The following is a 57,671-nucleotide window of genomic DNA, read 5'->3' as shown; positions in this document are numbered from 1 at the left end:
ATGATTCCCGCATTTACCTGTTTGTCATTGACAAGCGCCGGCTCTCCGCGTTGGTAGCTGAACGAATAATCGCCGCCAAGTTGTGTGGCGAGCGAGAAAGCGCGCTCGATTTCCGTCTCGAGCAGGTTCCGCACCCTGCCTGTATAACTGCGGACAGTCCCTTCAACTTTCACTTCTTGAGGGATGATATTGCTCGCGGTGCCGGCATGGATCTGCCCGATACTGATGACCGCCGGTTCAAGTGCCGGCACTTTTCTCGGAACGATGCCATGGAGCGCTTGCAAAATAACGCCGAGCATCCATGTCGGGTCGCTGCCAAGCTCAGGATAAGCGCCGTGTCCGCCCGTACCGACTATTTCGGCACGGAAGACGTCGACATTCGCCATACTCAGGCCGTCCGACAATTGGACGTCACCGACCGGCAGCCATGGGCACATATGAAGTGCAATTGCGGCTTCCACTCCTTCATATGCACCGGCTTGCAGTAAATAAGGAGAACCTGACAGAGAATCTTCATCGATTGTTTCTTCCGCCGGCTGGAAAATGAATTTCACCGTGCCGCACACTTGCTGTTTCTGGAAATGCTCCGCCAACAGGCGTGCGGTACCAAGTAGGATGGCAGCATGCGCATCATGTCCGCAGGCATGCATGACCCCTGGATTTCTCGAACGATAATCACAAGTGTTTGCTTCGTCGATCGGCAAAGCATCGATATCGGCGCGCAATGCAATGACCGGACGCCCTGTGCCGAGCGTACCGATGACGCTCGTCTTGAGGCCTCTGCCGCGTTCAACGGTGATGCCTTGGACCGTTTCCAGCACAGAGGCAATGAAACGGGCCGTTTCAACTTCCTGAAAACTGAGCTCCGGATATTGGTGCAATGCCCGCCGCCAACCGCTGATGTCGCCGGCCATTTGTTCCGCCTGTTCGAGCAGTTCATCTTTGTCCCGCATCTTGTCCACCTGGCTTTCTTAGACCTTGAGCACCGTTTCGACATGCTGGAACGCCTGCTCGAAATCAGCGAGAATGTCTTCGATTTCTTCAATTCCACAAGAAACACGGATCAAACCTTCCGGAATGCCCATCGCTGCGCGCTCTTCCGGCGTGCATTCCACATGGCTCGTCGTGCGCGCCGGACCGACCGTCGTCTCGACTGCTCCGAGATTCGCCGCACGATGCGCATACTGGAGCCTCGGCAACAAATCGCGCACCGTGTCCACGCCTCCTTTTACTGAAAAGCTCAACATGCCGCCGAAACCTTTCATTTGCCGCTTTGCGATATCGTGGTTCGGATGCGTTTCAAGCCCCGGATAAAAGACGTCTTCGACGATGTCTTTTGTCTGCAGGAAACGAGCGAGCGCCATCGCATTCTTGCTTTGCTCACGCACCCGCAAATGCAGCGTCTTCATGCCGCGCAACAGCAGGTATGCCGCCATCGGATCCATCGTCGCACCGTTGATTTCACGGTAATGATAGACTTGTTCGACAAGTTCATGCGATCCGACCAGTACACCGCCAAGTGCATCTGCGTGTCCGCCGAGGAATTTGGTGGCACTGTGCAACACAAGGTCGACACCGTCTTCAAGCGGGTTTTGGTTGATCGGCGTGCCGAATGTGTTGTCGATGATGACCAAGGCCCCCACCTCGTGACCTGCTTTGGCCATTCGTGCAATATCGGTGATCTTCACCGTCGGGTTGGTCGGCGTCTCCAAATAAAGGATCTTGCAGCCTTTTTGGAGTTCTGCTTCGATCGCCTCGTGATCTCCTGTATCGACCAGCGCCACATCAATGTTTTGACGCGGCAAAAACTCGGTGAAAATCTTGTTTGTCCCGCCGTACGTATCTTTGATCGACACGATGCGATCGCCCGGCACCAGGAACGTCGCGAGCGTATTGCTGATGGCCGCCATGCCGGTCGAAAAGCTGGTCGCCGCTTCTGCGCCTTCAAGCAGCTTTACTTTGTCTTCGAAAGCCTGCACCGTCGGGTTCGTGTTGCGCCCATAGATATGACCTTTCTTTTTACCGATCGCCACGTCGTACCATTCGTCCATATCGTCATACGTGTAGGCCACACTTAAGACGACTGGAACTTGAGATGCCCCGTGTACGAGATAGTCTTTCTCGCCTCCCCAAACAGCTTGAGTTGATTGATGGATTTTCTTCTTTGTCATATGCTCACTCCTCAATTTTTGTTGTGATGGTTTTGCCTGAGTGCTTTTGTGAAACAGCCTTCTACGCTCCGCCTTGATAACCGATCAAATGACTTTTGGCAAACAATCCCCTCGGCATATTCGCCAGCGTTTCACACCCGGTTTCCGTCACGCGGAAAGTCTCACTCACTTCAAATCCCGAGTGGTCAAACCACATTGCCGGAATCATATGAAACGCCATATTCGGCTCAAGTATCGTGCGGTCGCCCATGCGGATGCTTGCGGTATGCTCGCCCCAGTCCGGCGGGTAATTCAATCCGACCGCGTAGCCGATGCGCGCTTCTTTTTCAAAGCCATAACGGGCGATCGTTTTCGTCCACATCGCGCAAACTTCCTCCAAATAAATGCCGGGTTTGATCATCGCCAGGCATTCATTGAGCCCTTCTGTCGTTACTTCGGCAAGATGCTGCAAGTCGGCATCGGGTGTGCCGATGAATACGGTGCGGGCCAGCGGCGAATGATAGCGCTTATAGCAACCGGCGATTTCCAAGGTCACCGATTCCCCTTTTTTATAGCGCTTGTCAGTCCATGTCAAATGAGGCGCAGCGGTGCGTTCACCTGTCGGCAGCAGCGGCATAATGGCCGGGTAATCGCCGCCATGTTCTTTCGTTCCGCTTACCTGTACTTCGAGGATCCTTGCTGCGACATCGCATTCCCGCACCCCTTCTTCGATCATGTCGATGCCAGCCGCCATCGCTTTTTCCGAAAAGCGCGCCGCGCGCTTCATGTACATGATTTCCGTATCTGATTTCACGATGCGCACCCAGTTGACGAGCAAGGTGGCGTCTTGGAAACGTGCATTGGGCAAGCCTTTTTGCAGCCGTTCATAGCATTTTGCCGTAAAATAATAATTTTCCATTTCAACGCCGATCGAACGGCGGTCCTGGCCGATTTGGCTCAGGATTTCCGCCACGAAATCCATCGGGTGATGAGTTTGCGATTGCACATAGAATTCCGGATACGGGATGATATTATCGTGATAAAGCCAAGTCGTGATTTTGGCCCCGTTCGCATCCATGACGCGCCCGACCCAGATCGGCTGGTCTTCATCTTCAATGACAATAAGCATTTGGTGGACATAAAACGACCAGGCATCATAGCCGGTTAAATAGTTCATATTTGCGGGATCGCTGATAAGCAATACTTCAATTCCTTTATCTGCCATGCGCTGCTTTGTTTTCCGGATACGCCCCTGATATTCTGCAGTTCCAAACGACATGGGAATCCCCTCCTTTTAGTACACGAATTAAAAATGAGCATAACTAGGTTCTGTCGGCTGTTGGACTCCTGCTGAAAAATCGCAAGCCCTGAACTCGGCAAAAGCGGGTTAAATGACGGAATAATCAATCTCTTTATCATAGTCCTACTATAAGGCCCGACAAGCTTTCTAAGCATCTGTCATAGTGTATGAAAATAGTGCTGGCTCTTTAGTCAGTTTTTTCCCACGAAAAAAAGCCGGCTCGCAAGCCGGCTTTTTTTTACCTATCCTCAATTTCTGTTGTCCCGATACGATACGTTCTGACGCATAGCTCCAATAGAAACAAATCATCGGGATCGACAAGCGATAATCCGGTCAGCGCTTCGATTTTCCGCAGCCGGTACAATAAAGATTGCCGGTGGAGATTCAATGCGCGCGCTGTTTGGCTGACATTGCCCTGGTAATGGTTATAAGCCGAAAACGTTCCGATCAAATCCATTTGCCTTTGCTGGTCGTACTCCACAAGCGGCTGGATAGTATACAGAATGACATCGTTCATGCCTTGCGTTTTAGCCAATTGCAACAATAATCGGTCTGCTCGGGTATCACGGTAATCCATGCGATGGCCCGGCCCTTTTTTCGAACGTCCAATCTCAAGCGCCGTTTGGGCATGTTGGAAACTGCTGCTGAAACCGCTAAATCCTTCCACGAAATCGCCGATTCCCCAAGAAATCAGCACTTCCGGCAATAAATTCCGCAGCCGCCGTTCGACCAAATCAAGAAAATTCACTTGGTTTTCATGGCCGCTTTCCGCTGGCTTTTCCAAAAAAATCAGCAATCGGCCGTTTGTATAACTCATCATGATCGTTCGTTTCATCGCATGTGCTGCATAGTGAATTTCTTCTTCGATGTAAGCGATCATGTTCTTCGACCAATCCGGATACGAATTATCATCTTCGGTCCGCCGATCGAACAATTCCCTAAAGTTTTCAGGATAGCCGACGATGCTGATATAGGACAAGCCTAAATCATAGCCGAGCGAACGGGCACGCGATGCCGCCTGATCTGCCGAAGTGAATTCACCGTTTGCGAGCTCCCTGACAAAGTCCATGCGCAGCGCGGCTTTCGTTTCTTCTACCGCATTCTGCCTGGACATCCAAAGTGAAATCGTCGTCGCCGCATGTTCGAGCACATGGACGACAAAGACATCGAGACGGCCATCTCCCTCAGCTTCTGGCAACTCCACATACAAATAGCCTTGCGGTTGGTCAGACACTTGCAAGACGGGGACTTGGACCAGTTTGCGCCCGGATAATTTTCCTGTGCAGAATTTCCGGATCATCGGGTCGCGGTTCCTTTTTGAGATTGCTTCGCGGATCGGAAACACACCATCGCTGACATGCCGCTCCCAATCTTCCAGCTTGATACGGGACCAGCCCGCTGCGGATCGGACCCCGCCATAAGCATCCGTAATGATCAGCGGGCTTTTTAGCTCTCTGCGAATATAAGCAGCGATTTTTTCCAATTCTGCATCCGCCAAAATGAGTTTCAATAAGTCTTGCTGTACTTTTTCTGAACGCTGCCGTTCGTGCTGGTGCAAATCATTCAAATGGATCATGACTTCTTCGATAATTGTTGAAAAACGCAGTTCCCATGGCAACTCGACGAGCACAAACTCATGCTGCTCGGCCAGCTCCACCACTTCCCTTGGAATTTCGTAAACATGGCGCCCCATCGCAATCATCAAAGCGGCAGCACCGGAATCGATGATGTCCTGCACAAATCCATGAAAGGCCTGCAAGTCATTGTGGCAACCCATCGCGGTCGTTAAAACAAGTTCATTACGGCGCACAAAATTCTCCACCGGCATCTCCATCACCGACACCCAATGCACCGGGCGTGCTGTAGCATATGGTTTTGCCGTGCGGACAACAGCACCTTCAAGCAGTTCATACTCCAGAACATCGTGCACGGTCAGCTGCATCCAATCCCCTCCGCGCTTAGTTGGTTACTGCCAGTATAGCAAAAACCTATACTTGGAAAAAGCGGTAGTCTGAATAATCAGAACTCAGTGTTGCCGAAACGGATTTTTCCATTCCATCAATAATGCATAATTCCGCGATTCCTCATCGTCCAAATAATTCGGCACCACAGCTACCGGCATTCGCCCACAACTCAATAAAAAGCTGATGACCGGATCCCGCAGTTCGCCGCTCAGCACCTTTTCACTATATTCCTCTGCCGTCATTTTTTCCGCGTGATGATGGTACCCTGGCATTCGGCCACCGCCGATGAGCCGCTCCAATCCATCTGCCACCACGCGTTCATACATCGCTTCCATCAACAAACGCCCGAGTTTTAATTTGCGGAATTTCGGCTTGATACCGATGTCCACTACATAAAGCGAATCGCCGGCCGGGTTATGCGTACGGATCGATCCTTCGTCCGTCACCTCGTCCCATCTATGTTCTGGCTGGCGGGGATCAAAAGTAGTCAACATCCCTGTCATCGAGCCGGCGATTTCACCATCGATTTCCACACACAATGCACCTTGAGGATACAGCGTTATATGATTTCGCAACTGCTCTTCGTTCCATAATAAGTCCGGTGGAAACGGCGGCGGGAAACTCTCGCGCTGCACTTCGATCAAGCCTTCAAAGTCTTCTTCCGTGTAAGTCCGGACTGTCGCCAACACCGGCCGGCTATCCTTGAACACATATTGCTGCTTTTTATACATGGCCATCCCTGCCCTTCTTTCTATTAGTCTACCCAAATGATGTACGACTATACAAAAGAAGCGAAGCTTTTATACGGGAAGAGGAATTATAAATTTGTTAACTTTACGCAATCACTTATGCGAAAATCGGAAAACACTTCTTTCACACAAAGAAAAAACCTGCCAATAAGGCAGGTTTTGTTCAAGCTGTCGAGAAAGTGAAAAAGTCGTATTTTCCGAAGCTTATCGCTCGCTTTCCGCGGGCGGGAATCGAGCCTCCTCGCCCGCTTAAACGCGGCCTGCGGGGTCTCTCAAACCCGCTATTCCCGCAGGAGTCGAGCAAACGCTTCTCCAAATACTAAGATGGACCATTATGATTGAGCGTGGAAAAAGTAATCGCTATTTTTGATTTTAAGTGAATCATAGACTTGTTCAACACTCTGAAAAAACCTGCCTCAGTGGCAGGTTTTTTCGTTAACTTCTATTTTGTTAAAGTGGTGGCAATACTTGTGGACCGTTGATTGTCACTTCGCCTTGTGAGAGTTCACTAGCTGCTGTCGCTTGCGGCAATCCTACTGTAGCTGCAAGAAGTACAGCCAATAGAGCTCCCATAACTGCTTTCTTCTTTTCCATGTCTATTCACCGCCATTTTCTATAAATTGAGTTTGGTAATAATAGGCTCTTTCCCAATCTTCCCTCTCTTTATAATAGAGGGCAAGATCTTCAGATAATTGCCTGATATCTTTAATATAACCATATTTTTTGAAAAATGGGAACATTTTATCTTCTTTATAGTTCAAAAGATCTTGTTGGGAAAATTTTTGCTTTTCATAATAATTACTGTAGATTTTGAAGTATTCCTCTTCTTTCGGAGTTCCGTCCTTGCGCAATTGCTCGATCAATAGCTTTGTTTCCTCTTTACCCATCGGTTTAACTTCTAGTAAGTTGACGACTACTGCCTTGTATAAATAACTCCCAGGCTCTAGCGCTTCTTTCAGTTCCTCAAACCATTCTATCGCTTGGGTATCCTCTTTTTGGCTCTTCAGTAGTTCCGCATAATTGTACAGAACGGTTTGATACAGCTCATTCTGATGAGTCACTTTGGCATTTCGCTTGATAACCTCATATAAGCTTGCAGCTTGCGTAATTAAATCACGCCTTGTGTAGTTGATTGCTAATAATAATTGGGCATGCAGAAGGCGGATATAGTTGTGATGCATCTGATAAGCCCTTACTGCCAGCTCTGCATAGTAAGCGGATAACTCTAATCGGTCGAATAGTAATAAAATACGCGCTTTTTGATAATAATACTCTCCTTCTAATTTTTGAGGAATGCTTTGAACCCCTTGATCTAATTCGTCCATTAAAGCCATTGCATCTTTGTACTGCCCAAGTGAACTGAATTGAATCGCTTGAAAAAACTGGCTCATCCAAAGTTCTGGCGCTGTAAAGGAAGCTTTTAGCTTATCAAGCATTTTTTGCTGCTCTAGTGCTTTATCATATTGATTTACGTGTAAATAATAGCGGAACTTAAACAATTCATATTGTGTGACCAAGTCTGTAGATTGCAAATAACCATCTACTTTCGCAAGTTCATGATACATTTTCTTGAGATTATCCAAATCATAATGAAGCGAACAATCGATAAAACGTCCCAATTGTTGTTCGAGGCGCTTTTGGTGCTCAAGCTCCTTTTTCAATTGCACCCCCATCTTAGAAAGCAAGGCTTCGTAGGTGTCCTCGTGGGGGGTATACGTATTGGATTCGATTTTACTAAGATGCGATACGGAACAAATGCCATCAGCGAGCTGTGACTGCGTTAAGTTGTGTTTGAGACGATAGTATTTAATCACAGAACCGATGTTCATAAACTCACCTTTCTTTGTCAGAATATATAAATAATAACATATAAAAACAAGCCCGGCAGCTATTGCCGGGCTTGTTTGGCCATTAAACCTTATGGAAGACGGTAGAATCCGAAGCCTGAAGCCGGGTCGTCTCCGTATCCTGCATAAAGACCAGAGAGGATATCATTGTTTGCCGCGCGGTTTTGCAAGTCTCCGCGAATTTGTGTGTGTGTTGCAGATGGGTTTGCTGCCCAAATTTTCGCTGCCAATCCTGCTGCGTGTGGAGAAGCCATGGAAGTTCCGCTGATCGTTGCGTAGCCTCCGTCATACCAAGCTGAGTAAACTGCTGCGCCTGGCGCTGAAACTTCAACATCGAATTTGCCGATTGAGTAGTCGCCGGCAGTTTGCGTGTAGCCGCGGGAAGAGAAATTCGCAACACGGTAAGTGCCGTTTTGCTGAACGTTTTCAAGTGCTGCTACTGCTACTGCATTTTGCAATGCACCTGGGAAGCCGATCGTTCCAAGGTTCGGGCCAGAGTTTCCGGCAGCTGCAATAACAAGCACGCCTTTGCCATATGCATAGTTGACCGCATTTGTGATCAAGCTGCTTTCAGCTGAAGAGCCCAGAGACATATTGATGACCGTTTTTTGGTTCAAAGCAGATGCTTGGTCGGCTGCGTGGCGGATCGCTTGAGCGATATCATCGGCAGAACCAGAGCCGTTATCTCCCAATACTTTGTATGCCCAAAGATCAGCTTGTGGAGCTACCCCGTACAAGCCGCCAGCGCCGTTAGCGAGTGCAGAGCCGGCTACGTGCGTGCCGTGCCCTTGACGGTCTGTGCATTGCCCGTTGCGAATGCTAGTGCCAACTGTGAAATCTTTGCACTGCTCTACGTTTGCTGCAAGATCCGGGTGGCTCGTGTTGACACCTGTATCCAATACTGCGATGTTAATTCCGGCTCCGCCCGTAGTCCGGGTGATAGAGCTATTATTATAAATAGCTTTGATGCCCCAAGGAGTAGATTGGGAAGCTGCCATTGTCTGATAGCGCGATTGGGGCTCAAGCGTCGTCGTCTCTACTGTGAATTCAGGGACTTTCTCGATTTTCACATTCTTGTTTTTCTTTAATGCTTCGTATTGTTGTTCATTCATATTGGTAGTAAAGCCTTCGTTATTGAAATCCCATTGGACGCCGTAGCGCTCTTTTGCTTGCTCTTGCTCTTTTTTATTAGGCATCTCGATGAGCACGCGGATCTTCTCATTGTTTTGTTTGCTTGGCGCTTCGTTTGCCGAAACCCCCATTGCCGGTACGAGCATGGTTGCCGCGAGTAACGCTGTCGTAATGAACTTAGCCGATTTTTTCATCTTTCGAATCCCCTTTTCCGAAATAGATTTTATGGCATCCAGTTTGCAAGCGGCGTCCCGCTCAGGTTTGTTGCGTCTTTTGCCATGGTTTAAATCTAGCAGAGAAAACGGGTTTGCGTAATTGGGAAAATCCCTTTCGCTATTGGGCTCACAGTGTATAAATAGGTATTTTAGCATAGTTCAAAATACTTCAATAAACGCTTTGGAATGTATTCGCTTTTCATTCCATTATAAAAAGCCGCTTATCAGGCGGCTGTTATTCCAAACGATATACACGGGCTTCATATGGCTGCAGTTTGCCATCTAGATGGCTAACATAATTCGATAACAACAATTTGCCTTCGACGGGACTCCACCACGGGCAAGTATCATCATCCAGATGTGACACTATGAGATACCGTTCATCTTCGTACTCGCGTGTATATGCGTAAACGAAGGGACATTCCAAATAAGTTAAATGCGTGCTGCCGTATACAAGTGTTTCGTGTTCTTTGCGCAATCGAATCATTTTCTTGTAAAAAGACAACACCGATTGCGGATCTTTTTGCTGTTCGTTGACATTCAGCCAATTGAAGTTCGGGTTGACCGGAATCCATGGCGTGCCTTGTGTAAAGCCGGCGTTTTCTTGACTGGTCCATTGAATCGGTGTTCTGGCATGGTCACGGCTGATTTTTTTGATGGTCGCCATCAAGTCTTTATGGGGTACGCCTTTAAGCCGGTTATAGCGATACATGTTTTTTGTTTCGATATCGCGGTACATGTCAATATCATCAAAGGGCGCATTGGTCATGCCGATTTCCTGGCCTTGATAGATAAAGGGCGTTCCTTGCATAAAGAAATACATACAGCCTAGCGCTGTCGCACTTTCCCACCAATGCTCCTTGTCATTTCCCCAAGTGGAAACCGTACGCGGCCGGTCATGGTTTTCCAGGTACAAGGAATTCCAGGCGATGCCTTGCGCGCTGCGCTGCCAGCGGTCGAGCACTAGTCTCAAATCGTCGACATCGACCCCTTCTTCGCTTTCCTCGTCCCATGCTTCTTCGTGCGCTTCCAAGTGGAAGATCATATTAAATTTGCCTTCTTCTTCGCTAATCCATTCGCCGATTTCGTGTGATCTGACGCTATTGGCTTCGCCGACTGTGACGACATCGTATTTGGCAAAAGTTTCGCGGCGCAATTCCGCCAGCAACTCCTGTATCCCTTCAACATTCGTCATTTTTGGCCAAGCCGGTACATAATTGAGCCCTTGAGGATTCGGCATATCTGTGTAATCTTTTTTCAAATGGTTGATCGCATCCACTCGGAACCCGTCGATGCCTTTATCCAGCCACCATAAAATCATTTTGTATAATGCACGCCGCAGCTCCGGATTTTCCCAGTTTAAGTCGACTTGGTTTTTCGTGAACAAATGAAAATAATATTGTCCTGTCTTCGGGTCATACGTCCAAGCCGGCCCGCCGAAAATGCCTTCCCAATTGGTCGGCTGGTCCCGCCACACATACCAATCACGTTTCGGGTTGTCGCGGGAAGACTTTGACTCAAGAAACCACGGATGCTGATCGCTCGTATGGTTCAACACCAAATCCATCATGATTTTCATGCCGCGAGCATGGATGTCTTCAAGCAGGCGGTCAAAGTCTTCCATCGTACCCATCTCATCCATGATGTCCTGGTAATCACTGACGTCATAGCCGTTGTCGACATTCGGTGATTTATATACCGGACATAGCCAAATCATATCCACGCCCAGTTCCTGCAGATAATCGAGTTTTTCCCTAACGCCATTCAAATCCCCGACGCCATCGCCATTGGTGTCGAAGAAACTGCGTGGATAAATTTGATAAACGATTGCTTCTTTCCACCACGTCTTTTTCAAGTTCATCGCCTCCCTGCCCCTTCGGAATTGACGTAATCACATTGGCCTGCGGCAGCTATATCTTTCTTTACATTATACTCCCTTTCTGTGGAAATTCCTCTTCTCCTATGCAATAAAAAAGCCGCCCATTATTTCAGGGCGGCTTGCCTTAATTATTCTGGTAATACTGTTCCATGGCACTTGCTGAAAACCCTGCGACGTAATCACTGCCGCCATTGTCTTCAATCGATTCGATCATCATCGCTAATATGAGATCTTGACGTTCCGCATGGTAGGAGACGAAAAAGCCGTTTTCCTGCCCTTCTTCACCGAGCGCGCCTTTTAATTCTGCCGTTCCGGTCTTCCCGGCAATCGGCAGCGCATCGATATTCGCCGAGTCGGCATAGCCATCGGTGATGACATTGCGCATGCTGTCGCGCAATATGGCCGCATTGTCGTCAGTGATCAATCCTTCTTTCCAGACGACGCCCTTTTCTTCATCAGCGTACATGGTAGGCTCGTAAATCGTACCGCCGTTTAGAAATGGTTCATAGATAGAAGCGAGGTGCAAAATATTGGCGAGCATCTGCCCTTGGCCGAATGAGGTATCAGCTAGTTGGCCTTCTGAACCCAGACTGCCGTCATTGGAGATTTGCGAGCTTTCGACGCCAATTGCAAACGGCAGCTCTTCTCCGAATCCGTAACCCGTCAACCCATCAATGAACGTGTCCGCTCCCATATCGAGCGCTTGCCTTGCAAAATAAATATTGTCCGAATACACAAGCGCACGATTCAAGTCGATCGGATTCGGAGCTTCCGGATGAAGCCGCGACACGCGGTAAGAACCCCAAGAACTATCTTTTTGCCACGTTTGCCCCTCAATCGTCAGCCCTTCGACCGGATCCAGCGTTCCCGCCTCCATGCCGATTGCGGCTGTAACCGGCTTGATTGTCGAGCCTGGCGCATAGCGCGCAGCAAAACGGGTGAACAGCGGATTCAACGGATCTTCTGACAGCTCTGCGTAGCGCTCCCCGCTCATCCCGGCAATAAACTCATTCGGATCAAAACCGGGCGAGCTGATAAGCGCCAAAGTTTCCCCATTTTCGGGTGAGACAGCCGCTGCCGTTCCCGGTTCGCCTTGCATCGAGTCGTAAACCGCTGTCTGCAGTTCCGCATCGATGGTCAATTCCACGTCTTCTCCTGTGACCGGTTCCTGTGCTGCAAGTACAACATTCTCCGTACCTTCCGCTTGTTTTTGTATAAGGATGCGCACACCGTTATCTCCGTGCAAACGTTCTTCAAGACGGCGCTCGAGCCCCTGGCGCCCGATCAAATCATTCGGGCCGTAGCCTTCGCTTTGAAGCTCCTCCAATTGTTCCGCAGTGATGGAACCGATATAGCCTGTCAAATGGCCAAACGCTTCGCCGTAAGGGTATTCGCGCATCGCCGTTTCCCGGTAAGTGGTGACATCACTGGCTTCTATCTCGGCAATCAACTCTTCATCCGACTTGGATGCCTTGGATAAAGGCACGAATTGATCGGCCTGCACCCAGCTTTGCCCCAGGCTTTCCTCAAGCGATTCGACCGTCAAGCCCAATAGTTCAGCCGCTTCCTCACGGTCCGCTTCATCTTCAAGCCGTTGCGGGACAACACCCAGTTCATAACCCGTGCCGTTGATTGCAAGGCCGCGGCCTTCACGATCGAGAATTTCGCCGCGCTCTGCCGGTTCTGTACGAACGGCAACTTCATCGCCTTCTTCTAGTTCTTTAAAGATCAACGAAGGATCCCAATCGACAAACCACATCTCAGCGTCTTCCTGCTCTTCATGCACTAGCGAAATGGAATGATCGAATTCGATTGGCCCCGCAACGGAATCCATTTTCACTTGAATAGGAAACTCGGCTGGCTGTTCTTCGTCCCATTCAGCATCGTCTGGAGCTGCAGTAAAACTAACTTCGAAATTCTCGATGCTTAAATCTTCCACCAATTGCTGCTGGCGTTCGACAAAACTCTCTGCCGGAAATTCTTCTCGGGATTCTTGCGTCAAATACTCTTCATACATGACTTGAAAATCCTGCCCGTTCCAATGGCCGATATATTCATTCAGCCGATCTTCCGGCGTCGGCTGCGGCTGACATCCCGTGACTAACAATAGCAAACCCGCTCCGGCAGCCACTCCTAAGTATCGCTTCATTCAATGACCTCCAGTTGTTTTTCTATATCGTTATAAAAGAAACTCAAGCTATTTTTGCTGTTGCCAGGTAAAGAGTGAGTTCCTACTAAATTGAATTTTGCCTTTATTTTACCAATAAGTGGCACCGAATCAAAATTAAACTGCTCAGTTATTTAAATCAAACAGTTTTTTCCTCTCTGCACGTTATCTTTTGCTGCTTTATGATAAAATCAATACTAAATTGAACAGGAGGGTTCTAATGATTAATTTAACGTATTCTGAAGCGATCGAATCCGTGATGGACGCTAATATGAAAACACGCTTGCAAAAAATCCAAGATGACCTATACACAAAACAAGGGGCAGGATCGGACTTTCTTGGCTGGCTCGACTGGCCATCTTCCGTTTCAGATGACTTTATCACCAAGATTGAAGAGACGGCGAAACGCATCCGTAAACAAGCGGACGTGCTGGTCGTTATCGGTATCGGCGGATCCTATCTCGGTGCGAAAGCGGTGTTGTCTTCACTCGAGCCGTATTTCCCTCAAGAAGACAAACTCGAAGTGCTTTTCGCAGGCCATCAAGTGAGCGGAGAATATTTAAAGCAATTGCTTGCCTATCTTGACGGTAAAGATGTTGTAGTTAATATTATTTCGAAATCGGGCAAGACGACAGAACCGGCTATCGCTTTCCGCTTCCTGAGCGATTACATGGAGCAACGCTACGGTGCCGGCGCTGCCGAACGAATTATCGTTACAACAGACGCAGAAAAAGGTGCGCTCCGCCAATTGGCCGAAACAAAAGGATACGAACGTTTTGTTGTGCCAGATGATGTCGGCGGGCGCTATTCGGTGTTCACAGCCGTTGGGTTATTGCCGATTGCTGCCGCTGGGCATTCGATCCGCCAATTGCTAGAAGGCGCAAAACAGGCCGAAGCTGTCTACAAAGATGCAGGCATTGAGTCGAATACCGCAATTCAATACGCCGCTATCCGCCATCAGCTTTATGTACAGGGCTATACAACAGAAGTGAGCGCCATTTTCGAACCGAAGCTGTCATTTGTCCAAGAATGGTGGAAGCAATTGTTCGGCGAAAGCGAAGGCAAAGAGGGCAAGGGCACATTCCCGGCATCTGTTGTTTTCACGACAGACCTCCATTCAATGGGTCAGTACATCCAAGATGGCAAGCGTAATTTGTTTGAGACCTTCCTCCTTGTCAATGAAGCAAACGAAGATTTGGAGATTTTCGAGACGCCTGAGGATGGCGATGAACTGAATTATATCGCCGGCTTATCGTTGCAGGAATTCAATCATATCGCTCATAAAGGCACCGCAAATGCTCACCTTTCCGGTGGTGTGCCGCAATTGAGCCTGACCATCGAGCGCCTCGATGAGCATGAAATCGGCCACCTGCTGTACTTCTATATGTTGAGCTGCGCGTATAGCGCGTACCTTCTCGGCATTAACCCGTTCGACCAACCGGGCGTGGAAGAATACAAAAACAATATTTTCAAGCTTTTGAAAAAACCTGGATTCGAATAAATAAACGCTTTTCCCGATTGGCCTACAAGCCGTTTGGGAAAAGCGTTTTTTCGTGCAGCAACAGTTCGATTTATATGTTTTGGTCTTTCGCCAGTTGATAAACACGTGCTTCATATGGTTTCAATTGATAGCCATCGCGTTCCTCGTAATTGGCGAGCAGCAGCTCTGCGCCATCCGGTTCGAACCAATCGCAAGAAGTTATCCCTAGGTTGGAGATGATCAGCACTTGTTCATCTCCTTGTGTCCGTGTATACGCATAAACATCTTCACATTCGGTTTCGACTAAGTCATAGCTGCCATAAATAAGCACATCCATATTTTTGCGCAAAAAGATCATTTGCTTATAAAACGATAACACCGAATGCGGGTCTTGCTTCTGCTTTTCCACATTGAGCCACTCGTAGTTCGGATTCGTCTGCAGCCACGGGGTGCCGCTGGTGAACCCTGCATTTTCTCCGCCGTGCCATTGCATTGGCGTACGGGAATGGTCACGGCTTGTCGATTTCAACAAAGTCATGATCGCATCATGTTCCATGCCTTCCGCTAAATTATAGAAATACAGATTATGCGTATGGACATCGTCATAATGATGGATTTCTTCGAACGGCGCATTGGTCATGCCGATTTCCTGGCCTTGATAGATAAACGGCGTTCCTTGCATAAAGAAGTACATCGCGGCGAGTGAAGTGGCACTTTCCCGCCAATACTCACCGTCATTTCCCCAAGTGGAGACGACGCGCGGTTTGTCGTGGTTTTCGATAAACAAGGCATTCCAGCCGACGCCATCGACCGCTTTTTGCCAGCGCGTCAAGACGGCTTTCAAATCGTTGACGTTGATGCCTTGTTTGACGTCATTATCCCAAAGCGTCAAATCCTCGAACTGAAACACCATGTCGAATTTGCCGTCTTCTTCGCTGATCCACTCGTCAATGTCTTCGGCATAGACGCCATTCGCTTCGCCAACTGTCATGATGTCGTATTTCGCAAACGTTTCATCACGGAGTTCTGCAAGCAACGGCTGGATGCCGTCGACATTCATCATTTTCTCCCATGCCGGAACCCATGGCTTGCCTTCTTCAATCGGCAAATCGGTAAAATCTTTTTTGATATGGCTGATGGCATCGACACGGAACCCATCAATGCCTTTATCGAGCCACCAATTGACCATTTCGTAAAGCGTTTTACGGACTTCTGGGTTTTCCCAGTTCAAGTCGGGTTGCTTTTTCGAGAAGATATGCAAATAGTATTGCCCAGTCTTCTCGTCGAGCTCCCATGCCGGCCCGCCGAAAATGCTTTCCCAATTGGTCGGGCGGTCGCGCCAAATATACCAATCGCGTTTCGGGTTATCGAGCGACGAGCGCGATTCGACAAACCATGGATGCTCATCGCTCGTATGGTTGATGACGAGATCGATGATCAATTTCATCCCGCGGGCATGCACTTCCTCGAGCAGTCGGTCGAAATCGGCCATTGTTCCGAGTTCTTCCATAATTGCCTGGTAATCGCTGATGTCATAGCCGTTGTCATCGTTTGGCGACTTGTACATCGGGCAAATCCAGATAACATCAATTCCAAGTTCTTTTAAGTAATCAAGTTTTTCCGTAACACCGTTAATGTCGCCGATGCCATCGCCGTTCGAGTCATTGAAACTGCGCGGGTAGACTTGATAAGCCACCGCTTCTTTCCACCATGTTTTGTTCATAATCGTGTTCCTTTCAAAGATTTTGACAAGAGCCTCTTTCGATCAATGTCGCCGGAACGATAATGTTCCGTGGAGCCGCTTTGTCATCTTTTATTTTTTCCAGCACCAAATTGGCTGCTTCCACCCCGAGGTCGAAAATCGAGATATCCACCGTACTAAGCGGCGGTTTTAAATGGCTCGACAAGGTGTGGTTGTTAAAGCCGATAATCGATACATCCGACGGTACGGCAATATCCAAATCCTCCAGATAGCTGATCACTTCATAAGCGACCAAGTCATCGTGTGTCACAATCGCTGTCGGTGGATTTTCCTGCTCCATCAATTGCTGAATCGCTTGTTTTTCGCGTCCTTCCATCATCTCCTGTGTGACTACATAGTTGGCGGTAAACGGAATTCCCGCTTCCTTCAAGCCTTGTTTATAGCCGTTCAGGCGATCTGCCGAAACGATGAAATCCGAGGCACCGCCGACAAATGAGATATTCCTGTGGCCGAGCGTGATCAGGTGATGGACCACTTGTTTGGAAATTTCTACATTGTCGTTATCGACAAACGAAATCGCCTCAGGCTGTATATAAGGACGCCCAACGACCGAAAACGGAACATCGTTCTCGAGTAGATAATCCATCACTTTGTCGCCGGTTTTCGAATACAGCAAAATAATGCCGTCCACACGTTTTCCTTGCGTCATGGCCACGACTTCCTCGTATATTTCCGTTTCCGTCGCACTAGTCGACAAGTACAAGCCATACTGGCTTTGGTGGGCACTGACGGAAATGCCGCGCAGCACTTCCGGGAAGAACGGGTTCTGGAAAGCGAGCGTCGTGGAGTTTTCCATAATGACGCCGATTGCTTTACTTTTTTGTGCAACTAGGTTGCGCGCCTGGAAATTCGGATAATAACCGAGTTCTTCCATTACTTTACGCACTCTGCGCTTAGTCTTCGGCGAGATTTTCGGATGGTCTGCAATGACCCTTGAAACAGTCGCTGGAGAAACTTCGGCGTATTTTGCTACATCTTTGATAGTAATTGCCATAACTGTTCCCCCTTATTTGACTGCGCCGTCCGATACGCCTTTGATGATCGAGCGTTGTGCAAAGAAATAGAAGATGATGACCGGGATGATCGCAAGCGTAAGTCCTGCGAGCGCTAAATGCCATTGCTTCGTATATTCACCAAAGAAGAAGAACATTTTCAATGGAATCGTTTCACTGCCGGTCGTGTTGATGACGAGTGATGGCAATAAGTAATCATTCCAGATCCAGATGATATTGAGTATGGCCACGGTGACGGTGATCGGCTTCAAAATAGGGAAGATGATATGCCAAAAAACTTGCCAGCGGTTTGCCCCGTCGATTTTCGCCGCTTCGTCGAGTGATCTTGGGATATTATTCAATGCCCCATGATACAGGAAAATCGACAGGCTCGCACCGAATCCGAGATACATGAATATCAATCCACCGCGGTTGAGCATATCGAACTGGCCAAACACGGTGACGAGCGGAATCATGACCGACTGAAACGGGATGAGCATCGCCGAGACGAATAGGAAAAACAACAATGTCGAAATTTTGCTTTTTGCACGTGACAGGGCATACGCCGCCATCGCCGAGAACAAAATAATTAAGATGACGCTGATGACGGTGATCAATAGGGAGTTGAATAACGTTCTAATAAAATCCAGTTCTTGGAATGCCTTAATATAGTTTTCGAAATTCCACGATTCAGGCGGGCTCGTCGTGTCCATAAAAATTTCTTTTTTCGATTTGAACGAGTTGACGAACATCAAGTAAAACGGCAAAAGCCACAATATGGCCAGTGCAATGCCGAGCACTTCGACTTTGATATTCCAGCGGTTGCGCATTACATTTCGACCTCCCGGCGTTTGTTGATATACACTTGGACAAGTGAAATGACAGCGACGATCACGAAGAAGATGATCGCTTTAGCTTGCGCATAGGCGAACGCATTTTGGACGAACGCTGTCTTGAAAATCTCCATTGCGACCATTTCCGTCGAGTTGTACGGGCCGCCCGCTGTCAGCGATAAATTTTGATCGTACAATTTGAATGTATTCGACAAGGTCAAAAACATGCTGACGGTGAAAGCCGGTGCGACGAGCGGAAAGATGATAAAGCGGAAGCGCTGTACCGTAGTTGCCCCGTCGATTTCAGCTGCCTCCAGCAATTCTTTCGGCAAGCCTTCCAAATAGGCAATGTAGATGACCATGATGTAACCGGCCATCTGCCAGCTCATCAAAATGACCAATCCCCAAAAGCCGGTTTGTGTCGTCGATAGCCAGCCTTGCAGACTTTCCATGCCAATCGTTTCACCGACGCTCGCGAATACTTTCAAGAAGATGAACTGCCAAATAAATCCTAGAATCAATCCGCCGATCAAGTTCGGCATGAAAAACGTCGTCCGCAGCAAACTGCTCGTCTTAATCTTCGATGTAACGATCAAAGCAAGCGACAATCCGATGAAGTTGATCAGAATGACCGACACGACAGAAAACTTCGTGGTGAACCAAAGCGAATCCAAAAAGCGTTGATCGCTGAACAAATTGATGTAGTTTTGGAAGCCTACAAAATCACCGGTCCGAATGCCGTTCCAAGTCGTGAAAGAATAGAACAATCCGAGCAGCATCGGCACAACGACTACAAGCAGCAGCGCCAGAAGCACCGGTGCCAAAAACAACCAATAGGAAAGATCCCGTGTACGCATTCTACTAGCCTCACTTTCAAATTCATGTCCTGAAACAAAACAAAGCAGCGCGATGGCTGCTCTGGTTTGCCGGACGATTAACCGCGCTTTGACAATCCTTGAGGCTCCCGCTTTTAAAAGCGGAAGATCAACTGGCCGTGAAAGCCTGTGTGGATTCGATAACAATCTTCAGGTTGATAAAACCCTGCCGAGTGAAGTTTCTCATTACTTGTTGCGGTTGGTTTCCCATGCAGCTTTTGCTGATTCGACCACTTCTTCCCAGCTCGCTTCATCGCTCAAGTATTTCTGGATGCCTGCTCCGAGTTCATCTTCGCCCCATCCAGTTGGATAGCCCATGAAGACCCAGCCGATTGTGTCGCCCGCTTCAGAAGCATCGTAAATGGCTTTTGACATCGGGTCTGTAATTTTGGATGTATCGTATCCTTCATATGCCGGGATAAATTTAAAGTCTTCCAGTACGGCCGTCTTCCCTGTATCTGAAGTGTAGAGCCAGTCCAGGAAATCCTTCGCTGCCGTTACGACTTCTTCGTCTTGGTTCGAGTTGACGCCCCAATACATCGGTACGCCGACTGGCAATCCGCCATCTTCCAAGCCTTCAACCGGAATCGGCATCATGCCGACGCCTGAATCCGCGAGTTCCTGGTCGATGCCCGCAATCGAACCGTATACCCAGTTTCCTTGCTGGATGATCGCTACACGCTCAAGCGAGAACAACTCTTCCACTTGCTGCGAGTAATCAAGGCTCACTGTCGGTTGTTTCGAGTAGTCGTTTTGAAGATCCAGGATTTTCTTGAAGCCTTCGCCGTATTCGAAGTCAACCGCATCCGCGTCAAATGCAGTCAATACATTATTATCGAATTCCGGTGCGAGGAATGTGTTGGACAAATGAAGCCCCGTCACCCAGGTTTCTTTACCAGGAAGCGCAAATACTGCTTCTAGGCCAAGCTCTTCTTTTTGAGAATCGAGTGTTTTAACCGCTTCTTCCAAACTTGCGAAATCGGTGATGGAAGCGGGATCAATTCCGGCTTCTTCAAACAGACGCGTATTATAGACAAAACCGTAGCCTTCTTGGTTATATGGCAAACCGAGAACTTCCGATTCGACTGTCACCCCGTCGAGCGTCCCGTCAAGTGCAGCTTCTGCCGCTCCAGTGTCGGACAAGTCCGTCAAATTTTCTTGCCAATCCGCTACGTCTTGTGGCCCGCCGATGTTAAAGATGGCCGGTTCGTTGCCGGAAGCAAAACGGGAACGCAGCGCTGCCCCATAATCTTCGCCGCCGCCGACAGTGGTGATTTCGATGTTGACTTCCGGATTTTCTTCTTCATATTGTGCGACTACGTCTTCGAACTGATCTTTAAACTCGACTTTGAACTGGAAAATATCGACTGTGACTTGTTCCCCGCTGCCGCCTTCCGCACTTCCCCCTTCGTCCCCTGAACTACATGCCGCGAGTGCTCCAGCCGACAATAATACTGACGCCAATAAGCCTTTGCTGAACTTCAATTCCTTCACTAAAAACTCCCCCTTTGAGTGTAGTGCAAACGATTGCACAATTTGAGCAGAAAAAATGGAAACTCTTCGGAAAGCGTTTCCATTTGATTAATTAAATACAGATTATCACAGTGAAAACGTTTGCACAATCTATTTTTTATAATTTTTCAACTATTTTTTCCTGTTAAATTTATTGATCTAAAACGAGCAGTGCAGCACCCAGCATACCAGCGTCATTCTCGAATTGAGCCACTTCGACAGCAAGTGGATTCAACAGCACTTTTTCCAGCTGGCGCTGCAATCCGTCCATCCAAGCTCCAGCCGATTCGGACACACCGCCGCCAATGATGAGCATTTCCATATCGAAAATGGCTTGCAAACTACTGATGTAAATCGCCAAATCCTCCGTGAATTGTTCGACCAGTTCGCGTGCTTGAACATTCGTAGCCAATTGTTCAAATAGTTCAGGCGGTGTCACAGACAAGCCTGCCTCTTGAATGCGCCGCTTGATCGCCGTTCCGGATACATACTGCTCAGCACAACCGAACCGTCCGCATCCGCAACGCGCACCTTTCGGGTATAGCACCATATGGCCGAGTTCCGCCGCGCCTCCGTGCGGGCCGCCGCTGATCAGTTTGTTGTCCCAGATGATTCCACCGCCAAGCCCGGTGCCGAGCGTAATGCAAACAACGCGGGACAAGCCTTTTGCCGCACCGAACTTGGCTTCTGCAAGCGCGGCACAATTGGCATCATTTTCGACTTCGATCCGTTTGCCGGTTGCTTGCTCTAACCGTTTCTTCACTTCTGTTCCGGTCCAGCCCGGCAACATATCGCCCGCAAAGACGACGCGTCCGGCCTGTGGATCGACAAACCCGTGGGTGCCGATGCCGATCGCCTCTATATGCGGGTGCTCCTCTAAATAAAGCAGCACCTGTTGCTCCAAATGTTCATAAAGCGGAAACTGTGTCGAAACTTGCCTTTCGTCCAATATTCGGCCATCTTGCGAGATGATGCCCATACGGATTTTCGTACCCCCAATATCTACTCCCATAACTGCGTTCATGTACTCCATCCTTTCCTTCACTCGTCCAATCACTTCTATCGTTCGTCTTTTTCATAAAAACATACAGTTTCATAAGGGCGCAGCAATACCATCTCCTGTATTTTCTGTGCTGGATAATTCCCAATCAGCACGCGGCCCTCAGGTACAGGCAACTCACGCGGTGTTTCAGAGAAATTGCAATAGACCGTTAGCATTTCATCCGCCGAGTTACGAACGTAAGCAAAGATTTCCTCATCATCACGGTGCAATAATTCGAACTTGCCTTCCGTGATGACTGGCAGTTGTTTGCGCAAAGCAATCAATTGCCGATAGTAAGAAAACACCGAATCCTGCTCATGCCGCTGTTGTGCATGGATGTCCCGGTAATTCGGATTGACCGAAATCCATGGCTTCCCTGTTGTGAAACCGGCATTTGGCGTTTCGTCCCATTGCATCGGCGTGCGCGCATTATCGCGGCCTTTCAGATAAATCGCCCGCATCAATTGTTCATGCGGCACGCCTTGGGCCCGCTTTTCATTGTACATATTCAAAGTTTCGATGTCGCGGTAATCATCAATCGATGAAAACGCCACGTTGGTCATGCCAAGTTCTTCCCCTTGGTAAATATACGGTGTTCCGTGTAGAAAATGCAGGCATGTCGCAAGCATTTTCGCCGATTCTTTTCGGTACTGCCCGTCATTGCCAAAACGCGAAACGATTCTCGGCTGGTCGTGGTTGTTCCAGTACAAGCTGTTCCAGCCGTCTTCATACAACGCCAGTTGCCATTTTTCCAGGTTTTTCTTCAAGTCGGTCAAGCGCAAAGGCTGTAAATCCCATTTCTCGGTCGGCCCTTGATCCAAATTCATGTGTTCGAAGGTAAAAATCATGTTCAATTCCTTGCGGCTTTTCCCGGTATATAGTTTGGCGTCTTCAGTCGTCGCCCCTGGCATTTCGCCCACCGTCACGATGTCGTAATCAGCGAGCACTTCACGGTTCATTTCCTGCAGAAATTCATGGACACGCGGGCCATTCAGAAAATGAGGCGTCCCATCGCCTTGTGCGCCGTCTGGAAAGTTCTGGTCTTTTGAAATCATATTGATGACGTCCATGCGGAAACCATCGACGCCTTTATCGAGCCACCAGCGCATCATCTTGTACACTTCATTCCGCACTGTTTCATTTTCCCAGTTCAAATCGGGCTGCTTTCTGGAGAACAAATGAAGGTAATATTGCTGTCTGCTGTTATCGTATTCCCAAGCCGAGCCGCTGAAGAACGAGCGCCAGTTATTCGGCTGGTCCCCCCAAATATAATACTCGGGATGTTCCGAGAACCATTGGTGCTCATCAGATGTATGATTGACGACGAGATCCATGACAAGCCTCATGCCACGCTCGTGGATTTGCACCAGCAACTGGTCGAAATCTTCCATCGTCCCAAACTCCTGCATGATCTTCTGATAATCGCGAATGTCGTAGCCATTGTCGTCGTTCGGGGAATCATAGACTGGAGATAGCCATAATATGTCGACGCCGAGTTCCGATAAATAATCCAGCTTGCTGATGATTCCTTGTATATCACCGATGCCGTCACCGTTGGCATCCATAAAACTTCTCGGATAGATTTGGTACACGACCGCTTGCTTCCACCATTCTGTCATGAAGTCGCCCTCTTTCTTCTGTTGCGCGTTTTTCTTTTCATCATACGGAATATCGGAAAAGAATCACAGAGTTTTTTGAGTTAACCTTTTTCAAAAATAAGTTGACTTAAAATATTGCATTTACTATACTCGATTTAGTACATAATAAGTGGAGGGCAAACGATGACAACTTCAGTAACTAGATCCAGCAATCATTCCCGTACATTAACACTCGTGCACGTCGCCATGTTTTCAGCGCTTATGGCTATCGGTGCCAATATTTCCGCCTTTCTGGTCGTCGGCGGCGTTCCGATTACGCTGCAGACATTTTTCGCCATACTGGCAGGCATTCTGCTTGGCAAACGGCTTGGTGCAGCTGCCATGATCGTTTATGCATTAATAGGTCTTGCAGGCGTTCCGGTGTTCGCACAATTCTCCGGCGGCATGGATACCTTGATTTCCCCAACATTCGGCTTTATCATTTCTTACGTCTTTACCGCTTATGCGGCGGGGTGGATCGCCTCCAAAATGCCTTCCAAAAAAGGCTTTATTTTGGCAGCACTTGTCGCCACCGCCATCAATTATGTATTCGGCACAAACTGGATGTATGCAGCCTATAAATTCTGGTTCGCTGCTCCAGAAGGCTTTACTTATGCTATGGCGTGGGCTTGGATGGCTGTGCCTCTGCCAAAAGATATCTTGCTTGCCGTATTTGCCGGTTTGTTCGGCTTCCGCATGCAGCCGATTATCCGCAAATACTTGCCTTGACGAATAAAGCCACTTGCCGATTGCCGGCAGGTGGCTTTATTTTTGCGTGCTTGTCTCTTCGACGCGCACTTTGTAATTTTGTTCGACGACCCGAATCATGTCGGTCAATGCCGAGTTGATAGGCGTTTTAATGCCATGTTTTTTTCCGAGTTTCACGATACCGCCATTGATCACATCGATTTCTGTTTGGCGTTTGTTCAATATATCCATGAGCATCGATGATTTATTGGCGCCAATATCCTGATGTCCCATCCGCAAACATTCCTCGACGACCACTTCCACGTCCACGTCAACCGATTCTGCACGAGCAACGAGCACCGCTTCTTCAATAACCGAGCGAAGCAGCCGCTCTCCGTCCGGCGTATTGATAATGTCGCCGTTTCTCAATCGTGTCAATGCGGTAATGGAATTATAGCCAGCGTTGACGAAAAGCTTATTCCAAATGACTGCCTGCACATCCAAAGACAGTTCCGTTTCCAGCCCGGCATCGCTAAGCTTCCGGGAAAAATTTTCTAGAACATCGGACGCATTCCCATCCGACACTTTTCCTAAGTAATTTTTGCCCCAGCCCCTATGCAAAATCGTGCCTGGTTCTTCTACACTCGCTCCGTGCCCCATCGTCCCCGATACGACCGTGTTGTCAGGGAATAGCTGTTTGATGGCTTCTGCATTGCCGATGCCGTTTTGCATGGTGACGATGACGGTTTTATCACTCAGCTTGCCACGCAATTTGCCGAGCACCGATTCGTTCGCCTGGGCTTTAAGAAGGACGAGCAGTACGTCCGCATCCGTTTGAGTCGGGATTTCTTGAATGACTTCCAGGTTGATATGCATAACCGAATTATCCTTTCCGATAATCCTCAGCCCTTGGCGATCAATCGCCTCCACGTGGCCATTAAGCCGGTTATAGAGGCGAACCTGTTCTCCGTTGGCCTTTAATTTGCCGCCGACCAAACAAGCCATTGCCCCCGCGCCCACTATTAAAATATTCATCATCCCACTCCTCTGTGATATGCCTTATTGCTTCACTATACCAAAAAGGCCTTCTGCGTGAACAGAAGGCCTTTTGTTAGGATGTTGCTTTGCTTTTTTTGCCTACTTTGCGGATATCCGCAAAGATCAATGCACCGACTAATAATAAGCCGAGATAGCCGACTGCCGGATAGAACCAGTTGACCAAGGCCGTAAAGCCAAGAAAGCTGAGTGCAAATGCCACGAGCCCTGCAATGATCACAAAAATACGGAACTTCTTCGTACCGATTTCCGTAAAGCGCGCAGAAAACGACAACAGCATACTGACGGCTGTATTGTAGATCATCGCAAAAATGACGATCGCCATGATGATGCCGAGAACCGGTGAAATATTATCGCCGATGGCAAGCATCGGCAAATCCGCTCCACCTACGATATCGACTTTAGCGAATATGGCTACATAGCTGAGTAAAATCAAGAAACCAAAGCCAAGTCCGCCGATCAGTCCTCCACGGGCAGCCACTTTTTCGTCTTTTTCGGCTCCACCCATCACCAACGACATTGAGGCGCCGAGTGCAATCGCTAACGATACGTAGTTAATCGCCGACAACAGCCAGTTCGGCGTCGCCGATAATTGTTCTCTCGCGACTGGATCCAATGATGCGAAGCTGCCATCCATTGTCGCAACGCTATATATGGCGATACCGACGACCATCAAAATTAAAAACGGCGTAATGCTGGAAATGACGGTAATGACTTTTTTGACGTTCATCATGATCGTCACGATGACGAGAATGATCATGAGCGTCCGCCCGAATGCTGGCGCCAAACCAAATTGCTGTGAAAAGATCGAGCCGGCTCCAGCAATCATGACAACTAAAATCCCAAATAAGGTCAAAATCAATGTATAATCGATGACTTTGCCGAGCCATTTCCCGCTGATGCGGTAAACTACATCTTCGTGAGAAGTCGTTTGCATCCGGCTGCCAAGGCGTGTCAAGATCATCCCGATATAGCCGAACAATGCCGTAGCCACCAAGACCCCACCTAAGCCCCAATAGCCGTAGCTTGTGTAATATTGCAATATTTCCTGTCCGGATGCGAAGCCAGCACCGACCACAATCCCAATAAAGGCGCTGGCGATTTTTAAGCTTCTTTTCATAAAATCCTCTCCTCTTTCTCTAAGATGATATTTCTACGATCCATACGCAGGGCTTTTTTTATAGATGTGTTTTTCATACCCCTAAGGCAACAGGCATCAAACAAAACCTTGCAATTACTTGTTTTTTCGCTTATTCTACCTTATTAGTAAGTATACCGAAAGGCGGCAGAAAACCGTGGATTTAACAGAATTTGAACGAGCGCTCGAAAACTTTATAAACCAAGCTGGGCTTTGGGCGCCGCTGCTGTTTATCGTGCTGCACTTGATCAGGCCTTTGGTGTTCCTGCCGGTCATCGCCGTCTGTATAGTAGGTGGATTTGTTTTTGGTTTTGTTCAAGGGGCGTTCCTTTCTTTTATCGGCTTGACCTTGATGAGTTTTATTTCTTATATGCTGATCAATAAATTCCCGCGCTTCCGCGCTAAGCTCGCGAGCTTGAAAGATAAGCTGTTCCCTAACCGTAATCTGACAGTGACCCAAGTGATGATATTACGCATCATGCCGTTTGTCCACTTTCACCTATTGTCGTTTTATTTGATGGAAATGACTCCCACACGCAGAGAGTATATGTATTATTCGGCACTCGGCTTGATAGCCCCGTCTATTCTGTACACTGCTTTTGGCAGAGCCATTTCTGAGTTTCCATGGTATACGACATTGAGTATGTTTTTATTGCTGGCTGCTATATTCAGCTTTATCGATAAATGGCAAAAACAAAAAGCAAGAACTGAATAAACTACAACAAGCGCAGACGGAAATCCGTTTGCGCTTGTTTTCTGGAGGTATAGTATTCCTATAGATATAAAAAGAGAGGAAAAGATACATGCCCATATTTAATGCAAATGGAGTCGATTTATACTATGAAGATACCGGTCACGGCAAGCCATTAGTTTTGTTTCACGGCTTGACAAGCAGTTCGGCAATGTTTTACCGTGAAATCACCTTTTTCAAAAACAAACGCCGCGTCATTGCACTGGATTCAAGGGGCCACGGACATTCCGACAAACCCCAATCCTATTCACTCGACGACCACATTCAAGATGGCGTCGCTTTGCTCGATCACCTCGACCTTAAAGGAGCGGATGTACTCGGCGTTTCCATGGGAAGTTATATTGCACAAGGCGTGGCTGCCAGGCGGCCCGACAAGATCCGTAAATTATTATTGGTCGCGACCAAATCGTTCGGTGAACAATCCTCCATGACAGCGCTATTCGACCGCTATCCGGATGAATTCGACGGCCTGTCTATCCGTGATAAACTGGCGAAATCGGAGCATTATATTTATCACCGATTGGAAAAAGTGAAAAAATGGCAGAAAAAGACCTTCGATAATAGTGAGCAATTGAGTTTAGGGCAGCAAGGCATTGCATCCCGCGCACTGGAAACTTTCGATTTGCGCACAGAGCTGGAAAAAATCCAAGCCGAGACTTTGGTCATCAGCGGGCGATACGATGAATTGAACACACCGGACGATGGGCGTGAAACCGCACGGCTCATCCCGCACGCAAGCTTCATGGAATTCAAAAGTTCCGGCCATGCCCCGAACGTAGAGCAGCTGCGCCTGTTCTTAGGAATCGCTGAAAACTTTTTTGATGATTAAAGGGAATCGGCGCGGGTGACTCCAAGCTGATGGAAAGCAAAAAGCACGGCGCTCAATGCGCCGTGCTTTTTATTATTGTGCTGTATAGCCGCCATCAAGGACAGCAGCTTGGCCTGTAATGCCGCGTGCTTTGTCGCTCGCAAGGAACATCGTGTAGTCGGAAATTTCCTGTACCGACAGCAAGCGCTTTTGAGGCACCAGCGGATAGATGACTTCTTCGAGAACGCTCTCTAGTGAAACATTGCGCGTTTTCGCCAAATCAGCCAATTGATTGCGCACCAATGGCGTGTCTACATAGCCGGGGCACATTGCATTAACCGTGATGCCATGCTCCGCTCCCTCGAGTGCCGCGACTTTTGTCAAACCGATGACGCCGTGCTTTGCGCTGTTATAAGCCGCTTTTCCGGCAAATCCGACAAGCCCGTTAATCGATGCCATATTGATGATGCGGCCGGACCCTTGCTTTTTCATGATCGGAAACGCATGCTTGGTCGCGACAAACGGCGCAATCAACATAATCTTTATGAGCAACTCATATTTTTCGGTCGGAAACTCTTCAATCGGCGATACGTATTGCATGCCGGCATTGTTTATTAATACATCCAATGAACCGTAAGTTTCGACAGTTTTAGCGATGGCTGTTTTAATATCGTCCTCGCTCGTCACATCACAAGGGATGCCGATGCAATCAAAGCCTTGATTCTTTAATTCCTCCGCAGCTTTGTGCACCGCTTCTTCATTTATATCGGTCAATACGATCTTCGCGCCTTCTTTTGCGAAGTCTACGCTGATTTCGTAGCCGATGCCGCTCGCGGCACCGGTGATCAACACCACTTTCTTATCTACCATAATGGAGTCCCTCCAAATTAAAAATTAAATACCAAGCCCTAATGTGAATAGTACGATTGCAATCGCCAAACCGATGAGCGGCACAATGACAGTTACGGCAGCCATGGCCCCGTATGCAGCTTTATGAGTCTCACCACAAATGCCTTGGATCGTCGTTACAACATAACCGTTATGCGGCAAGGAATCGAGTGCACCGGAAGAAATGGCAACGGTTCTGTGAAGCGCTTCTGCATTGACGCCCATATCCAAATAATGAGGGGCGATCAACGGCAAGGCGATAACCTGTCCACCTGACGCTGAACCGGTCAAACCGGCGATGACACTGACGGCAACTGCGCCGCCGATCAGCGGACTTCCTGGAATGCTCGTCATCGCATCAACTGCAACTTGGAATGCCGGCACTACTTTGGCAACGCCGCCAAATCCGACTACAGCAGCTGTGTTGCCGATTGCAATCAAAGCGCCGATCGTTCCGTCTGTTAATGCTTTTCCGAGATTCGTGAAATATTTCATATTCAATAGGTACGTTGTGATTACGCCGCCCAATAATGCCAAGATCAACGCAGAAGTGCCCAATGAGTCATGGAAAATGAACGACACTGCCAAAACGACAAGCAATGGAATCAAACCGGTAATCGGGTGCGGCAACTCACGATCCGTCATTTGAGGATCCGTTGCGCGTGCTTCGAAACCTTCTCCTCTGCCCACTGCTTTATCGATCATGCGCTTCAGCCACCAGTAGCCGAAGAATGCCATGAAGATGGCAACGATAATACTGACTTCCCAGCCGGCATATGGACTAGTGCCTAAGTATTCGATTGGAATCCAGTTTTGGATTTCAGGCGATCCCGCAGAAGTCATCGTGAATGTTACAGACCCTAAAGCAAGAGCAGCCGGGATGAAGCGGCGCGGCAAGTTCGCTTGTTTGAACAAGCTAAGCGCCATCGGGTAAACCGAGAAAGCAACAACGAACAAGCTGACCCCGCCGTATGTCAAAACTGCACAGGCAAGGACGATGGCCAACACGGCTTTCGACAGGCCGAATTTTCCGACCAGCCATTTGGAGACGCTGTCTGCAGCCCCTGTATCTTCCATCACTTTACCGAAGATGGCACCGAGCAGGAACATCGGGAACCAAGATGTGATAAATCCGGAGAAGCCGCCCATATAATTCGTCAGCAAGTTCGCTTCCCCTTCACCGACTAATTGCGGAAATAGCGGCAATCCACTGAGAACAGCGACGAACAAGGCCGAAAGTGGACCGGCAATAAGCAAGTTCACGCCTCTCATAGTTAAAACAATAAGTAAAATAAGTCCTCCAACCATTCCGATCATACTTAACATGGTAATTCCCCCTTTTTGAATGTTACGGCTTTTTGAACATTTTGGAACCGCTTACTTTTCTCCTGAAAAAGCATTGCTGAATTATCTAAATATTTAGTCCGAAAACCTTTTTTTACTATACAACGTAGATTAAGATAGGTAAAATGAATAATTATAATAGCTTTCATAGATATTCGTTATAGATAGGAAGATGAAAATGGACATTCGACAACTTAGTTATTTTATAGAAGTTGCCAAACATAAAAGTTTCACCAAAGCAGCACAGGCTCTCCATGTGACACAGCCGACATTAAGTAAAATGGTTAAAAACCTGGAAGAGGAAATGGATGTATCGCTGTTCGATCGTTCCTCGAGAAAGGTGCGATTAACTGATGCTGGAGAGGTCGTTTTTGTGCAGGCACAAAAAATCGTCAACAGTTTAGACGATTTGTCGTCCTCTTTGTATGATGTCATGAGTTTAAATAAGGGCAAAATTAAAATCGGCCTCCCTCCTGTCATCAGCACTTTATTTTTCCCGACCATCATTGCTGCTTTCCAATCCCGCTATCCCGATGTGACTGTCATTCTTGTCGAAGATGGGGCCAAGAAAGTGGAAGAAAAAGTATTCGATGGCGAAGTCGACCTCGGCTTTGTCATGCTGCCGGTCGATCCAGAACGCTTTGACGTCCTGCCTTTTGTTGACCAGGAAATCAAATTACTCGTCCACGAAGAGCATCCACTGGCAGACCAAAGCTTGCGCAATTTAATCGATTTCCGCGACGACCCCTTTCTGCTGCTCAGCAAAGAATTCACATTAAATAGCCGGACGCTGGAATTTTGCCGAAGCGAAGGCTTCGAGCCGAAAGTCGCTTATGAAAGCTCCCAATGGGATTTCATCGTCGGTATGGTCGAAAAAAATCTCGGTGTCACTTTGATGCCGCAACTGATTTGCGACCGTGTACAAGACGGGCCGTTCCGTACGATATCACTGACCCAAACCTTCCCGTGGCGGCTCGGCATCATCATGGCGAAAAACCGCTACGTGCCTTACGTTTCCCGCGAGTTCATCTCACTCGTCAATCAACTGCCGAAAGTTTGAAATACGAAAAAGAAGAAGCTGCCCACTAGAGGCAGCTTCTTCTTTATTTCCGGTCGACAAGCGTTTGGACCATGCTTTTCAGTTCACCGACTTCTTTTCTCAAATCATCGATTTCAGACGTATCTTCTTTAATCCCTTCCAACTCAGCTGTTTCTTTATCGATTTCATCTGAAATTTTCTGCGCATTGTTGACGATTTCCCCGACAATCAAGTTGATCATCAAGAACGTCGACACGACGATGAACGAAATAAAGTAAAGCCAAGACCAAGGTTCCTGTGAAAATACGGGGCGGAAAATGCCGCTTGCCCAGGATTCCAAAGTAAACACCTGGAACAACGTAATAAGGGACAAGCCGAGATCCCCAAAAAACTCGGGTTCGATATCCGCATAAAAGAACGTCCCGATAACCGCATATACGTAAAAAATGATCGACATCAACAAAATGACGCTTGTGATGGTCGGAATGGCCATAAATAATGCTGTTACGACGCGACGCAGAGATGGAATGGTCGACACCGTCCGCAAAACACGCAGCACACGGAAAATACGCAGCACGCTAATGTACGGTGAATTATACAAAATTAGGCTTCCGACAACGATGATAAAGTCGAAGTTATTCCAGCCATTTTTGAAAAAAGCCGTCCGGTAGGCAATAAGTTTGGCGATAATCTCCAATGCGAAAAAAGCCAAAATAATGAGATCCACCACGAGCAGCCAGTTTCCGTATGTTTGCCTAATCTCCGGATAAGTTTCCAGTCCGACGAGCAACGCATTAAAAATAATTAAAATAGTGATAAATGTGTTGAACCGCGCACTTTCCACGATCCGCTTCAAAGATTGTCTCATAGGGCGACAGACGACTCCTTACATGATCTTATGTAGTGTATTTTGCATTTAAAAGTATCGTTTAATTATAGCATGGCTTTAAAATTGTGAGACACGTCAACTGGTGGATGCGACTTGTTTTGTTGCGAAAATGTGACAGTACACGAAAAAAACGCCTCCTATGAAGGAGACGCCGAATTCATTCTTCTGAAAGCGTTGCATAGACAATCAAGCGTTCTTCTCTCGTTCCGCGGTCAAAATCATACGTTCCAGAACAGGTTATCAAGACGAGTTCCGGGGTTGACTGATAGCCGAAGACCGATTCTATATTCGCCAAATCAAGCGGGACCGATTCCATGGCACGGACCTTAAAGGTCAAATCGCCTTCGTCGCCAGTCACCAAAATTTCATCTCCCGGTTCGAGTTCCGTCAAATCCCAAAATACAGCCGGCCCCTCCAAATCATCCACGTGTCCGGCGATGACCGCTCGGCCTCTTTGGCCCGGACGATAGCCTTCTGAATACCAGCTCAGCTCATCACCATTATCCGGCACTGCCATTTCCCCCGTTTTGGTCGTGCCGAGATGTAAAACATCAGCTTCCACACCAATCGATGGAATCGACAGCGTATGCGGCGAAATGCCTGGGCGCTTCAAACCATCGAAAGGATTGGCCGTTTGTGTTGACTGTGGCTTCGACTGGACGGCTGTATCTGCTGGAGCGGTCGCAACAGCAGGCTCTTTTGTCCATGCCGGCTGTGCTTTGACTTCAAAACCGACTTCCGCACTGCGGATGCTTACTTCATCTTCAACTGTATTAGAGCACCCCACAAGCACAAACATTGCAAGCAACATCACTATACTATTCTTGAAAACGTTTTCTCCACACTAGCCCACCCGCTGCTACTAGGAACAATGCGCCACCGATCAACATCCAAATCGATTGTGATTGCTGAGGCACTCCTAAGCCAGTTGTCGGCATTTCATCCGGCGCACCGGCAGCTTCGTAATCAACTAGCGCAATGACTTCAAGTGAATCAACTGTGTTGACCGCAAAGACTGAGTAGACAGTATCTGCAGCAAGTTCTGTTCCTTCAAGCGGCAATACTTGTGTTCCATCCGGCAAGCGGATTTCCAAGTCATAGCTATCAGGAGCAACTTCTGCGTAATCTGTGATTCCTGGGAATTCAGCACCGCTGAACAACGCATCTCCACCGATGATGCCAACGTCAACTGCTGGAGCATCCGGTGACAAATGGCCGACACGGATTTTCGCTTGGCCTTCTGTTACTTCCATAGAATCTTCAGCAACAACAAATTCAATCGACTCCAAAAGGTTTGCAGCTGCAACTGTATAAGCTTTTCCTGCCTCTACTTCCAAATCAGCCTGCAAGACGCCTTCACCTGCTGCGTATTCAGTACCTGCAGCAAATACTTCTACATCATGCGTTCCAGCCGGGACATCCAAATAACCGGAATCCGTTTTGAATGGTACTTCCTCGAGTGTTAAGTCTCCATTGACATAAACATCTACTGCAGGAGCATCCGGTGAAGCGTGCAGAACCCGAACTTTTGCACCGTCGCCATGTGAATCCGCCATGACTTGTGAAGCTAGCAGTGAAAACAGCACCAGCATTGCAACAGAGAGAGATACAACGGTCTTCTTCATTGGGCCAACCTTCTTTCGTATAGTTTTTGTATAACTTTTGTACATCTTCTTTATACACCTATACAATATATATTTCAAGAGATAATAGAGTATTCTGATAAATTTGATCTTTTAGACTTATTTAATCATACAAACTTACATAAAAAAGAAAAAGTTGCCAGAAAAACTTATACTGGCAACTTTTTCTTTTGCTATTCATTCGCAGCGCTGATGTCCGTTAAACTCTCAATTGCCGTATAATTCAATGCCTGTGTCGCCAATCGATCCGCTTCGGCATTTTCCTTACGAGGCACAAACTCGTATTCAGGATGGATGCCGAGTTTTTCCAGCCGCTGGTCAATGCGGTCCGCCCATCTGGCGAGTGTTTGTTCAGGGACGGCCCATTCCCCGGTCATTTGATTGACCAGAATGCGGGAGTCTCCGATAAAACGCACTGGCAAATGATGAACTCCAAGCAATTCCAACTCCTGCACTGCCATCATTAAGGCTGCATACTCAGCTTCATTATTGGACTCAAGTTCATCGATAGCCGTATTTTTGCGCAAGCGGTAATCATTGCCGCTTTGCTTATAATAAATCACACAACCAAGCCCTGCCCTTTTCGAATGGCGATCGAATCCGCCGTCGTAGTAAACGATGACATCATGCGGCTCGGTTTCAATTTCCGTCACGTAGTTTTTCAGTTCTTTCAGACTCCAATTGCTATTATGCCTGTCGACAAACTGCAAGCGCTTTGTCCGGCCAGTACGCTCAAGGTCTGCAGCTATTTGAATCGCATCATTCGCTTCAAGTTCTTCTGAAAGAAACTTCAGCACTTGATCTTTCGGTGATTTGTAAGTCCAATCAATCCGCACTTTCATATCATCACCATCCTTTTAAATGGAATTCGCTTCGGGATGAATTCTCGGCTTCGGAGCGTTTAAGTTTACTCTCTAAAGTCCCTTCGCTTCAAAACGTTTCAAATCGTCTTTATGACCCATAGCGATCAAAATATCCCCGGTTTGAATCATGTCTTCTAGCAGCGGTGCGATATTGACATCTTCCCCGTTTTTCAAGGCGAGAATCATGCAGCCGTAATCTTTGCGAATGTTCAGTTCGCCTAATGTTTTGCCGATCACTTTTTTGGATGCTTCAAGCTCGATGATACTGTAGTTTGCCGACAAATTGATATAGTCGACCACTTTTTCTGAATCGACATGGTGTGCTGTTCGTATGCCCATTTCATATTCTGGCTGGATAACGCGGTCGGCACCGATTTTTTCCAAGATTTTTCGATGCTGGTCATCACGCGCTTTGACCCATACTTTCGGGACGCCGAGTTCTTTCAACATCAGCGTACATAAGACGCTCGCCTGCAGATCATCGCCAATCGCCACGATGGCATATTCGAAATTGCGGACGCCGAGCGATTTCAAGCTGCCTTCGTCGGTCCCATCTGCTGTCGCAGTATGGCTTGCGAAATCGGAAATGGCGCTGACATTTTCCGGATTAGAGTCGATGGCCATAATGTCATGGCCGAGTTCGTACAATTCTTTGCAGACGCTGCTTCCGAAGCGCCCAAGACCGATCACCACTATTTGCTTTTTCATGAGATTTCCTTCTTTCTATTGGGTGATTCGAACAAGTTCTCGTTACCAAAATAGTACGCTACCGCATCACCGTTTGTCGATAATTTCATACCAATGGCGTTATTCAAAACATCAAAACACTAAAAACTTCTATATATAGAAGATTCATTCGTAATTTCAGGATCCTATACCGAGCAGCCGAACAATCGATTGGCGCAGTGTCTCCCTTTATACTACAATGGGAATTAATATCCTTCATACCCGATAGAGAAAGGTTGTTTAATTCTATGAAACCATATGATTCCATTGTTGAGTTGATCGGCAACACACCTGTAGTGAAACTAAACCGCCTCGTCCCTCAAGGCGCTGCCGATGTATACGTCAAACTAGAAATGTTCAACCCGACGAAAAGCGTTAAAGACCGCGCTGCTTACAATATGATCCGCGTGGCAGAAGAATCCGGTGTACTGAAAAAAGGATCGACAATCATTGAGCCGACTAGCGGCAACACAGGCATCGGACTGGCGATGGTCGCAGCCGCTAAAGGGTACCGCTCGATTCTCGTCTTGCCGGACAATGCGACTCAAGAACGCATTAACTTGCTCAAAGCATTCGGGTCAGAAGTTGTGCTGACACCAAGCGATGATAAAATGCCCGGTGCAATTCACAAAGCGCTCGAATTGCAGAAAACGATTCCAGATAGCTATATTCCACAACAATTTGAGAATCCCTCAAACCCAGATGCACATCGCGGCACGACAGCGACGGAAATTCTTGAACAAATGGACGGACAGCTCGATGCGTTCATCGCTTCAGCAGGGACCGGCGGCACCATTACAGGAACCGGCGAAACCTTGAAGGAAAAACTGCCGAACCTTCACATTACTGTCGTTGAACCGAAAGGATCCCCTGTTCTTTCCGGCGGCAAACCAGGAAAGCATAAATTAGTCGGGACAAGCCCAGGCTTCGTTCCGGATATCCTCAACACGGCGATTTACGATGAAATCATGGCGATCGAAGATGAAGATGCCATCGACATGTTTCGCCGGGCGGCGCGTGAAGAAGGAGTCTTCGTCGGCCCTTCTGCCGGCGCAACCATTTATGCGGCGATTGAAGTCGCCAAACGGCTCGGTTCTGGAAAAAAAGTGTTGTGCATCGCTCCAGACACCGGCGAACGCTATTTGAGCATGAACTTATTTGAATAATGATCGAGCACAAAAGAAGAGGCTGCGGCCTCTTCTTTTTTTCAGGTTGTCGAGAAACATTAAGTAGCTGTGTTTTCCGAAGCGTATCGCACGACTCCGTGGGGCGGGAATCGAGCCTCCTCGCTCGCTATGCTCACTGTGGGGTCTCTCAAACCCGCTAGTCCCACTGGATTCGAGCGAATGCTTCTCCAAACACTTAGACACTCCTCTGATTCTCTGATCTAGCGAAAAGTGGTTCATTCTTAGAATTGATTGTGGATTATCCACTTATTCAACACTCTTCTTTTTTATGGAAAAAACTTTTTATCCGGGAGTTGTTGACAATCCCTATAAAACTACTATACTTTATTAAACAATACCCGATTAGAAAGGTAGGTTTTATAACCTGTGATGATTTTTGTTTATTGAAATTCACCATATCAACAAAGTTTATACCGATAAAGATAATCAAGACAATACGGTTTTACGAGACATTAATTTAGAAATCCCAAAAGGCCAGTTCGTCTCCATCCTCGGCCCTTCCGGTTGCGGCAAATCTACTTTGCTTTCGATGATTGCCGGACTCACTTCGGCGACATCCGGTGACATCATCGTCGATGATAAGAAAGTGCTCAAGCCCGGTAAAGACCGCGGCATGGTATTCCAGGAAGCGGCATTGTTCCCGTGGATGAACGTGACCGAAAACGTCGTCTTTCCATTGCGCAAGGAGATGAACAAAAAGCAAGCGGCAGAGCGCGCCCGCCATTTCCTGCAAATGGTGCAGCTCAGCAATTACGCAAGCCATTACCCCCACGAATTGTCCGGCGGTATGCAGCAACGCGTCTCCATCGCCCGTTCGTTGGCAATGGATCCGGCTGTGTTGCTCATGGATGAACCATTCGGCGCGCTTGATGAACAGACGCGCAGCCGCCTGCACGGACAATTGGAGACCATATGGATCGACACGCAAAAGACCATCGTCTTCGTTACCCACAGCATCTCCGAATCGATTAAACTGTCTGACCGCATCGTCGTCATGGGGACGCGGCCCGGCACGGTAATTGCCGATATTTCCGTCGACATCCCAAGGCCTCGTGAGCAACACAAACAGCAAGTGGCTGCACTCGAAGAACAGATCATGGGGCTATTGAAAACAGAGATCGACAAAGTCATAAATGAGGAGCTTGCTTATGAAGCCCGCCGTTAAGCGCCTCCTCTTCTATGGGGGCCTCATTTTATTTTGGTGGCTTGGCTCCCATTTCGAATTATGGCACCAAACCATTCTCCCATCACCGATCAGCGTTTGGGAATCGCTCGCAGCCGGTTTCGCGGACATGACTTTGGTTTACGATCTAGTCGCGAGTTTCCGGCGATTGTTTATCGGCCTCGTCGTTTCCATTTTGATCGGGACCGCGCTCGGCATCTTGCTCGCCCGCTCCAAAACAGCCGATGAAACAATCGGCTCGATGGTTCTGGCATTGCAAAGTGTACCAAGCATCATCTGGCTTCCGCTTGCGATGATGTGGTTTGGCCTCGGGGAAGGCGCCATCATTTTCGTCGTCATTCTCGGCGGTACATTCGTTATGACACTCAATGTCCGCACAGGCATCAAAAACGTCAATCCATTGTTCATCAAAGCAGCACGGACGATGGGATCGAACGGCATCGATTTGTTTTGGAAAGTCATCATCCCGGCTTCCGTTCCTTACCTCGTCACAGGCGCCCGTCTCGCCTGGGCATTCGCATGGCGCGCACTTATGGCGGGTGAATTGCTGAGTGCAGGGCCGGGTCTTGGCTATACCTTGCGCTACGCTTCTGATTTCGGCAATATGTCCCTCGTCATCGGCGTCATGATCATTATCGGAGTTGTCGGTGCAGTAGTTGATCAGCTGATTTTCCAGCGCATCGAAAAAAATGTCCTGAAACGTTGGGGACTAGAAGCTTAATCTTTATAGTACAGACCATACATAAGGAGGAAATTATTCATGAAAAAATATGGATTACTTTTAGCAACTTTAGCCGCAACCGGGTTTTTGTCAGCTTGCGGTGCTTCTAATGCTGCACAAGGCGATGCAGAGAAAACCGTCGTCCTTGGCTACTTCCCGAACCTTGACCACGCTACAGCGATGGTCGCGAAAGACCAAGCATTTTATGAAAGCAATTTGCCCGAAGGCACCAATGTTGAATACGTCACATTCGCTGATGGCGCCGACTTCATGACGGCGCTGAAAACCGGCGATATCGACGGCGGACTAGTCGGTCCTGGACCGGCAATGAATAATTACACGAACGGCGCTGATGTCCGCATGATCGCAGGCGGTGCTAGCGGCGGAACAGTTGTCATGGCTCGTCAAGGCAGCGGCATCGAGTCATTTGAAGATTTGGACGGCAAAACCTTCATCACGCCTCGCGTCGGCTGCACCCACGATGTGCAATTTGAAACGTATATGAAAGAAAATGATGTCACCTCCAACCGCATCGGCGGCGACATGATTCACCAGACCGGTAACCCGGCTCAGTATGAAGCAATGTTTGCAACAGGCAAGATCGATGTCGCAGTTGCGCCTGAACCGTGGGCATCAGTGCTCGCACAAAACACCGGCGCCAAAGTGATCATCGAACCGGATGAAATTTCGTTCGGCACGACACTTCCGGCTTCTGTCCTTGTTACGTCCAGTGAATTAATCGACGCCGATCCGGAAGTCGTTCAAGGCATTGTCGACGCACATGAAGAAGCAACGGCTTATATCGCGGACAATCCGGAAGAATCAAAAGAAATCGTTATCTCGACAATTGATGACATCACAGGCCAAAAGCTTGAGAAATCCGTCATCGACGGCGCTTGGAGCAATATGTTCTTCAGCACGGATATCGACGGGGCTGAAATCCAAGCATTCGGCGACGCATCGTTTGATTTGAAGTTCCTGAAAGAACAGCCTGATTTTGCTGAATTGACAGATACGCAGTTTTTAAACTAACACCAATAAAACTCCCACCGAAATCGGTGGGAGTTTTATTATGTCCTTTGTGCTTTTTCCAAACGGGCAATAGCCCGCCACGCCTGGTAGATGAGCCGGTCGAGCCATAACAGCGCGTCGACTTTTTTCAGCACAGTCGCGAGTTCTGCCTCGTTTCTGGCAGCCCGCACATAATATTCATTGCGGCGGGCTTTGCGCTCCTGGGCCATCTCTTCGGAGGCTTTGCCGAACTCCTGTGCAAGTTCCGGAAGACGCTCGACCTCGCCGAGTTGCATTTGTGCTTTATCGAATAGCGGCATCCATCTGCCCGCTATTCCAGGATGAACCATATAGGCTTCGCGGGCAATCGGTTCTTCGAGCTTTTGCAGCAGCCGGTCGACATGATCGAGCGTATAAAGAATTTGCACGTGGCGTTGAAAAGCCTCATGCGGCATCGTCTGGATTTGATTGAGAAAAGTCCGGATTTCCATAGCCGCCTCGCGCAATATGTGGATGTTCTTGCGGTCGATAATCCCATCGCGCAGCACCATACGCATCGATTCCACCAATTCGATCAAAATTGCTTGAATCGATTGATGAACCGCTTCGAGCGCGACTTCGGGAAGCCTGGCCACTTGCGGATTCAAGTGCTGGACGAACGGATTGCCTTTTTCGGGCACCAACTTTTCTATAAGACGGATAAACGGACGAATTAACAATGCAAAGACCAAAACGCCGAGAACATTAAACAAAGTATGGAAAATTGCGATGCCGAACGCAGCGTCGAACTCTTCGAAGAGCAGATGGCTGATGGCGCTTGTCGCCTGTAATAATTGAGGAGCAAGCATGAGAGCAATCACTGCAGTCCCCGCATTAAACAAAACATGCGTCATCCCTGCCCGTTTGGCAGCTGTTCCTGCCCCGATTGCGGCGAGAATGGCAGTGAGCGTGGTACCCACATTTTGCCCGATGACCAAATAGGCTGCTTGTTCGAATTCAATGACACCGGAAAACAGCGCCGTCAAGGTCGTCGCCACCGCTGCACTCGATGACTGCATAATGATTGTCATCAATGCGCCAAGGAACACGAGGAGAAAGATATTCGTTAACCCGGAAAAAGATACGGCATTTTGCAATTCCGCCATTCCTTCCTGCAACACGCCGATACCGAGAAACAGCAGGCCGAATCCGGCGAGCACCGACCCATAGGCATTAATGCGTTCCGGTAGAAATGTTTTCATCAAGACACCAAAGCCGACAATCGGCAAAGCCCAGCTTTGCAGATCCACTTTAAAACCGATAAGCGAGACGAGCCAACCAGTGCTCGTACTGCCGATATTAGCTCCCATAATGACGCCGACAGATTGCGCAAAACTCAACAAGCCGGCACTGACAAAACCGATCGTCAATAACGTAACTGCGGTGGACGACTGGATGATGGCGGTGATGAGAGCTCCGGAGAAAATAGCGCGGCCCGTACCACCTGCAAAACGGTTCATCCACACCTTGATAAAATCGCCAGCCAATTCCTTTAAAGCACCCGTCATCATTTGCATGCCCAGCAGGAATAGTCCGATTCCACCGAGTATCGCCAGCATCATCACCATGTCGTCCACCTCCTTTTTTCTACAGTGTAAACGAAAAAGCGATGATTTATTGGAAAATATCCAAACTTCGTTCAACTTCCGCCCAATGCCACTTCGAAAAAAGCAGCCATGAAAAAAAGCCTTCATAAATAGAAGGCTTCCAAACTTACTTCAAGTCATGCGCGAATTTGATTTCCTCACCACCGCGGTAGCTGATCTCCAAATCAAAATCTTCCACTTCCGCCGGATCGATCGACAAAGCTTCCAGTACTTCCGCTTTCATGTCATCGATGGACCGGTCCATGGTGATGGAAATCTGGCCAAGCAGCCGTTCCATTTCTTCTACTGCCTGACCGTCCTCGATTTCAGAACCGTTCCGGCGCTCGATTTCCGCTTCGCGCTCATCGCTTTCGTATTCATAGCTTGCTTCGCCGCCTCCAACGAATTCAAGGTCAAGAGAGAATTCATCTACCTCTGTCGAATTATTGGCATTTCTAGCATCATGGTCGATTTCGATTTCCTCGTTCGTTTCGAATTTCACATCCAGTTCAAAGTCCCGGACATCGGATGCTTGTGCCCCGACAACCTCTAAGACTTCTCGTTTAATTTCTTCTAACGGGCGGTCAGTGGTGAATTGGACTGATTGGAACAAACGCGTAAATTCATCGCGCGCCGCCTCTCCTGAAAGGTTTTCTGAACCATCACGCTCGATGCGTGCTTCACCGTCCTCATCATAATCAAAATCCCAGTCGCGGTCATTTCCAAACTCCAGATCCAAATCGAACTCGCGGATCGTTGTTGTTTCGCCATTCGACGGTGAAGCTGTATCTTCCACTTCAGACGTGCCTTGTGAAGCTGAATCCTGTTCGCTCGAATCGTCTCCGGAAATGCTATCATCACCGTTCGTTGCATTTGACGCAATTTGCTGTTCCGTAGCGCTTTTCGTTGCAGTGCCTGTCGTTTCAGTAGTCTCCGTTGCCTGCTCCGCTGTACCGCAAGCTCCTAAAAATAATATCGCGGCCATACTTAATGTCATCTTCTTCATCTTATAACACCCTTTCCCGTTTATGTTCTAGCTATAGACTACCCGTGCAAACTGAAGGCAAGCTGAGTAGAACATTAGAAATTGATGAGAACAAAAAAATCACTAGAGCCAGGAGCTCCAGTGATTTTCTTATGAGATGGCTGTCGCCTGATTTCGCCAAAACCAAATGACGACCGGCACCAACAATAATGACAATACACCACCGGCAAGCGATAAAAACGCAAAGCTTGTGCCGGCCACGACCAAGCCGGACATGCCGCCTCCTGTCGCTCCGGCAAGCGCAATCAAAACATCGACCGTCCCTTGTGTTTTTGCCCGCGCTTTCGGTTTGGTAGAATCAACAATCAAGGCCGTACCGCTGATCAAGCCGAAATTCCATCCGAGACCGAGCAGCGCTAAAGCTAAAATCAATACCGCCAGCGAGTCGCCTGGCGAAAACGCGGCGACAAGCCCGGCGGCAAGCAAGGTTACACCGGCCGCAACGACCATGGCAACGCGCCCAACCTTATCGACTAAGACGCCTGTCACCAATGAAGGCAAATACATCGCGGCCACATGGATGCCAATGACCATACCGATCGCATTCAAGCTGTGGCCATGATGCCCCATATGGACCGGTGTCATTGTCATGATGGCAACCATGACAATTTGGGTGATGACCATGACGGTCGCACCGAGAAAGACGCCGCGGCTATTAATGGCGGGTAAGGACGCTTCATCTTCTGCCGCTTGAGTTTGATCAAGTTCGCGCCGTTCGCTCAATAGACGGGAGATGACTAGAGGGTCCGGGCGCAATAATGTAAACAGCACGATTCCCGCCAGCACAAACGCCGCGCCCGCTAAAATGAACGGCCCGGCAAGCGCAGGCACTCCGATCGACTCAGCAAAATTCCCCATGACGCCGACCAAATTCGGTCCAGCGAATGCCCCGAATGTCGTCGCCACCATCGCCACGCTAATTGCCGTGCCGCGTTGTTTTGCAGTGGCAAGATCCGTTCCCGCATAACGCGCCTGCAAATTGGTCGCCGTTCCCGCGCCGTAGATGAGCAGCGACAGGAACAACAGAAAGACATTGCCCCAAATGGCAGCAAAAACGACGCCAAAGGAGCCGATTCCGCCAGCTATAAATCCGGCTGCAAGACCCGTGCGGCGGCCGAAGCGCTGCGACAGGCGCCCGACAATAAGGGCAGCCCCTGCTGAACCGAGCGTAAAGAGAAAGACCGGAAGCCCGGCGTAACTATCGGTCCCAAGCATGTCGCGCGCAAGCAATGCGCCGACTGTAATGCCTGCAGCTAAGCCCGCTCCACCGAATATTTGTGATAGCATGACAATCCAAAGAGTCCGTTTATATAATCCCTGAAGCTTTTCAGGGGATTCGATGTACTCTTCAAGCGAACCGTTCAGCGCTTGCCTCTTTTCACTAGCCATCGTCCGGCCTCCATTCATATTGATATGAGCAAATTCATTATAGCGTGTTTCGTGTCACTATTGAGTTCTAAATTTAGGCAATAAAAAGAAGGCCGTCGCCGGCCTTCTTTTTTTAAACAGCTTGTTCGCTGCTGTCTTCATATTCGCGGCGCCATTTCCGGAGCGCGCGGCGCTTTCTCGATTCACGCGCTGTAAAGCGGTTGGCACGGTTCAATAGCTCCATCCGCTCCATTTCATAGGCGGGATCAAGTTGCCCAAGATGGGTCGCCAGGAAATAATCCAGAAAACGGATGGCCTCGAGATGCTCTGCAGTAGAAGCTGGTGTTAACCTGTTCAAATTTCGCATCATGCGCTGCAAATCGCTTGTTTCCGCTTCGTGGCCAACTGACAGGTTTTGATAATAAGCCATCATATCCGAGTATAGACTGCGTGTTTCTTTCCGAAGGTTGCTGCGGGTGTTGAGCGTGAGCATAAAAATCCCCCCTTTTCGTTTCGTACGGATGTGCAAGTATGCCGGTGCTAAGCAGTTATAGTTTTGTACCCCTTTTGGCAATTTCCTACACCTGAAAAAAAGAAAAGTGCAAAAAGAAAAAACCATCCGGCAAACGCCGGATGGTGGATATCTTAGACAAGCAGAAACCATAAGAGCATGGTAACAGTAATTGTCGTCACTCCTTGCAACAAAGTGGCTACCGTCTGTGCTTTATACGCATCAGTAATGGTCATGCCGCTGAATTCTTTAACGACCCAGAAAAAACTGTCATTAACGTGGCTGACCGTCATTGCCCCTGCGCCGATTGCCATGACGACGAGCGCCAAAGGAATCGCGCCTTCAATGCCCAAGGTTGGCAGCAGCGGAGCCACTAAAGTCGACGTGATGACCAAAGCCGCAGTCGACGAACCTTGCGCCGTTTTCAAAGCCGCTGCAATGAGGAACGGAATGAGCAGGAACAAGGAACCGGTCGCAAAATCCCCGAAATCCATCGCTGTGATCAGTTCTGCCACACCCGAATTGGCGATGACGCGACCAAATGCACCGCCGGCACCCGTGATGAGAAGAATCGGTGCTGCTGCGACCAGCCCTTCACCGATCCATCCGGATAAAGTTTTCTCGGAGTAATCCGGAAGCAGCAACAATGCCGCCAATACACCTGCAAGAAGCGCTACGGTCGGCGCTCCTAGAAAGCTCAGGAAGCTCGCTATGGTTCCGCCATCACCTGCCAGATTCGCAATCGAGCCGGCTGCGATTAAGACAATCGGCAACAAAATCGGCAGGAATGCATTGAACGTCGATGGCATCTTGCCGAATGAGGCAACGATTTCTTCATAATTCAAACCGCCTTTTTCGGTATCTTCAGGCACCTGGATTTTCGATGCGAATTTTACTGCCCATAAATACCCAACCGCAACCGCCGGAATCGCTACGACAAAACCGATCAAAATGATCGTGCCGAGATATGCTTCCGCTCCGATATTTCCGGCAGCGGCGATTGGACCAGGCGTTGGCGGCACTAAAGTGTGCGTTGCGTACAAGCCGGTCGCAAGTGCCACGGACATGGACGCAATCGCCACTTTTGCACGCTTCGCCAGCGCTTTTTTCAAACTCGATAAAATAACAAATCCGGAATCACAAAAAACCGGGATTGACACGATAAAACCGATGATCGACATCGCCAGCTGCGGACGCTTTTCACCGATAAACCGCAGCACGACTTCTGCCATTCGGTAAGCGGCACCGGATTTCTCCAAGATGACGCCGATGATTGTCCCGAAGACAATAACCAGCCCGATGCCGGCCATCAAGCCGCCGAATCCTTCATTGACACTTGCCACTACATCCGCAAGCGGCATGCCGGATGCGATACCGATAAAGAATGCACCGAACAACAGCGACAAAAACGGATGGACTTTTAATACAGCTGTCAGTATGACAACAAGCACGACACTCAATGCAATAATGAAAAATAACATAGCTTACACCCCTTTTATTGTGTTTTCAGATAAGCAGCAACGACTTGTTTCGTTTTTTTGCGCAAGTATTTTTCAGGATCCAAGAACGACTGTTTTTGACTCACGGATGGCCCTACGACCGCATGAACTTCCGTAAAATGCTCCTCTAATGCGTCGCGGCTATCTTCAGCGATGATGCCTGAGATGAGAAGAACAGGCTTGTCGAATTGTGCAGAAACTTCCGCTACCCCAAAAGGCGTTTTGCCGGATAAAGTCTGCAAATCCGATTTCCCTTCCCCTGTCAAAACCATATCGCAGTCTTTCACATGCTCCAAAAAACCTGAAGCTTCTAGCACCACGTCGATTCCCCGGCGTATCTGCGTAGGGAAAAACGCCAAAAACGCCCCTCCCGCACCGCCTGCCGCACCCGCTCCCGGATAATCGTGCAGCACTGTGCCCGTCAGTTTTTCGACCGCATCGGCATAATGACGCAAATTATCATCCAGACGACTGGCCACGTCTTTTGCCGCCCCTTTTTGCGGACCGAAAACATGCGAGGCTCCATTTAGGCCAATCAATGGATTGTCTACATCGCTCGCAATTAAAAATCGACAAGCTTGAATGCGTTGGTCGAACTCGGACGCATCAATTTCTGCCAGCCGGTTCAAATCGCCGCCGCCCGCTTTCACAGGCTTACCTTGCACATCCAAAAACTTCATACCGAGCGCGCGCAGCATACCGGTACCGCCGTCATTTGTTGCACTGCCGCCGAGGCCAATGATGAATTCCCGTAGGCCGTCATCCAGCGCGTGGCGAATCAATTCACCGGTTCCTTCAGTTGAAGCGATTTCCGGATTGCGGTCAACCGGTCGAATAAGCGGAAGCCCTGAAGCTTGTGCAATTTCAATGACACAGGTTTTCCCGTCGCCAAGAATTCCGTAACCTGCTTTGACCGGATTCCCCAGCGGCCCAGTCACTTGTTTATGAGTGATGCGGCCTCCTGTAGCTGTGACCAAGTTCTCCATGGTGCCTTCACCGCCGTCTGCGAGCGGCAACTCCAATACATGCGCTTTTGGCACTGCATCCAAAATGCCTTGCTTCATCGCTTGTGCCGCTGCTTGCGCGGAGATGCTGCCTTTGAATGAATCCGGCGCTACGATGATGTTCATCATGACCCCTCCTTTTGCGTAAACGCTTACAAAAATTATAATGCTGACGGTTCGCACATGCATTATACTGAAAGTACATATTTTCGTTGATAATAATCAGAATTTTTATACAAGGAGGCGAAAAGATGATCAGTAAACAAATGGCCGAAGAAATTGTCGCACAAACTTCCAAGCGCTTGAACCGTAATTTGAACGTGATGGATACAAACGGCCTCATCTTGGCTTCCGGTGAAACTGAGCGCATCGACCGTATTCATGAAGGCGCTGCGCGCGTTGCGGAGACAGGATGCGCACTGACCATTCATGACCACGACACCACGACGTTCGGTGGAGTCAAGCCCGGTATCAATTTGCCGATCATGTTCGAAGAAGAGTTGGTCGGTGTCATCGGTATTAGCGGAAACCCCGACGAGCTTGCAGAAATCGCCAAGCTTGTCCAATTGACGACCGAGATGATGGTTCACCAATCGCTGATCACCAGCCATACCGAATGGATGCGCAAGACAAATGAGCTCGTTTATGAAGAACTCGCAAGCGGACAACCGCTTTCCCGTTTTGCTAAAGAACGTTTCGCCTTACTCGGAATGGAACATAAGGCACCTTATACTGTTTTGCTGATTGAACTCAGCGAGACGCCATCACCTGATATCCGCCTACTTGAGCGACTCGAGGATTTTTTTCATCACGACTGTGTCATGCTCGGTTATTCCCGGCTGAACGAATTATTTATTGTTGTGACGGGCGCCGGTGATCTGCGCGAAGACAGCCTCATGCTTGATTTGTTCCGGATCATCCAATGCCCTGCTGCGCGCATCGGCGTCGGATTGCCCGCGCAAACGATTGACGCAATTTCTCGCTCAGCCGCTACCGCTGCAAGTGCGCTGACATTCGGAAAACCGGCGCAGCGATTAGTCCATTTTGAAGATGTGGAATTGATCGCCTTATTGAAAAACAATCCTCAAGCCGAACTGGATCATTTTCACAGCCGCATACTCGATTCGCTATCTGAAGAGCTGTGCAGGACATTGAATGCGTTTTTCGAATCGAACTGCTCGGCTTCGGAAGCCGCCGATCGGCTCAACATCCACCGCCATACACTCAGCTACCGCCTTAAAAAAATAGAAGAAAAAACCGGGCTGAACCCAGCCGATTTTCTACAAGCTGTTCATTTATATCTCGCTTTATTATTAAAAAATGTTTAGAATCAGCAAAAACGTGGTAACAGTTAAAAAGAAGCGCTAAACTGAGCTTCCCCCTTCACCCCAAAGTTTTTGACGGCCCGGAGCAGGAAACTGCACCAGGCCCTTTCTTTTGCCCAAAAAACAATCCCCGCAGCATAATGCTGCGGGGATTGTTTGAATTAAATAATGCCTTGCCATCGTAAAATGACTTCCGCGATAAGCGCTGAACCGAGAAAGGTACCGAGAAAGACGGCAATCGCGACAATAAAGCTGCGGAATCCGAGCTTGCGAAAATCCGCCCAGTTCGAACCGACTGAAATGCCGGCATACGCGAGGATCGGCGTCGCTAGCGCCAGTATACCAATTTCACTTGTCCAGGCAACCACGTATTCCGAGCCTGGAAACCACGGCAAGGAAATGATAATCGCCATAACGCCGATATAACCGACCGCCGGCATGCGAAACGGCAAAGCCTTTTCAAGCATCAGCCCGACCAAACTTACGGCAATCAATACGAGCATACCCGGAAGTGCCTGCCATGGCAGCACATCCATGCCGAACCAATTTCCGATTAAAGCAGCAGCACCGAATATAGCCAATACCCATGTCCATTCCATTATGCTTTTAAGCATTCGGCCCACCTCCTGTAGCCGCTTTCCGCTGTGTTCTGCGCATCATGATACTATACAGTTTTTCTGTTAACGGCAAGCCGATAAAAATACTGAAATACAGGCCGGTCGACAGCGACAGCAAATTGCTCGCTCCGGCAAATGCGACGATCTGATCTTCAAGTTCGGGATACGCGCCGATCAAAGAACCACTCGCGGCTGCCATCATCGAACCCGAGCCGACACCTGATGCCATCGCGAACGACAAAGGATGCAAAGGCGTAGAAGTTGCAAGCAAACCGGCAATCAATCCGAGAAAAACTGCGCCAAACACCGTACCGAATATGTAGATGGCCATAACCCCCCGGCCTTCAGGTGAAGAAAAACCAAATTTATTGACGATCAAGCCGACGTTCGGTTCTCGCGCAATCGAATGCGTCATGCCGATGCTCTCTCTACGGAAACCGAGCAATACTGCGAGCGGCAGTGCGATAAAAATGGTTCCTAAATTGCCAAGCTCCTGCAATAGAAGCGCCGGTCCAGCCGCGATGATCGCTTCGATTTGCGGGCCGATCGTCACACCGATTTTTGCAATCAGCAAGGTTACGCCTAGAACAATAAGCGGTTCTGCGTGTTTTGCGTTCTTTTCGGAAATGACTGGCGTAAAATACAGCAGCAAGCCGAGAAAGAATGCATACAACATCGGTAATAATAAAATGACACCCGGCCCTACTGTAATGCTGAACTGGCCGATTGCTTCGGTTATAGCGACCAAAATAAATGCTACCGCATGCAAACGCCAGTCCTTGACGACGTGCTTCAACTTTACTTCCTTCATCGTTCCCCCTCCTCTTTCTTCGGAACTGACAGCAATTATTTGTTAGATTGCCAATCCATAAAACCAGTTTACTCTTTTTAACGGACGTTTCAACATAAAAATTCATTTTCGTTCGTTTTTCCTGATTCTTTAAAGGCTGGCAATTGCAATAGCACAACATACTCCAAACAAAAAAAGCAGAAGCTAATGCTTCTGTTTTTTACAGAGTGTTGAAGAAGTCTATAATCCGCTGAACATATAAAAATAGTAGTCGCTATTTTGCATCAAAAATCAATGATCTATCTAAGTATTTGGAGAAGCGTTTGCTCGTAACCCCTTCTGCTCAATAATGCTGCGCATTACTTCGCAAAGATAAGTTCTCACGTAGTTCGACCTTATCTTTCCTGCGGGATTAGCGGGTTTGAGAGACCCCACAGTGAATGAATGTACGAAGCTACGCTGAGCACATTCATTTGCGACGCATCTGCTACGCAGATGTGGGAGCACACGGGTTTCCTAGCGAGGGAGGAGGCTCGATTCCCGCCCGCGGAAAGCGAGCGATAAGCTTCGGAAAATACGACTTCATCACTTTCTCGACAGCCTGAAAAAAGCAGAAGCTAATGCTTCTGCTTTTTACTCTGTCGGATCGTAAAGCGTGACGCTTTCGATGTAATTGATGTATTTGCGCAGTTCTTTTGCCTGATGTCGTGTAATTTCCCCTGCATCATACATATCATAGATTTTCGCACGCCCCATATCCATGACATTGATGCGCAACTCTTCTTTTTGCATCTCGTAACGCTCATCGTAGAGCGTTTCAGGTTTCCGGAGACGGCTGATCATTTTTCGGTAGTCGGTCATGACCGCATCCACCACATCTTTGCGGGATGCTTTTTGGTAGTGCGCTTTCATGTCCTCGACTGCCGCCTCGAGCGCATTTAATTGCACCTCGCGGCCGACTTGGTATTCAACCAAACGAATTTCTTCTTCTTGCCAATTCTCCCCGCGGAAACGGCGCCATGCGCGGATCAATTTCCCTTGCAAATACAGCAGCGTCGACCGTGCGTTGTGCGCAATCGCTTCCTCGCGGCGGTCAAGCGAATGCTCGAATGCGGCATACACTTCGCGGTCCATCCCTTGTGTTTTTTTAAGCCTTTGGATATAGCGCCTTTCGGCTCTCAAAGCACGCAATCGCACTTCCTTCATGCGCCGCTGATACTTTTTATTCGCTTCTTTTGCTTCTTCGCCTTCGGGCTGCACTTGCTGGAACCGCAAACGGTATTCATCCATCAGTTCATAAGCCGCCGTTTCATTGGTTTCATTCATTTCGGCTTTAATACGGGCAATCGAAGCAAGCAATATGCGACGCCTCGCTTCTTCCAAATCGATATTGCCGCCTTCTTCGCTGCCGGCCATTTTTCCTTTGCTGAGAAGCGGCAGGAAGACAGTAGCAAGCAACAGCGTCAACAAAATGGTCCCTGCAGCGAGAAACAACAATAAAGGGCGTTGCGGGAAACTAAAGCCCCCGTCAATGACCAACGGCAAAGACAAAATCCCGACCATCGTCACCGTTCCGCGCACGCCCGTCAAACTGACGAACAAGGTGAGCTTTAAGCTAGGTTTGGCTGAATCTGCCATTTTACCGAAACGGTACTCGTATTGGGAAAACAAATACGCCCATACGAAACGGATGCCGAGCAACATGGCGGTAATGGCTACAACATATGACAACAACACGCCTTCGTCCGTATTCGGATTTTCCAACGCGCCGCTCATGGCCCCAGGCACATTCAGTCCGAGCAGTAAAAAGATAATGCCGTTCAAGATGAATGTGATGATTGTCCAAATGTTTTCCGTCAGCATCTGTTCTTCCGCCACAAGCGCTTCGGTTTCCTCCTGCACCAGCGCATGGACGATGCCGCCTACAACGACTGCGATAACGCCGGATGCCCCCAAGAACTCCTCTGCAATGACAAAGATGACAAAAGGCGTCATGATCTGCAGCAAAGAGTGGAATGTCACATCATTAATGCCTTGCTTGCGGAACAGGAGGCGAATCCCGACAAATACTAACGCCAAGGCGATGCCAATGAATGCCCCTGCTAAAAATTTATAAGAGAAATTAAAAAAGGCCGCGTAGAGCGAAAATGATCCGGTGACCACAGCAGCCACCGCATAATTAAACGCGACAAGGCCGGATGCGTCATTGATCAACGATTCCCCGCGCACTAAACTCAAGACATTCGGCGGAATCCGGATGCGCTGGGAAATGCCATTCACCGCGACCGGGTCTGTCGGCGACAAAATTGCAGCGAGTGCAAAGGCTGCCGCAAGCGGGATGTCTTCAATCAGCCAGTGGATAAAATAGCCGCCAATTGCCGTCGTCAATAAGACCAGTATGACGGCATTGCCAAAAATCGGGCCGCGCATGCGCCATAATTCCTCACGCGGAAAATGCCGGCCATCATTGAACAAAAGCGGCGCAATGAACAGCAGTAAAAACCATTCTGCTTCGAGCTGGAAGGTGAAATCCTCAAACACCAGCACGATGATGATGCCAAGCGCTACTTGAATGAGCGCTGTCGGCACTTGGGGCACATAATGGCTCACCACATTAGAGACGAGCAAAGCGACCAACAAGACCATTATTGTCAGCAATAATTCCATTAAAATTCCCCATTTACATGTAATGATTTATGTATACCCTGATTTTGTTGGTGTTTAGCCCTTTTCTCCGCAATTCTATTAGCTTGCGCCGATTTTGGGTAAACTATATAGAAAAGTACTAGCCATTTGGCAAAAAGGAGGTCCAGAATTTGTCACGGCAATCATACCGGAAAGAAAAAAATCAACTGGTCTACACTCAGCAGCATTTAGCGAACGAACGCACATACCTCGCTTGGATCCGCACGGCGATTTCCATTGTTGGGGTCGGATTTCTCGCGACGAGCCTGCATTTTACGATGGGCATCGTCCGCAATCCATTTGTCGATTTATTTACCGTTTTTCTCGGCATCTTCTCCTGCGTTTTCGGGCTCGTCATCATTTTTACCGCCACACGGACTTACCGTGAAAAGCGCCAGCAGATCATCCAGGAAACTTTTTATTCCTCTAATTTGCGCATCCGCATGATTTCAACGATGCTTTCGATGATGATTATCATGGTCATCATTTATTTCTTTATCATTATGTAAACTAATTTCCCGATAGAAACCAGACAGGATATTTCTCACAGGAAAATAAAATAAATATAGTTATTTTCTCACGGCTATAGTATTCTAAAATCAATCATGACAAGAATATGACAAACTGGATGCACGACCGTTTGTCGGCTGAAAGGAATCGATCCGCATGCTCCGTAAACTATGTTTGTTTGCATTTGCAGCTTCCGTGTCATTAACTGCTTGCATGCCGGTAGAACCGGTACAAGAAACAGTGCCGTCTCCGGAATTTACTGAACGCATCACGGCATCAGCCACCGCTCCTGGACGCCTTACCAGGACACAACAAGCCACTTTGTCGGCCGTCGGCGATGTGCTCATCCATGGCACTGTCTACGAAGATGCCAAAACCGCAACAGGTTATGATTTCTATCCGATGTTTCAACCGGTCGAAAGCTTTTTGTCACAATCGGATATCACATTCGCGAACTCAGAGAGCATTATCGGCGGCTCGGAAATCGGGGTTTCAACTTACCCTTCCTTCAACAGCCCTTATGAAGTCGGCGATGCCATGAAACAAGCAGGCATCGACACAGTCTCGATGTCGAACAACCATACACTTGACCGGGGTATCCGGGCAATCGAAAACGCACATGCGCATTGGGACTCACTTGATATCGTTACGTCCGGCTCTGCCATGTCCGAACAGCAGCGTTTGGAAGTGCCGACCATCGAACGCAACGGCATTACATTCTCTTTCTTGTCGTATACGTATGCCACCAATGGCGTGCCGACGCCAAGCGGCAGGTCTTATCTCGTAGATCGGATCGATCTGGACTTGATCAAGAGTGATCTTGCCCGGGCGACACAACAGTCCGATGTCGCGGTCGTCAGTTTACATTTCGGCGTCGAATATGAAGCGATGCCTTCGCTCGAACAAATCGAACTAGCTCATTTCGCTGCGGAACATGGGGCGGATATCATTCTTGGCCACCATCCGCATGTGCTGCAGCCTCCTGCATGGATTGAGTCGAGCGATGGGCGGCGCAGCTTCGTCATTTATTCACTCGGCAATTTCCTGTCTGGGCAACAAGGCGTTGAACGGCAAATCGGCGGCATCGTCCATGTGGAAGCCGAACTTACTGAAACGGCTGAAGGATCGACCGTGACGATTGGCAATCCGCGCTTTACACCCACCTTCACTTATAGTGCCGACTACCGTGATTTTAAAGTGGTGTTGTTAAAAGACGTGAATGAAGAATGGAATGAAAATACGAAAACCCATATGAAGACATGGATGCCTGAACTGGAATTCCACGAGTAAGGGAGAGTTGATGATGCATAATTGGAAAGAAGATGAGCAGAAATTATATGCTCCGCCCGATTCCCCGCAGGTGATTCACGTACCGAAGCAGTCCTACTTTATCATTGACGGAGCGTCAACCCGAGAGGAGAGCAGCACAGCAGAGCGCATTGAAACGCTCATCGCCTTGTCTGAAGCCGTTAAGCGTATGCCAGACAGCGGCTATTCGCCGCCGGGTTTCACCGACTACTGCGTTTATCCTTTAGAACGGCTCATCCATTCAAGCACATCAACCGGTGGTCTTGCCGACAACAGTTCGTGGATGATCCGCCAGCCTAATTTTATCGACAATGAAGTCATTTGCCGCGCGTTTAGGCTTCTCTACAGTGAAAAAAACTTGCCCCACCTCCCGGAAGTCGCATTCGAAGAATTCGAAGATGGGCTTTCCGTCCAAGTGCGCGTGCCAAATAAGCCCCAAAAACGGCAAATGGCATCTGAAGCTATCGAGCATTTTTTATTGGAGAATGGCTGGAAACGCCGTACAGACACGTACCGGGAAATCTTTTGCAGTTCAAATCTCCAGGCAAGCGATGAAGTTATTTACCGCGTATTTGTAGAAGAAGCACAGTAAAAAAAGCCGTCCCCGAGGTTTTTCGGGGCGGCTTTTTTAAGTTACATTGGGTTTTTCTTATAATTATCGTCTCGCCGGAAATTCCCGACAACTTCCATCGTTTCGGTTATGCTGACAAACGCGTTCGGATCGATTTCCTTGATCAACGGCCGCACAAACGCCAGCTCATAGCGCGTGATGACGCTGTGCAGTATTTTCACTTTCGTTCCGGAATAAGCACCTTCCCCGTCGGTGACCGTAATGCCGCGATATAAATTGGCCAATAGTTTTTTCTTCACTTCGTCGCCATTTGCCGTAACGACCATCAAGCTCAGCTTAATATGGCGCGTGTGGATGCGGTCGACGACAATTCCCGTAATGTATATCGAAGCCATTGTGTACATCGCCAGTTCCCAAGAGAAGATGAATCCAGAAATAAAGACAACCCCTGAGTTCAATACAAAGACTAGAAAGCCAAGCGGAATATCACGCTTCATCGTCAACAATAACCCAATGACGTCAAATCCACCTGTCGAGCCATAAAAGCGGATGATGATGCCGACTGCCGCTCCGATGATGACACCGCCGAAGACAGAAGACAATAAGGCATCTGCTGTCACTTGGACAATCGGGATGTACAACATCGAAACAGACGTGACGGCGACCGAGAAAATGCTATTGGCAATAAAGGTTTTGCCGAGTTTCATCCAACCGATAATTAAAATCGGCAAGTTCAATAAAATCAGCCAGATCCCTGAGTTGATCGGTGTCAGCAAGCCGAAAATCATCGCGATTCCGGTAATTCCTCCCGATAGGATTTCGTGAGGCAGCAAAAACATATTAAAAGCAACACCCATAATAATAGAAGCGACGAAAATCGCTCCGAGGCGGTAAAGTTTATCCATTTCAACGTTCTCCATTCATTTTAACATTTCCCACCTTAAGTCATTTAGCTAGATAATAAAACAAGGCAGCGCCTCACATTATAGGGGATGCCTGCTTTAGAAAGCAAGTACCTTTGGCCGACTTTCCCGCTTTCGCTCATTCACGGAATATTCGACTCTTTGGAGATGAATTCAAATCATTATTTGAATGCTGAAAACATTAAGACTAAAATGGTATTAGACAGTGCACGACAAGGAGAGATGAAATGGACCCGTTAGACATTATCGATAATATGGATAAAGTAGTACCGGCTTTTCAACCGATCGTCAGCGCCGTCAAACACGAGGTCATCGGTTACGAATTGCTCGGCCGTTATGAGCAAGAAGGCGAGCTCAAATCGCTCGGGAGTTTTTTCAATGACCCTGAAGTGCCGGATGAATATAAAACAGAAGTCGATCAACACCTGTTGGAGATGGCACTAAATCGTTTGCTCGAAACCGGCAACAGTTGTTTATTGTTCATCAACCGCAATGCCCGCCAATTGATGGCGGCGGACGGGGAAGATTTCCTGAAAATATTGCTTGAATACAATAAACGAGGATTCCCGCTTGAGCGTATCGTACTGGAAATTACGGAACATGATTTTAACGATGATTTCGATACATTGAATCATTTGCTCTTGTATTTCAAAACCTTCGGCATTCAAATCGCCGTCGATCATGTCGGCGCCAAAAGCTCCAATATCGACCGCATCCGCCAATTGCGCCCGCATATCCTGAAAATCGATATGAGCATCAGCCGCCACCACCAGCCGGATGCGTTCCAGGACATCATCCATTCCATCTCGATGCTTGCACACCGCATCGGTGCGAAGCTTCTATATGAATACATCGAAGACAACCACCAATTGTATTTCGCCTGGAAACATGGCGGCCATTATTATCAAGGCTTTTATTTGGCGCATCCAGACCCAAGTTTATTGTCGACCGCATCTTTATCGATCCATATCGGCGACAAAGTAAAGGAATTCGTACATCGTGAAAAAGCGATGGTTTCAGAGCGCCTGGCCTATACGGCTCGCTCCGAAGAAAAGCTCAAACGGCTGATGCCGAAATGGCATAGTCCGGATGAAGCAGACCGCTTTATCCAAAACGTACTGGATTTATTCGATGCCGAAAGTTTTCGCATCTACATATGCAATAGCGACGGCGAACAAGTCTCTTCCAACTTCCGGAAAACACAAGACCAGTGGAATGCAGAATCTGACCAAGTCGGCTCGCACTGGGCGTTCCGCCCGTATTTCCTGGAAAATATGATGCTAATGAAAGCATCTCATAAAGGGCGCCTATCTGATATATACGCTGATATCGAAACGGGCGAGATGATCCGATCCTTCAGCTATCCATTGTCGGATGAGTGTTTCCTGTTTATCGACTTGAGTTATGAATTCATTTCAGAAAATGATTACCTGCTGTTCCAATGACACAGCAGAGCAAACCCCCAGCAAATGCCGATTGGGCATTTGCTGGGGGTTTGTCATTCCGCTTCGAGTTTGCGGATATATTGGTCCAACTTGTCTTTTTTCTCGCCGCTGATTTCCGGCAGCTGTGGATGGATTTCTTCTAGCAGCTCGACCATGACTTGAGCGATGATCAAGCGCGAGTAGTCTTCCTCATCTGCGGGCAATATATACCACGGTGCATCTTCGGTCGAAGTTTTTGCGAGCATATCCGAAAAGATTTCCTGGTAGTCTTCCCAATGCTCCCGTTCTTCAACGTCGCTGAATGAAAACTCCCAGTTCTTCTCAGGGTCTTTCATCCGTTCGAGCAAGCGGTTTTTCTGCTCTTCTTTGGACATATTGAAGAAAAACTTGACGAACGGAAATCCGTTTTCGGCCATATACCGTTCAAACTCATTGATTTGGCGATAGCGCCGCTCCCAGACTTCCTGATCTATCAGCTGGTCAGGCAGTGGGGATTCCTCTAGTTGATGATGGACACGCGGAGCGAGGACTTCCTCGTAATGCGATCGGTTTAATATGCCAATCTGTCCGCGTTCCGGCATGGCGTCGTGCAATCGCCAAAGATAGTCGTGCTTTTGCTCGGTTTCCGAAGGCTTTCCGAGCGTCGTCGTCTTCAAGCCTTGCGCAGTCAAATTGGAAAACAAATACGTGATGGCTTCGTCTTTGCCTGCCGCGTCCATGGCCTGCAAAGCGACGACGATTCCCTTTTCCTCTTCCGCATGGAGACGTATATGCCACTTTTTCAGCTTGTCGATTGTCTCGCTCAAACGCTTTTCGAGCTGTTCTTCGGTCCAACCATGATCTTCGCTTGTCGGCCAATCCGCCAGCTTCACTTGCTGTCCGGCTTTTACTTTATATGATCGAGTATCCATTCTATCGCTCCTTATCAAATCGTACTGTTTGTTGGATACCCGCTTTCTACAGAATGCATTGCGGG

51 protein-coding genes (1 of these 51 running past the window's edge) are annotated in these 57,671 nt (G+C 48.4%); 14 read left to right on the top strand and 37 right to left on the bottom strand.

The window, feature by feature from the left end; all coding sequences use genetic code 11:
* The 10 genes from ACFO5U_RS16220 to ACFO5U_RS16175 all read right to left on the bottom strand — a co-directional run.
* Positions 1–953: the 5' portion of a M20 metallopeptidase family protein gene (locus ACFO5U_RS16220; protein ID WP_377280125.1), read on the bottom strand. The gene continues 274 nt to the left of window position 1, outside the view; 953 of the gene's 1,227 nt are visible here — the first part of the coding sequence; the start codon lies at positions 951–953; the stop codon falls past the left edge of the window.
* An 18-nt stretch (positions 954–971) separates the two neighbouring features.
* Positions 972–2,171 carry a cystathionine gamma-synthase family protein gene (locus ACFO5U_RS16215; protein ID WP_377280124.1) on the bottom strand — a complete coding sequence of 400 codons (1,200 nt, stop codon included), beginning with the start codon at positions 2,169–2,171 and terminating at the stop codon, positions 972–974.
* 61 nt (positions 2,172–2,232) lie between these two features.
* The gene (locus ACFO5U_RS16210) at positions 2,233–3,429 is read right to left on the bottom strand and encodes a M24 family metallopeptidase (RefSeq protein WP_377280123.1); all 1,197 of its coding nucleotides are present in this window, start codon (positions 3,427–3,429) and stop codon (positions 2,233–2,235) included.
* 259 nt (positions 3,430–3,688) lie between these two features.
* The gene (locus tag ACFO5U_RS16205; protein ID WP_377280122.1) at positions 3,689–5,392 is read right to left on the bottom strand and encodes a PucR family transcriptional regulator; all 1,704 of its coding nucleotides are present in this window, start codon (positions 5,390–5,392) and stop codon (positions 3,689–3,691) included.
* Between the two features lie 84 nt (positions 5,393–5,476).
* A complete protein-coding gene (locus tag ACFO5U_RS16200) occupies positions 5,477–6,145 on the bottom strand; it encodes a GNAT family N-acetyltransferase (protein ID WP_377280155.1) in 669 nt (222 codons plus the stop codon).
* Between the two features lie 468 nt (positions 6,146–6,613).
* On the bottom strand, positions 6,614–6,757 hold the full coding sequence (locus tag ACFO5U_RS16195; protein WP_377280121.1) for a hypothetical protein: 144 nt from the start codon (positions 6,755–6,757) through the stop codon (positions 6,614–6,616).
* Between the two features lie 2 nt (positions 6,758–6,759).
* Positions 6,760–7,992 (bottom strand): helix-turn-helix domain-containing protein, encoded by a 1,233-nt coding sequence (locus ACFO5U_RS16190; RefSeq protein ID WP_377280120.1) that lies wholly within the window; start codon positions 7,990–7,992, stop codon positions 6,760–6,762.
* Between the two features lie 89 nt (positions 7,993–8,081).
* Entirely contained in the window at positions 8,082–9,335 is a 1,254-nt protein-coding gene (locus tag ACFO5U_RS16185; RefSeq protein ID WP_377280119.1) for a S8 family peptidase, read from the bottom strand.
* A 256-nt stretch (positions 9,336–9,591) separates the two neighbouring features.
* Positions 9,592–11,211 carry an alpha-glucosidase gene (locus ACFO5U_RS16180; protein WP_377280118.1) on the bottom strand — a complete coding sequence of 540 codons (1,620 nt, stop codon included), beginning with the start codon at positions 11,209–11,211 and terminating at the stop codon, positions 9,592–9,594.
* A 148-nt stretch (positions 11,212–11,359) separates the two neighbouring features.
* Complete coding sequence (locus ACFO5U_RS16175) at positions 11,360–13,384, bottom strand: penicillin-binding transpeptidase domain-containing protein (protein WP_377280117.1); 2,025 nt, start codon at positions 13,382–13,384, stop codon at positions 11,360–11,362.
* A 238-nt stretch (positions 13,385–13,622) separates the two neighbouring features.
* Here ACFO5U_RS16175 and ACFO5U_RS16170 point away from each other — a divergent pair, with 238 nt between their 5' ends.
* Positions 13,623–14,903: a glucose-6-phosphate isomerase gene (locus tag ACFO5U_RS16170; protein WP_377280116.1), complete on the top strand. Its 1,281-nt coding sequence runs from the start codon at positions 13,623–13,625 to the stop codon at positions 14,901–14,903.
* Positions 14,904–14,973: 70 nt separating this feature from the next.
* Here ACFO5U_RS16170 and ACFO5U_RS16165 read toward each other — a convergent pair whose 3' ends face one another.
* From ACFO5U_RS16165 to ACFO5U_RS16135, 7 genes are all read right to left on the bottom strand, one after another.
* Positions 14,974–16,605 (bottom strand): glycoside hydrolase family 13 protein, encoded by a 1,632-nt coding sequence (locus ACFO5U_RS16165; RefSeq protein ID WP_377280115.1) that lies wholly within the window; start codon positions 16,603–16,605, stop codon positions 14,974–14,976.
* Positions 16,606–16,618: 13 nt separating this feature from the next.
* Complete coding sequence (locus ACFO5U_RS16160; RefSeq protein ID WP_377280114.1) at positions 16,619–17,638, bottom strand: LacI family DNA-binding transcriptional regulator; 1,020 nt, start codon at positions 17,636–17,638, stop codon at positions 16,619–16,621.
* 12 nt (positions 17,639–17,650) lie between these two features.
* Positions 17,651–18,466: a carbohydrate ABC transporter permease gene (locus ACFO5U_RS16155; RefSeq protein WP_377280113.1), complete on the bottom strand. Its 816-nt coding sequence runs from the start codon at positions 18,464–18,466 to the stop codon at positions 17,651–17,653.
* A complete protein-coding gene (locus ACFO5U_RS16150; protein WP_377280112.1) occupies positions 18,466–19,326 on the bottom strand; it encodes a carbohydrate ABC transporter permease in 861 nt (286 codons plus the stop codon). Before ACFO5U_RS16150 ends, ACFO5U_RS16155 begins: the two co-directional genes overlap by 1 nt.
* A gap of 204 nt (positions 19,327–19,530) precedes the next feature.
* Complete coding sequence (locus ACFO5U_RS16145; protein ID WP_377280111.1) at positions 19,531–20,838, bottom strand: ABC transporter substrate-binding protein; 1,308 nt, start codon at positions 20,836–20,838, stop codon at positions 19,531–19,533.
* Positions 20,839–21,007: 169 nt separating this feature from the next.
* A complete protein-coding gene (locus ACFO5U_RS16140) occupies positions 21,008–21,880 on the bottom strand; it encodes an ROK family protein (RefSeq protein WP_377280110.1) in 873 nt (290 codons plus the stop codon).
* A 35-nt stretch (positions 21,881–21,915) separates the two neighbouring features.
* A complete protein-coding gene (locus ACFO5U_RS16135; RefSeq protein WP_377280109.1) occupies positions 21,916–23,517 on the bottom strand; it encodes a glycoside hydrolase family 13 protein in 1,602 nt (533 codons plus the stop codon).
* 162 nt (positions 23,518–23,679) lie between these two features.
* Between ACFO5U_RS16135 and ACFO5U_RS16130 the strand changes: the two genes are divergently transcribed.
* On the top strand, positions 23,680–24,264 hold the full coding sequence (locus tag ACFO5U_RS16130) for a biotin transporter BioY (RefSeq protein WP_377280108.1): 585 nt from the start codon (positions 23,680–23,682) through the stop codon (positions 24,262–24,264).
* A gap of 36 nt (positions 24,265–24,300) precedes the next feature.
* On the opposite strand, the gene ACFO5U_RS16125 is transcribed toward ACFO5U_RS16130, so the two are convergent.
* Together ACFO5U_RS16125 and ACFO5U_RS16120 are read right to left on the bottom strand one after the other, a co-directional pair.
* On the bottom strand, positions 24,301–25,257 hold the full coding sequence (locus ACFO5U_RS16125) for a ketopantoate reductase family protein (RefSeq protein ID WP_377280107.1): 957 nt from the start codon (positions 25,255–25,257) through the stop codon (positions 24,301–24,303).
* Positions 25,258–25,333: 76 nt separating this feature from the next.
* A complete protein-coding gene (locus ACFO5U_RS16120) occupies positions 25,334–26,398 on the bottom strand; it encodes a YkvI family membrane protein (RefSeq protein WP_377280106.1) in 1,065 nt (354 codons plus the stop codon).
* A 175-nt stretch (positions 26,399–26,573) separates the two neighbouring features.
* On the opposite strand from ACFO5U_RS16120, the gene ACFO5U_RS16115 reads away from it, so the two are divergent.
* On the top strand, positions 26,574–27,131 hold the full coding sequence (locus tag ACFO5U_RS16115; protein WP_377280105.1) for a TVP38/TMEM64 family protein: 558 nt from the start codon (positions 26,574–26,576) through the stop codon (positions 27,129–27,131).
* 88 nt (positions 27,132–27,219) lie between these two features.
* Positions 27,220–27,996 (top strand): alpha/beta fold hydrolase, encoded by a 777-nt coding sequence (locus ACFO5U_RS16110; protein ID WP_377280104.1) that lies wholly within the window; start codon positions 27,220–27,222, stop codon positions 27,994–27,996.
* Positions 27,997–28,068: 72 nt separating this feature from the next.
* Here ACFO5U_RS16110 and ACFO5U_RS16105 read toward each other — a convergent pair whose 3' ends face one another.
* Together ACFO5U_RS16105 and ACFO5U_RS16100 are read right to left on the bottom strand one after the other, a co-directional pair.
* Complete coding sequence (locus tag ACFO5U_RS16105) at positions 28,069–28,845, bottom strand: 3-hydroxybutyrate dehydrogenase (RefSeq protein ID WP_377280103.1); 777 nt, start codon at positions 28,843–28,845, stop codon at positions 28,069–28,071.
* Between the two features lie 24 nt (positions 28,846–28,869).
* The gene (locus tag ACFO5U_RS16100) at positions 28,870–30,189 is read right to left on the bottom strand and encodes a GntP family permease (RefSeq protein ID WP_377280102.1); all 1,320 of its coding nucleotides are present in this window, start codon (positions 30,187–30,189) and stop codon (positions 28,870–28,872) included.
* Positions 30,190–30,385: 196 nt separating this feature from the next.
* Here ACFO5U_RS16100 and ACFO5U_RS16095 point away from each other — a divergent pair, with 196 nt between their 5' ends.
* On the top strand, positions 30,386–31,267 hold the full coding sequence (locus tag ACFO5U_RS16095; RefSeq protein ID WP_377280101.1) for a LysR family transcriptional regulator: 882 nt from the start codon (positions 30,386–30,388) through the stop codon (positions 31,265–31,267).
* Positions 31,268–31,310: 43 nt separating this feature from the next.
* On the opposite strand, the gene ACFO5U_RS16090 is transcribed toward ACFO5U_RS16095, so the two are convergent.
* From ACFO5U_RS16090 to ACFO5U_RS16070, 5 genes are all read right to left on the bottom strand, one after another.
* On the bottom strand, positions 31,311–32,114 hold the full coding sequence (locus ACFO5U_RS16090; protein ID WP_377280100.1) for an ion transporter: 804 nt from the start codon (positions 32,112–32,114) through the stop codon (positions 31,311–31,313).
* A gap of 178 nt (positions 32,115–32,292) precedes the next feature.
* Positions 32,293–32,946 (bottom strand): class F sortase, encoded by a 654-nt coding sequence (locus ACFO5U_RS16085; protein ID WP_377280099.1) that lies wholly within the window; start codon positions 32,944–32,946, stop codon positions 32,293–32,295.
* Positions 32,947–32,953: 7 nt separating this feature from the next.
* On the bottom strand, positions 32,954–33,760 hold the full coding sequence (locus tag ACFO5U_RS16080) for a DUF4397 domain-containing protein (RefSeq protein WP_377280098.1): 807 nt from the start codon (positions 33,758–33,760) through the stop codon (positions 32,954–32,956).
* Between the two features lie 191 nt (positions 33,761–33,951).
* A complete protein-coding gene (locus ACFO5U_RS16075; protein ID WP_377280097.1) occupies positions 33,952–34,620 on the bottom strand; it encodes a reverse transcriptase-like protein in 669 nt (222 codons plus the stop codon).
* 72 nt (positions 34,621–34,692) lie between these two features.
* Complete coding sequence (locus tag ACFO5U_RS16070; protein ID WP_377280096.1) at positions 34,693–35,349, bottom strand: potassium channel family protein; 657 nt, start codon at positions 35,347–35,349, stop codon at positions 34,693–34,695.
* A gap of 266 nt (positions 35,350–35,615) precedes the next feature.
* Between ACFO5U_RS16070 and cysK the strand changes: the two genes are divergently transcribed.
* The 4 genes from cysK (at position 35,616) to ACFO5U_RS16050 (ending at position 39,490) form a co-directional block, all read left to right on the top strand.
* Complete coding sequence (gene cysK / locus ACFO5U_RS16065) at positions 35,616–36,533, top strand: cysteine synthase A (protein ID WP_377280095.1); 918 nt, start codon at positions 35,616–35,618, stop codon at positions 36,531–36,533.
* A 397-nt stretch (positions 36,534–36,930) separates the two neighbouring features.
* Positions 36,931–37,719, top strand: coding sequence for an ABC transporter ATP-binding protein (locus ACFO5U_RS16060; RefSeq protein WP_377280094.1), 789 nt, complete (start codon positions 36,931–36,933; stop codon positions 37,717–37,719).
* Entirely contained in the window at positions 37,703–38,458 is a 756-nt protein-coding gene (locus tag ACFO5U_RS16055) for an ABC transporter permease (protein ID WP_377280093.1), read from the top strand. Before ACFO5U_RS16060 ends, ACFO5U_RS16055 begins: the two co-directional genes overlap by 17 nt.
* A gap of 39 nt (positions 38,459–38,497) precedes the next feature.
* Positions 38,498–39,490 (top strand): ABC transporter substrate-binding protein, encoded by a 993-nt coding sequence (locus ACFO5U_RS16050; protein WP_377280092.1) that lies wholly within the window; start codon positions 38,498–38,500, stop codon positions 39,488–39,490.
* A 38-nt stretch (positions 39,491–39,528) separates the two neighbouring features.
* Here ACFO5U_RS16050 and ACFO5U_RS16045 read toward each other — a convergent pair whose 3' ends face one another.
* From ACFO5U_RS16045 to ACFO5U_RS16020, 6 genes are all read right to left on the bottom strand, one after another.
* Complete coding sequence (locus ACFO5U_RS16045) at positions 39,529–41,076, bottom strand: Na/Pi cotransporter family protein (protein WP_377280091.1); 1,548 nt, start codon at positions 41,074–41,076, stop codon at positions 39,529–39,531.
* A gap of 145 nt (positions 41,077–41,221) precedes the next feature.
* Positions 41,222–42,100, bottom strand: a complete 879-nt coding sequence (locus ACFO5U_RS16040) for a YusW family protein (RefSeq protein WP_377280090.1) — start codon at positions 42,098–42,100, stop codon at positions 41,222–41,224.
* Positions 42,101–42,229: 129 nt separating this feature from the next.
* Positions 42,230–43,528: an MFS transporter gene (locus ACFO5U_RS16035; protein WP_377280089.1), complete on the bottom strand. Its 1,299-nt coding sequence runs from the start codon at positions 43,526–43,528 to the stop codon at positions 42,230–42,232.
* Positions 43,529–43,640: 112 nt separating this feature from the next.
* Positions 43,641–44,000, bottom strand: coding sequence for a hypothetical protein (locus ACFO5U_RS16030; RefSeq protein WP_377280088.1), 360 nt, complete (start codon positions 43,998–44,000; stop codon positions 43,641–43,643).
* Between the two features lie 152 nt (positions 44,001–44,152).
* Positions 44,153–45,499, bottom strand: coding sequence for a GntP family permease (locus tag ACFO5U_RS16025; RefSeq protein ID WP_377280087.1), 1,347 nt, complete (start codon positions 45,497–45,499; stop codon positions 44,153–44,155).
* A gap of 14 nt (positions 45,500–45,513) precedes the next feature.
* Positions 45,514–46,647, bottom strand: a complete 1,134-nt coding sequence (locus tag ACFO5U_RS16020; RefSeq protein WP_377280086.1) for a glycerate kinase — start codon at positions 46,645–46,647, stop codon at positions 45,514–45,516.
* Between the two features lie 125 nt (positions 46,648–46,772).
* On the opposite strand from ACFO5U_RS16020, the gene ACFO5U_RS16015 reads away from it, so the two are divergent.
* Positions 46,773–47,849, top strand: coding sequence for a CdaR family transcriptional regulator (locus ACFO5U_RS16015; protein ID WP_377280085.1), 1,077 nt, complete (start codon positions 46,773–46,775; stop codon positions 47,847–47,849).
* 158 nt (positions 47,850–48,007) lie between these two features.
* Here ACFO5U_RS16015 and ACFO5U_RS16010 read toward each other — a convergent pair whose 3' ends face one another.
* The 3 genes from ACFO5U_RS16010 to ACFO5U_RS16000 form a co-directional block, all read right to left on the bottom strand.
* Positions 48,008–48,460, bottom strand: a complete 453-nt coding sequence (locus ACFO5U_RS16010; RefSeq protein WP_377280084.1) for a hypothetical protein — start codon at positions 48,458–48,460, stop codon at positions 48,008–48,010.
* Positions 48,453–49,274 carry a DUF3100 domain-containing protein gene (locus tag ACFO5U_RS16005; RefSeq protein ID WP_377280083.1) on the bottom strand — a complete coding sequence of 274 codons (822 nt, stop codon included), beginning with the start codon at positions 49,272–49,274 and terminating at the stop codon, positions 48,453–48,455. Before ACFO5U_RS16005 ends, ACFO5U_RS16010 begins: the two co-directional genes overlap by 8 nt.
* 612 nt (positions 49,275–49,886) lie before the next feature.
* Positions 49,887–51,920, bottom strand: a complete 2,034-nt coding sequence (locus tag ACFO5U_RS16000) for a Na+/H+ antiporter (protein ID WP_377280082.1) — start codon at positions 51,918–51,920, stop codon at positions 49,887–49,889.
* A gap of 149 nt (positions 51,921–52,069) precedes the next feature.
* Here ACFO5U_RS16000 and ACFO5U_RS15995 point away from each other — a divergent pair, with 149 nt between their 5' ends.
* From ACFO5U_RS15995 to ACFO5U_RS15985, 3 genes are all read left to right on the top strand, one after another.
* Positions 52,070–52,447, top strand: a complete 378-nt coding sequence (locus tag ACFO5U_RS15995; protein ID WP_377280081.1) for a YidH family protein — start codon at positions 52,070–52,072, stop codon at positions 52,445–52,447.
* 157 nt (positions 52,448–52,604) lie between these two features.
* Positions 52,605–53,738 (top strand): CapA family protein, encoded by a 1,134-nt coding sequence (locus tag ACFO5U_RS15990; protein ID WP_377280080.1) that lies wholly within the window; start codon positions 52,605–52,607, stop codon positions 53,736–53,738.
* Between the two features lie 13 nt (positions 53,739–53,751).
* On the top strand, positions 53,752–54,348 hold the full coding sequence (locus ACFO5U_RS15985; RefSeq protein WP_377280079.1) for a hypothetical protein: 597 nt from the start codon (positions 53,752–53,754) through the stop codon (positions 54,346–54,348).
* Between the two features lie 41 nt (positions 54,349–54,389).
* On the opposite strand, the gene ACFO5U_RS15980 is transcribed toward ACFO5U_RS15985, so the two are convergent.
* A complete protein-coding gene (locus ACFO5U_RS15980; RefSeq protein ID WP_377280078.1) occupies positions 54,390–55,232 on the bottom strand; it encodes a YitT family protein in 843 nt (280 codons plus the stop codon).
* A gap of 245 nt (positions 55,233–55,477) precedes the next feature.
* On the opposite strand from ACFO5U_RS15980, the gene ACFO5U_RS15975 reads away from it, so the two are divergent.
* The gene (locus tag ACFO5U_RS15975) at positions 55,478–56,695 is read left to right on the top strand and encodes an EAL domain-containing protein (protein WP_377280077.1); all 1,218 of its coding nucleotides are present in this window, start codon (positions 55,478–55,480) and stop codon (positions 56,693–56,695) included.
* Positions 56,696–56,748: 53 nt separating this feature from the next.
* Here the strand turns inward: ACFO5U_RS15975 and ACFO5U_RS15970 are convergent, their stop codons facing one another.
* Positions 56,749–57,606 (bottom strand): PPK2 family polyphosphate kinase, encoded by an 858-nt coding sequence (locus tag ACFO5U_RS15970; RefSeq protein WP_377280076.1) that lies wholly within the window; start codon positions 57,604–57,606, stop codon positions 56,749–56,751.
* Positions 57,607–57,671: the final 65 nt, after the last annotated feature.

Source organism: Planococcus dechangensis, from assembly GCF_042654465.1.
Classification (GTDB): domain Bacteria; phylum Bacillota; class Bacilli; order Bacillales_A; family Planococcaceae; genus Planococcus; species Planococcus dechangensis.
Note: the sequence above shows the minus strand (reverse complement) of the source record. Positions and strands in the feature narration are given on the sequence as shown.

Excerpts from the sequence above, each read along its gene's own strand:
- ACFO5U_RS16215 (WP_377280124.1), bottom strand. The coding sequence starts at position 2,171 with ATGACAAAGAAGAAAATCCATCAATCAACTCAAGCTGTTTGGGGAGGC.
- ACFO5U_RS16210 (WP_377280123.1), bottom strand. The coding sequence starts at position 3,429 with ATGTCGTTTGGAACTGCAGAATATCAGGGGCGTATCCGGAAAACAAAG.
- ACFO5U_RS16205 (WP_377280122.1), bottom strand. The coding sequence starts at position 5,392 with ATGCAGCTGACCGTGCACGATGTTCTGGAGTATGAACTGCTTGAAGGT.
- ACFO5U_RS16200 (WP_377280155.1), bottom strand. The coding sequence starts at position 6,145 with ATGTATAAAAAGCAGCAATATGTGTTCAAGGATAGCCGGCCGGTGTTG.
- ACFO5U_RS16195 (WP_377280121.1), bottom strand. The coding sequence starts at position 6,757 with ATGGAAAAGAAGAAAGCAGTTATGGGAGCTCTATTGGCTGTACTTCTT.
- ACFO5U_RS16190 (WP_377280120.1), bottom strand. The coding sequence starts at position 7,992 with ATGAACATCGGTTCTGTGATTAAATACTATCGTCTCAAACACAACTTA.
- ACFO5U_RS16185 (WP_377280119.1), bottom strand. The coding sequence starts at position 9,335 with ATGAAAAAATCGGCTAAGTTCATTACGACAGCGTTACTCGCGGCAACC.
- ACFO5U_RS16175 (WP_377280117.1), bottom strand. The coding sequence starts at position 13,384 with ATGAAGCGATACTTAGGAGTGGCTGCCGGAGCGGGTTTGCTATTGTTA.
- ACFO5U_RS16170 (WP_377280116.1), top strand. The coding sequence starts at position 13,623 with ATGATTAATTTAACGTATTCTGAAGCGATCGAATCCGTGATGGACGCT.
- ACFO5U_RS16165 (WP_377280115.1), bottom strand. The coding sequence starts at position 16,605 with ATGAACAAAACATGGTGGAAAGAAGCGGTGGCTTATCAAGTCTACCCG.
- ACFO5U_RS16160 (WP_377280114.1), bottom strand. The coding sequence starts at position 17,638 with ATGGCAATTACTATCAAAGATGTAGCAAAATACGCCGAAGTTTCTCCA.
- ACFO5U_RS16155 (WP_377280113.1), bottom strand. The coding sequence starts at position 18,466 with ATGCGCAACCGCTGGAATATCAAAGTCGAAGTGCTCGGCATTGCACTG.
- ACFO5U_RS16150 (WP_377280112.1), bottom strand. The coding sequence starts at position 19,326 with ATGCGTACACGGGATCTTTCCTATTGGTTGTTTTTGGCACCGGTGCTT.
- ACFO5U_RS16140 (WP_377280110.1), bottom strand. The coding sequence starts at position 21,880 with ATGAACGCAGTTATGGGAGTAGATATTGGGGGTACGAAAATCCGTATG.
- ACFO5U_RS16135 (WP_377280109.1), bottom strand. The coding sequence starts at position 23,517 with ATGACAGAATGGTGGAAGCAAGCGGTCGTGTACCAAATCTATCCGAGA.
- ACFO5U_RS16130 (WP_377280108.1), top strand. The coding sequence starts at position 23,680 with ATGACAACTTCAGTAACTAGATCCAGCAATCATTCCCGTACATTAACA.
- ACFO5U_RS16125 (WP_377280107.1), bottom strand. The coding sequence starts at position 25,257 with ATGAATATTTTAATAGTGGGCGCGGGGGCAATGGCTTGTTTGGTCGGC.
- ACFO5U_RS16120 (WP_377280106.1), bottom strand. The coding sequence starts at position 26,398 with ATGAAAAGAAGCTTAAAAATCGCCAGCGCCTTTATTGGGATTGTGGTC.
- ACFO5U_RS16110 (WP_377280104.1), top strand. The coding sequence starts at position 27,220 with ATGCCCATATTTAATGCAAATGGAGTCGATTTATACTATGAAGATACC.
- ACFO5U_RS16105 (WP_377280103.1), bottom strand. The coding sequence starts at position 28,845 with ATGGTAGATAAGAAAGTGGTGTTGATCACCGGTGCCGCGAGCGGCATC.
- ACFO5U_RS16100 (WP_377280102.1), bottom strand. The coding sequence starts at position 30,189 with ATGTTAAGTATGATCGGAATGGTTGGAGGACTTATTTTACTTATTGTT.
- ACFO5U_RS16095 (WP_377280101.1), top strand. The coding sequence starts at position 30,386 with ATGGACATTCGACAACTTAGTTATTTTATAGAAGTTGCCAAACATAAA.
- ACFO5U_RS16090 (WP_377280100.1), bottom strand. The coding sequence starts at position 32,114 with ATGAGACAATCTTTGAAGCGGATCGTGGAAAGTGCGCGGTTCAACACA.
- ACFO5U_RS16085 (WP_377280099.1), bottom strand. The coding sequence starts at position 32,946 with ATGTTGCTTGCAATGTTTGTGCTTGTGGGGTGCTCTAATACAGTTGAA.
- ACFO5U_RS16080 (WP_377280098.1), bottom strand. The coding sequence starts at position 33,760 with ATGAAGAAGACCGTTGTATCTCTCTCTGTTGCAATGCTGGTGCTGTTT.
- ACFO5U_RS16075 (WP_377280097.1), bottom strand. The coding sequence starts at position 34,620 with ATGAAAGTGCGGATTGATTGGACTTACAAATCACCGAAAGATCAAGTG.
- ACFO5U_RS16070 (WP_377280096.1), bottom strand. The coding sequence starts at position 35,349 with ATGAAAAAGCAAATAGTGGTGATCGGTCTTGGGCGCTTCGGAAGCAGC.
- cysK (WP_377280095.1), top strand. The coding sequence starts at position 35,616 with ATGAAACCATATGATTCCATTGTTGAGTTGATCGGCAACACACCTGTA.
- ACFO5U_RS16055 (WP_377280093.1), top strand. The coding sequence starts at position 37,703 with ATGAAGCCCGCCGTTAAGCGCCTCCTCTTCTATGGGGGCCTCATTTTA.
- ACFO5U_RS16050 (WP_377280092.1), top strand. The coding sequence starts at position 38,498 with ATGAAAAAATATGGATTACTTTTAGCAACTTTAGCCGCAACCGGGTTT.
- ACFO5U_RS16045 (WP_377280091.1), bottom strand. The coding sequence starts at position 41,076 with ATGGTGATGATGCTGGCGATACTCGGTGGAATCGGACTATTCCTGCTG.
- ACFO5U_RS16040 (WP_377280090.1), bottom strand. The coding sequence starts at position 42,100 with ATGAAGAAGATGACATTAAGTATGGCCGCGATATTATTTTTAGGAGCT.
- ACFO5U_RS16035 (WP_377280089.1), bottom strand. The coding sequence starts at position 43,528 with ATGGCTAGTGAAAAGAGGCAAGCGCTGAACGGTTCGCTTGAAGAGTAC.
- ACFO5U_RS16030 (WP_377280088.1), bottom strand. The coding sequence starts at position 44,000 with ATGCTCACGCTCAACACCCGCAGCAACCTTCGGAAAGAAACACGCAGT.
- ACFO5U_RS16025 (WP_377280087.1), bottom strand. The coding sequence starts at position 45,499 with ATGTTATTTTTCATTATTGCATTGAGTGTCGTGCTTGTTGTCATACTG.
- ACFO5U_RS16020 (WP_377280086.1), bottom strand. The coding sequence starts at position 46,647 with ATGAACATCATCGTAGCGCCGGATTCATTCAAAGGCAGCATCTCCGCG.
- ACFO5U_RS16015 (WP_377280085.1), top strand. The coding sequence starts at position 46,773 with ATGATCAGTAAACAAATGGCCGAAGAAATTGTCGCACAAACTTCCAAG.
- ACFO5U_RS16010 (WP_377280084.1), bottom strand. The coding sequence starts at position 48,460 with ATGCTTAAAAGCATAATGGAATGGACATGGGTATTGGCTATATTCGGT.
- ACFO5U_RS16005 (WP_377280083.1), bottom strand. The coding sequence starts at position 49,274 with ATGAAGGAAGTAAAGTTGAAGCACGTCGTCAAGGACTGGCGTTTGCAT.
- ACFO5U_RS16000 (WP_377280082.1), bottom strand. The coding sequence starts at position 51,920 with ATGGAATTATTGCTGACAATAATGGTCTTGTTGGTCGCTTTGCTCGTC.
- ACFO5U_RS15990 (WP_377280080.1), top strand. The coding sequence starts at position 52,605 with ATGCTCCGTAAACTATGTTTGTTTGCATTTGCAGCTTCCGTGTCATTA.
- ACFO5U_RS15985 (WP_377280079.1), top strand. The coding sequence starts at position 53,752 with ATGCATAATTGGAAAGAAGATGAGCAGAAATTATATGCTCCGCCCGAT.
- ACFO5U_RS15980 (WP_377280078.1), bottom strand. The coding sequence starts at position 55,232 with ATGGATAAACTTTACCGCCTCGGAGCGATTTTCGTCGCTTCTATTATT.
- ACFO5U_RS15975 (WP_377280077.1), top strand. The coding sequence starts at position 55,478 with ATGGACCCGTTAGACATTATCGATAATATGGATAAAGTAGTACCGGCT.
- ACFO5U_RS15970 (WP_377280076.1), bottom strand. The coding sequence starts at position 57,606 with ATGGATACTCGATCATATAAAGTAAAAGCCGGACAGCAAGTGAAGCTG.